Genomic DNA, 56920 nt, shown 5'->3' on the forward strand with positions numbered 1-56920 from the left:
TGCTGGTGGCGAATTCTGCCGCACAGGTATCCACGCGCTTGTACGCGGGGAATACACCCATTTTATGGCGGAATTCACGCACGGTTTTCTGGCTCACGCCCAACAGATCGGCGAGACGCTTGTCGGAGAAACCCTTGCGCTTCAGGAAGCGCATGGTCTCGGCGTTCAGGGCCGAGGTGGGCATAGACTTCAGCGGCTCTTCGATATCCATCAGGTCCTTGATCTGTACCAGGAACCAGGGGTCGATACCGGACAGCTCGTAGACTTCGTCGATGCTCATGCCCATACGGAAGGCGTCGCCCACATACCAGATGCGCTCGGCACCGGGCACGGACAGTTCGCGGCGCAGGTGCTCCATGGAGCCCACTTCCGCCGGGTCCAGTTTCGGCTCGAAACCGAAAGAGCCCACTTCCAGGCCGCGCAGAGCTTTCTGCAGGGACTCTTGGAAATTCCGGCCAATGGCCATGACTTCACCCACAGATTTCATCTGGGTGGTCAGGCGCGCATCCGCTTCGCCAAACTTCTCGAAGGTGAAGCGAGGAATCTTGGTTACGACATAGTCGATAGACGGCTCGAAGGACGCCGGGGTAGCACCGCCGGTAATATCGTTCTGCAGCTCGTCGAGGGTATAGCCCACCGCCAGCTTGGCGGCGACCTTGGCAATCGGGAAGCCGGTGGCCTTGGAGGCCAGGGCGGAAGAGCGGGATACCCGCGGGTTCATCTCGATGATCACCATTCGGCCGGTTTTCGGGTCCATACCGAACTGCACGTTGGAACCGCCGGTTTCCACACCGATCTCACGCAATACCGCGATGGACGCGTTGCGCATCAGCTGGTATTCCTTGTCGGTGAGGGTCTGTGCCGGAGCCACGGTGATGGAGTCACCGGTGTGCACGCCCATTGGATCGAAGTTTTCAATGGCACACACGATGATGCAGTTGTCGTTTTTGTCACGCACAACTTCCATCTCGTACTCTTTCCAGCCGAGCAGGGATTCGTCGATCAGCAGTTCATTGGTCGGGGACAGGTCGAGACCGCGCTTGCAGATTTCCTCAAACTCCGGCCAGTTGTAAGCCACACCGCCGCCGGAACCGCCCATGGTGAAAGAGGGGCGGATGATGACCGGGAAACCGAACAGTTCCGGTACCTTTTTCGCCTCATCCATAGTGTGAACGATCTTGGCGCGCGGCGTTTCCAGGCCGATGGACTTCATCGCCTTATCGAACAGGTCGCGGTCTTCCGCTTTTTCGATGGCGTTTTTGTCGGCACCGATCAGCTCACAGCCGAACTCTTTCAGGACGCCATGCTTGTCCAGGTCCAGGGCACAGTTGAGCGCGGTCTGGCCGCCCATGGTGGGCAGAATCGCGTCCGGGCGCTCCTTCTCGATGATCTTGGCGACCGTCTTCCACTCCACCGGCTCGATGTAGGTGGCGTCCGCCATGGACGGGTCCGTCATGATGGTGGCCGGATTGGAGTTTACCAGGATCACCCGGAAACCCTCTTCGCGCAGCGCCTTGCAGGCCTGTGCGCCGGAGTAGTCAAATTCACAGGCCTGACCGATGACGATGGGGCCTGCGCCGATGATCAGAATACTTTTAATGTCTGTGCGTTTTGGCATCTTTCTTCCGTATCTAGCCGGCCGTAGCCGGTGGATAAAATTCTGGTCTTCGTTTCCGTGGACCGCCGCTTAGCGGCGCGCGTCCATCATCTCGATAAACTGGTCGAACAGCGGTGCCACATCGTGGGGACCGGGGCTGGCTTCCGGGTGACCCTGGAAGCTGAACGCCGGCTTGTCCTTCAGGCGGATGCCTTGAAGCGTACCGTCGAACAGGGACTTGTGGGTGATTTCCACATTGTCGGGCAGCGTATCTGCGTCCACCGCAAAACCGTGGTTCTGCGCAGTGATCATCACCTTGGTGGAGTTCAGGTCCTGCACCGGATGGTTGCCGCCGTGATGGCCGAACTTCATCTTCGCGGACTTGGCGCCTACCGCCAGGCCCAGCAGCTGGTGACCCAGGCAGATACCGTAGGTGGGCAGACCGGTATCGAGAATTTCCCGGATTGCCTTGATGGCGTAATCGCAGGGCTCTGGGTCGCCGGGGCCGTTGGACAGGAATACGCCGTCCGGATTCATCGCCAGCACTTCAGAAGCCGGCGTCTCTGCCGGTACCACGGTGATGTTGCAACCGCGATCCACCAGCATGCGCAGGATATTGCGCTTCACACCGAAGTCGTAGGCCACAACTTTGTAGGGCTGTGCCGCCGGTGCCGGCTTGTGGCCCTGACCGAGCACCCAGGTACCCTCGTTGAAGTCATACTGCTCTTTGGTAGAAACCACCTTCGCGAGGTCCATGCCTTTGAGGCCGGCAAATTCCTGGGCCTTCTTCAGGGCCTCCGCTTCGGCTGCACTGTCGCCAGCAACACTGTCGCCCGCAAGAATGCACCCACTCTGAGCGCCTTTGTCGCGCAGAATGCGGGTCAGGCGGCGGGTGTCGATATCCGCGATGCCGACAATGTTGCGCGCCTTGAGGTAATCCTCAAGAGACTGCTCACTGCGGAAGCTGGAGGCCATCAGTGGCAGGTCGCGAATCACCAGTCCAGCGGACCAGATCTCGGCGCACTCTTCGTCTTCCGAGTTGGTGCCGGTGTTGCCAATATGCGGGTAAGTCAGGGTAACAATCTGACGGGCGTAAGACGGGTCTGTCAGGATCTCCTGATAACCGGTCATGGAAGTGTTGAAGACTACCTCACCTACGGTTGTGCCTTCGGCGCCAATGGCGCGACCGCGAAAGACACTACCATCGGCGAGCACCAGCAGTGCCGGGGTGGTGCTGGGCATCAGGGATTCCGGCGTGGGAACAGCGTTGTTCAATTCAATCTCCAATCGTCAGAACAGCTTCCGGGCAGGGTGAGAGGGTGCGCTGTTAAGGGGCGCAACCAGTGCAGTTTCAGGTGCAACGTTTTACCGGAGGCCTTTTATAAAAAAGCGAGATGAAACTTCTGCTTCATCTCGCCTTTTTATTAGGTTATTCACGGTCGGCTCACTGAGGCTTTCACCTGGGCTCTCACTGTGTGGCCGGCAGCCGATTAAGGGGGCTGAGTGGCGGGATATCCGCCTTTTCCGGCACTTTTTCATGACTTGGAAGCCACGGGCCCTGCGATCTTTTCTGGAGAAAATGTCATCTCCAGCAGCGCGGGCGTCTATGGTGGGACCTTTCCAAGCCGGGCGCAGATTCTACGGGAAAGCGCCGCCGATCGCCAGTACAAATTTGCGCCATCTGCGGAAGATGGCGCCCGGGGATTCGGGGGAGAGAGGTAGAGGAAAGACCGCCAACGGGGGAGACCGGCGAAAGAAGCGAGGGCCCGGGAAAACACAGGAGGGATGACACAGAAACGAACGGCGTCCCCTGCCCAGCTGCTGACTCGCTAGTTCACCTGGCGGCTCAGCCGGAACAGGCTGTTGCCCATTTTCAGCTCAGCCCTGTCCAGGCGGGTTTTATTCAACTGCAACGCCATACTGGCGCCACTGACGGCAAACTCAACCATTCCGCCGAGAACCGCAAACCGGTGCACATCGCTGACCGTCAGTACCGGAAAGAACTCCAGCGCGCCAACGGCTTCGGCCATACGCTCGGCCTCCATATCCCCCATCACCACTATCTGGCAGCTGCGTGCGCGCAACATTTCACCGTCATTGACCCGCTCCAGCTCGACCATACGCCCCTGAACACGGTGCCGGTGCAACCGGGCAGTCAGCGGCGCCACCAGCTCATCCCCACCCATCACACAAATCCGGAAGGGCGCGCCGGTACCGCTGAACACTTCGATGGGCCACTGCAGGTGGTGCGCGAAGTGCACGATATAGTCCACCATCACCTTGCGCCCCAAGTCGGTATCCGACAGGTGCTCGCTGGCCTCCGCGCGCGCGGAGGCGCCCATCAGTAACAAGCAAGGCAGCAACAGGAAAGGTAACGAAAGGCTGAAAAAAAAGCGCTTTGGACGGTGCGCGGCGCGGCTTACACCCGCAGGGCGGTAAGCGGCAGAACAAGAGGAAACTGACTTCGACATCTTCAAGGGTCACCGGCGCGCTGGGGAAACCGCCCGCGGCGCAGAAACACCTCGAATAATACGATGTTCGGCAAAGATGCCGCGGGGCTACCACAAGGTTAGTACCGGGCCCCTGCCGCCACCAATGGTGAGCGGCAGGGGCGCGCCAGAATATGCCGCGAGCCCGGCGGCTCACTCCGCGGCGAAACTCACTCGGCGGTTTCGACCTCCTCCCCGCCAATGGCCGGGCGCCACTTCAGCGCCTTTTCGATCGCCATGATCATGGAGCCCGCCACATCCTTGCGGGTGGCGCTCTCGATACCCTCGAGCCCCGGAGAAGAATTCACTTCCAGCAGCAGGGGCCCCTTCTTCGAGCGGATAATGTCCACGCCCGCCACTTTCAGACCCAGCACCTTGGCCGCCTTGATCGCCAGCTTGCGCTCTTCCGGCAGGATTTTCACCACGGATGCCGTGCCGCCCTGGTGGATGTTGGCGCGAAATTCGCCCGGCGCAGCTTCCCGCTGGATCGCCGCGAACACCTTGCCGTCCACCACAAACAGGCGCAAATCCTTACCCTGGGCCTCGCGGATAAACTCCTGCACCAGCAGGTTCACTTTCAGTGACTTGAACGCATTGATCACCGACTCCGCCGCCTTGCGGGTTTCTGCCAGCACCACGCCGCGCCCCTGCGTCCCCTCGAGCAGCTTCACAATCAGCGGGGCACCGCCCACCATCTCGATCAACTCGTTGGTATCCATGGGCGAGTTGGCAAACCCGGAGATGGGAATATTCAACCCGCCCTCCTGCAGCAACTGCAGGGAGTAAAGTTTGTCGCGAGACTGGCTGATGGCGGCAGCCCCGTTTAGTGCATACACCCCCATGCTTTCAAAGTGGCGAGTCAGGGCGCAGCCGTAAAACGTCATACTCGGGCGGATACGCGGAATAATGGCATCCAGGTTGTTGAGCACACGCCCATCCCGGTAGTGGACTTCCGGGTCTGCGGAATCCAGCTTCATATAGCACTGGCGAATATTCAGGAAGGTCATACGGTGACCGCGCTCGGCACCGGCTTCCATAATCCGCTGATTGCTGTACAGGTCCGGATTGGACGCCAGCACACCAATGCGCAGTCCCGTGCCCGCCATATGGTGCTCGTCGTGGTAGAGCTCCTCCAGCTGACTGGGCGGCATTTCGCCGAGGCAGAAACTCTCAGAGGGGTCCACCAGCATACGGCCCATCATCGCCTCGCGACCCAGCAGCATACGGTAGCCCATGGAGTCGCGGTTGGTCAGGGTGAGTTCGATGTCCCACACGCTGCCGCCGATGCTGATCGCGGTTTTGATCACCAACCGCTTTTCCGCGTCGCCTGAGGAGCTGCGGATGGTTCGTCGATCCAGCACCCGAGCCTCACAGCGCACCCGCGGACGACGCAGGTTCTGTAGCGGGTGCGCCTCAAAGCTCACCCAGGGCTCGCCACCGCGGTTGAATTGCTGGATGTTATACGCATGCAGACAAGAGGTTTTAGCTCCGGAGTCCACCCGCGCCTTGATCGCCGGAATACCCAATCCGGGAAAGGCACACCACTCTTCGCTGCCGACGATGATTTTCTTATCCAAGCAAATAGCTCCTTAAAAAAGATGGCCCGATTTATTTCAGTGCCAGTACGTCGCGCATATCGTATTGTCCCGCTGCGCGATCAGTTAACCAGGTTGCCGCGCGCACCGCGCCACGGGCAAATGCCAGCCGGCTGCTGGCCTTGTGGGTGATTTCAATCCGCTCGCCATCGGCGAGGAAAGACACCGTGTGCTCTCCCACCACATCACCGCCGCGCACAGTGGCAAACCCGATGGTTTCCCGCTCCCGCGCGCCGGTCTGCCCCTCGCGGCCATACACCGCCACTTTGGACAGGTCCCGCCCGAGGGTATCAGCGATAACCTCGCCCATGCTGAGCGCGGTCCCGGAAGGCGCGTCGACTTTGTGGCGGTGGTGGGCCTCGACGATCTCGATATCCACGTCGTCCCCCAGCACCCGGGCCGCGGTTTCCAGTAAGTTAAAGCACAGGTTTACGCCAGTGGAAAAATTGGTCGCAAAACACAACGGTGTCTTGTCACCAGCGCTCAGCATCTGCGCCTTCTGATCCGCGGTGAAGCCGGTGGTTCCAATCACAATGGCCTTGCCGTGCTCGGCACAGTAGGCGGCGTTCTCCAGGGTAGCCAGAGGGGCGGTAAAATCGATCAGCACGTCGAATTCGGCCTGTTCCAGGCTGTCGACAACGGGCAGGCCATTGCGGCCAAGGCCCGCCACCTCTCCCGCGTCCGCGCCAACAAGACTCGACCCGGGACGCACAATGGCGCCGCTGAGGTGGGCCTTCCCATCCTGCTCGGCGTAGGCCACGGCTTCTGCCAGCACCCGGCCCATACGACCGCTAAAACCTGTGATTGCAATATTTACTGCCATGACCCCTGACTCTCCTGTTCTGCGACCGGGCCGATGCCCGAACTGACGAAAGCCGCGGATTCTACCCCGGTTTGCACCGGCGGCAATACCATTGCGACCCCGCGGTCCGCGCCCCTCCAACATAACAGACCACTGACTGCCGAGTATGCCTTGCGACGCCGAATTCCTTGACTAGGCTTTTAATAGCCTGTTGTTTGGAGCGCCAATGATGTCTTTCGAAAGCCGCAATCCGTTCTGGTCTTCTTTCTCCGCCGCCCTTCTGGCAATTCTGCTTTCATCACTACTGTCGTTTCCCAGCCATGCATCGGACAGCAAACTCGGAACCATGGACGACTTCTGGGAGAAATACGACGATATTGCGGACTGGGTGACCCTGCGCCTGAAACTGTCACCGGAGCAGGAAGACGAGGCCCTGCCGCTGATGGAAACGAACTTTGAACTGCAGATGGCGATCATGAAGGAGTACGGAATTGAGCCGGGAAAAAAGGTGCCCAAATTGACGAAGGCGCAAAAAGAAGAGATCGATGCAAAAATAATTGCGGTCCGTGCCGCTACGCGAACGGAAATGGTTAAAGTTCTCAATGATAAGCAGCTGGAAGAGCTGAAGAAGATCCAGCGGGAGTATCATCAGGAACTCCGGGAAGCGCTGGCTAGAAACTAAACTCGAGAAAGACAAAACAGGGGCACGGCTGCGCCCCCGCAAACGAAAAATCAACCGCTGATCAGGCCGAGTAATTCTTCGGTCTTGGCCTTCATAAGGGCTTCATCCCCGCGGGATTCCACATTCAGGCGCACCACCGGCTCAGTATTGGACATACGCAGGTTGAAACGCCAATCGTCAAACGCAACACTGAGGCCGTCCACATGCTCGACGCTGTTGGCATCCGCCGCATATTTTGCTTCCGCCGCCTGCAGTAACGCCTTCGGATCTTCCACTTTGGAATTAATCTCACCGCTGCACGGGAAAGCGGCCATGCGTTCGCCCACCAGTTTCGACAGCGGCTTGCCGCTGCGGCTCACCAGCTCTGCCACCAGCAACCAGGGAATCATGCCGCTGTCACAGTAGGCAAAGTCGCGGAAATAATGGTGCGCACTCATCTCGCCACCATAAATCGCGTCTTCTTTGCGCATGCGCTCTTTGATGAACGCGTGGCCGGTTTTACTCTGTACCGGCTCACCGCCCGCCGCTTTTACGATATCTTCGGTATTCCAGGTCAGGCGCGGGTCGTGGACCACATTGGCACCCGGGTGCTTGACCAGAAAGGCCTCGGCCAGCAGACCCACCACGTAATACCCCTCGATAAACTCTCCGTTTTCGTCGAAGAAGAAGCAGCGGTCAAAGTCACCATCCCAGGCGATACCGAAATCGGCACCACTTTCTCGCACGGCTGCCGAAGTAGACTCGCGGTTTTCCGTCAGAATCGGATTGGGGATACCGTTGGGGAAATTACCGTCGGGCTCGTGGTGTACCCGCACAAATTCAAACGGCAAGCTCGGTGCCAGTGCGTCCACAACGGAGCCCGCACCGCCATTGCCGGCATTGACTACCAGCTTCAGTGGCTTCAGCTCGGAAACATCCACATAGCCCAGCAGGTGTTTTACAAAGTCTTCGCGGTGGGCAAAGGTACTCAGGTCACCGCGTTTTTCCACCGCGGCAAAATTGTTGTCTTCCGCCAGTTTTTTGATGTCCAGCAAGCCGGTATCGCCACTAATCGGACGGCTGCCGGCGCGCACGAATTTCATGCCGTTGTAGTCCATCGGATTGTGGCTGGCGGTGACACAGATACCGCCATCAAAATCGCCGTGGAAAGTGGAGAAATAAATCTCTTCAGTTCCACATTCGCCAATATGAAACACATCCGCACCGGCATCGCGCAGGCCGTTGGCCAGAGCATCCGTGAGCTCGGCACTGGTGAGGCGAATATCGTGCCCGACCACCACGCGGCGCGCGTCCAGAAACTGGGCAAAGGCGCGGCCCACACGGTAGGCCACATCGGTATTCAATTCATCGGGCACACGGCCGCGCAAATCATAGGCTTTAAAACAGGTTAATTCAGACATCTCAGCCCTTCTCCCCGGGTAAATAAATATTCTTGTAAACGTGATTGGTGGCTTCGATAAAGCCGTCGACGGAACCGCAATCGAAACGGCGCCCCTTGAATCGATAGGCCAGAACGCAGCCGCGCTTGGCCTGGGTAAGCAGCGCATCGGTAATCTGCACCTCACCGTTCTTGCCTGGCGGGGTTTCGCGGATCAGATCGAAAATATCCGGGGTCAGAATATAGCGACCAATGATCGCCATATTGCTCGGCGCATCTTCGGCACTGGGCTTTTCCACCATATCCGTGACCTGGAACAGGTCCGGCTTGATTTCATTGCCGGCGATCACGCCGAACTTGTGGATCTGCTCTTTCGGCACTTCTTCAACCGCGACAATACTGCAGCGGAACTGTTTATACAGCTGCACCATCTGGCCCAGAACACCGACCTCTTCGTTCAGACAGAGGTCGTCCGCCAGTACTACGGCAAAAGCTTCATCGCCGATGAGACGCTGCCCCTGGAGGATGGCATCCCCCAGCCCGCGCATCTCGCCCTGACGGGTATAGGAGAAGCTGGCGCTGTCGATAACCTGGCGCACACAGTCCAGGTAGCGCTCTTTGCCGGTACCTGCAATCTGCTGCTCCAGCTCGAAGTTGGTATCGAAGTGGTCTTCAATGGCACGCTTGCCACGCCCCGTCACAAACCCAATCTCGGTGAGGCCCGCCTCGATGGCTTCCTCCACCCCATATTGCACCAGTGGTTTGTTGACCAGCGGCAACATTTCCTTGGGCATCGCCTTGGTTGCCGGCAGGAAGCGGGTTCCATAGCCCGCCACCGGGAAAAGACATTTTTTGAGCATTGCTCCCCCTCATTAGAATACGGCTCCGGCGCGGCCCTGCGCCGAATTTCGGCAAGTTATCACAAAAGTATGGCAAGAATCAGTCCAGCTTTGCTGCGACAACCCGAGCGCCCCGGGGCCACTGGCTTCGGGGGCCGCACCGAGGTCAAGGGCAAATTAGGACAGCTCCAGTCACAAAAAGGGTTATGACCGACTGGACAAGCTATGCTTAGCCCTTAGAATGCCGGCTCGTGTAAAGAATGCCCAGAATCGGGGACCCAATGAGTAATTTCGTTCAAAAAAGCAGCTACACCCGTGAAGAACTCCTGGAATGCGGCCAGGGCAAGATGTTCGGACCGGGCAATGCGCAGCTGCCCGCTCCCAACATGCTGATGCTGGATCGCATCACCCATATTGCCAAAGAAGGCGGGGAATTCGGCAAAGGGGAGCTGATTGCCGAACTGGATATCACGCCAGACCTGTGGTTTTTTGACTGCCACTTCCCCGGCGACCCGGTCATGCCAGGCTGCCTTGGCCTCGACGCCATGTGGCAGCTGCTGGGCTACTTCCTGGCCTGGAAAGGGAACCCCGGCCGCGGCCGCGCCCTGGGCTGTGGTGAAGTGAAATTCACCGGCCAGATCCTGCCCACCAACAAAAAAGTCACTTACCATATCCAGATGAGCCGCCTGGTTGAGCGCAAACTGGTGATGGGTATTGGCAATGGCTCCGTGTCTGTAGACGGCCGCGAGATCTACACCGCCAAAGACCTGCGCGTGGGCCTGTTTACCCGCACTGACAACTTTTGATCGGTCTGCGTGTCGGAAAGGGGCTGATACGGTGAAACCCCGTATTCAAACCGCCTGACACGCAAACACCGACGCACAATCACTGTCACATAAAAGAATAACAATTCACTCTACAAGTTTTACTGGAGATCACTATGCGCCGTGTAGCCATTACCGGAATGGGCATTACTTCCTGCATCGGCAATAACACCCAGGAAGTGCTCGCCTCCCTGAAAGAAGGCCGCAGCGGCATTCGCTACATGGACGAATACGCCGAGCTGGGTCTGCGCAGCCAGATCGCCGGTGTAGTCGATATCGACATCAAGGAACATATCGACCGCAAGCATCTGCGTTTTATGGGCGACTCCGCGGCCTACGCGTACATTTCCATGGCCGAAGCCATCGCGATGTCCGGCCTGGAAGAATCGGATGTATCCAACCCCCGCACCGGCCTGGTGATGGGTTCCGGTGGCACCTCCACCGCGGCCATCATCGAGTCTGCGAACATCCTGAAAACCAAAGGCGTGCGCCGTGTAGGTGCCTTCCGGGTACCACAGGTCATGGGCAGCACCGTGTCCGCGTGCCTGGCCACCCCATTCAAGATCAAGGGTGTGAACTACTCCATCTCTTCCGCCTGCGCCACTTCCGCACACTGCATCGGCAACGGTGCGGAACTGATCCAGATGGGCAAGCAGGATGTGGTATTCGCCGGTGGCGGTGAAGAGCTGGCGTGGAGCCTGACCCACCTGTTTGACGCCATGGGCGCGCTGTCCTCCAAGTACAATGACACGCCCACAAGCGCATCCCGCCCTTACGACGCCAGCCGCGACGGCTTCGTGATCGCCGGTGGCGGCGGCTGTGTGGTGCTGGAAGAAATGGAGCACGCCAAAGCCCGCGGCGCCAACATTCTCGCGGAGCTGGTGGGCTACGGCGCAACCTCGGACGGTTACGATATGGTCGCCCCCAGCGGTGAAGGCGCTGCGCGCTGCATGCAGCAGGCATTGGCGGGTATGGACGGCAATGGTCTTGAGGGTGGTGTCGACTACATCAACACCCACGGCACCTCCACCCCGGTAGGCGACGTTGCCGAACTGCGCGCCATGAAAGAAGTGTTCGGAGACAAGGTACCGGCATTCGCCTCCACCAAGTCCCTCACCGGCCACTCCCTCGGCGCTGCTGGTGTACAGGAAGCCATCTACACCCTGCTGATGATGCAGAATGACTTTATCGCTGCCTCCGCCAATGTGGAGACTGTGGATGAAGCGGCAGAAGGTCTGGACCTGGTGACCGAGTTGCGCAAAACCGAAGTACGCCGCGCGCTCTCCAACAGTTTCGGCTTTGGCGGCACCAACGCCAGCCTGATTTTCGACAAGGTCTGACGGGTTACATCCGGCTGAATACCGGACACAAAAAAGGGCGAACCGCTATGCGGCTCGCCCTTTTTTATTTGCATTCAAAACTGGCCCGTCAAGCCTCCGGCTTCTGCAGCCGCTCTAACCACAACTCCACCTGCCGGGTAAGCCCCTGCCGCCAGCTGCGCTGCTGAATGCCAAACACATCCCGCAACCTTTCACCGCTCAGCACAAATGAACGATCTTCCGGTTCCGCATCCGGCGCCACCAGGTCAGCGGCAAAATCCTCGCCGTACAACGAGCGCACCCGGTCGACGACCTCGCGCCCGAAGTCCATCGCGGTACAGGTGTCCGCAGAGCCGTAGTGGTAGAGCCCGGATTTTGGGCCGCCACTGGCCAGCTGCTGGGCAACCGCCACCGTGACCCGCACCAGATCCGCCACCGTAACCGGGTTGCCTTTGCTGGTATCGTCAAGCACCACAGGCTTGCCATCCAGCAGGCTGCGTAGAATACGTCCAAGCAGTGCATCTTCGCTGCGATCAACCTGCCAGCCCAGACGCAGAATACTGGCATTCTCGGCAGTGGAGAGCATCTCTTCACAGGCAAGCCAGTCCCGACCTCTTTCCGAGGTGGGGGAAGGCTCTTCGTCTTCGTCGATTTTCTTGCGCCGGGCGCGGCCGAATACGCCGTAGGAGGAGAGGTGCAGCAACGCGGTATAGGGGAGCCCCTGTAGCGCTTCACACACTGCCCGGGCCTCGCTCATGCGCGCCCCGCCGCCACAGCTGGCGGCGTTGATCACAATGGTTCCAGAGCGCGCGGAAAACTGCTCTGCCGTGAGCTGCTCACGGCCAAGCAACTGCACCCGAAACCCCACCTTCTGCAGCCCCTTTTGCAGGGCGCTGTCGATGGCATTGCCGGCGCCGATCAAGGCGACGGTATCGGGCTGATACCCCGTGTGATGCATGGCGCGTGCGCTCCCGGGTCAGGTCCTCAGAAGGGGATGTCGTCGTCAAAGCTGTTGTCAAAACCACCGGCCGGCGGCTGGTTGCCGGCGGGCTTGTTCTGGGGCTGACCACCAGGCTGGTTGGCCGGTGCCATGGGAGACGGCGCGGAGCGGCCCTGGGCGTACTCGTCCTGGTATCCGCCCTGATCCTGCTGCTGAAAACCACCGCCCTGATTCTGCTGCTGGAAGCCGCCGCCCTGGTTTTGCTGGTAGCCGCCACCTTCACCGCCACGACTGTCGAGCATCTGCATTTCAGCAGCGACAATCTCGGTGGTGTAGCGGTCCTGCCCGGTGTTCTTGTCCTGCCACTTGCGGGTACGCAGGGCGCCTTCCAGGTAGACTTTACTGCCCTTGCGCAGGTACTCACCGGCAATCTCTGCCAGGCGGTTGAAGAACACCACGCGGTGCCACTCGGTGCGCTCCTGCTGCTGGCCGGTGTTCTTGTCTTTCCAGGTTTCGGAAGTGGCCACGGTGATATTGGTTACAGCACCGCCGCTGGGCATGTAGCGGGTCTCCGGGTCACCACCCAGGTTGCCCACAATAATTACTTTGTTCACGCCTCTGGAAGCCATGTGCCTCTCCTCTCTATCGGCCCCACCGGGTTCACACGGAAGGGCGCTCTATGTTCAAAAATAAGATGAAAAATGCTGACGGGATACGACCCGGGCTCAGAGCCCTGACGCGACCAACAGTGTATTTATATCCAGCAGCATACAACACTCGCCCGGGGGGCGTCACCGCTGGCGTATCGCCCCAATGGCGACCGGGGTTTTAGCCGCTGGCAAGTGGTACCTGGGTACCGCGCATCTGCCACCAGGCCAGAGACCAGAGCACCAGCACCCCCAGTGCCAGCGTGGCCACTGCACTGGCGCCGCCCTGCCCGTACACCACACCACCCAGGCTACCGCCGACAAAAGCACCGAGAAACTGCAGGGTCGCGTACAGGCCGGTTGCAGCACCGCGGCTTTCAGCGGGCGCCACCCGCGTCAGCTGAGAGGGTAACAATGCCTCCAGCAGGTTGAAGGCCAGAAAGAACAGCCCGAGACAGGCAACAATCCAGCCACCCTGTACCTGTGGCATCAGCGCCACGCCGCCAAAAACCAGCCCCAGCAACGCCAATCGCATGGCCGCGGACACCTTGTTACGCTTCTCCGCCACCCGCATCAGCGGCAACATCACAATGAAAGCGCCGAGCATCAACGGACCGTAAAGCTTCCAGTGCTGGTCGCTGGCGAGGTGTAGCTTGTCCACCAGCAGCAAGGGCAGCGGTACAAATAACATGGTCAGCAACAGGTGCAGGAAAAACACACCGCACACCAGTCGCCACACATCGCCCTGCGCCAGCAGTCGGGAGAAATCTCCCTTGCGCGGAGCGCGACGCGCGGACACTTGCGGATTCGGCACCAGCCGCCACACCAGCAGCATGCCCAGCAGTGCCAGCAGCGCGGTCAGCCAGAAAATCGCCGACAGACCACCAAACCCGGCTACCAGCGGGCCGAGTACCACCGCCAGCACAAAGGCTACTCCGATAGACGCGCCGATCACCGCCATCGCCTTACCGCGGTTTTCATCGCGGGTAAGATCCGCCGCCAGCGCCATAGTGGCCGCGGCGATTGCCCCGGCCCCTTGCAGCACACGCCCGCCAATCAGCCCGTAAACCGAATCGGTCAACGCCGCCACCACCGAGCCCGCGGCAAATACCGCAAGGCCGAGAAAGATTACCGGCTTCCGCCCCCAGCGATCACTGAGCACCCCCATGGGAATCTGCAGAATGGCCTGGCTCAGGCCATAGGCGCCCAGTGCCAATCCCAGCAGTGCCGGCGTGCTGCCGCTGTAATCGGTGCCGTACAGGGACAGCACCGGCAGCACCATAAACAGGCCCAGCATGCGAAAAACATAGAGGGAGGCGAGGCCGGCGAGCGCGCGGCGTTCAGTGAGGTTCATTCAATATTCCGGACACAGCGAAAAAACGGCCGCATTGTAACAGCGCAGGCAACGGAGGTTGATCCCCCGTCACCTAACAGCAAGATAGTGCAATTCTATCGAAACCAGGGTTTCAATTGCGGCCGTACTGATCCTCGATACGCACGATGTCGTCTTCGCCCAGGTAACTGCCAGACTGCACCTCGATCAATTCGAGCGGGATGGTGCCGGGGTTTTCCAGGCGGTGGACAACCCCCAGTGGGATGAAGGTGGATTCATTTTCCGTGAGCAGGATCTGATCGTCACCGCGGGTCACTTTGGCGGTACCGCGTACCACAATCCAGTGCTCGGCGCGGTGGTGGTGCATCTGTAGGGAAAGCTGACAGCCAGGTTTGACCACGATGCGCTTGACCTGAAAGCGGGGCCCCGCGTCGATGGAGTCGTAGTAACCCCAGGGGCGAAACACCTTGCGGTGATTTTCCGCTTCGCTGCGATCGCTCTGCTTGAGGCGCTGTACCAGGGTTTTCACCTCCTGCACCCGGCTCTTGTCGGCCACCATCAATGCATCGTCGGTATCCACCACCACCAGATCCTGCACACCGAGAATACCTACAAGGCGGTCGCCGCCGTGTACCAGGCAGCCCGAGGAGCCTTCGGCCATGACGTCACCGCGCAGCAGGTTGTCGTTCTCGTCGCGCTCGGCCAGCTCCCACAGTGCGGACCAGGAGCCCACATCGCTCCAGCCAGCCTGCATGGGCACCACGGCTGCGGATTCCGTCTTTTCCATCACCGCGTAATCCACGGAATCCGACGGGCAGCGGCTGAAGGCTTCGGCATCGATACGGGTAAAGTCGAGATCCCGCGCGGCGCCGGCAAAGGCCGTGCGGCAGGCTTCCAGCATATCCGGGGAGTGCTGCGCCAGCTCTTCCAGGTAGCGCGATGCGCGGAACAGGAACATGCCGCTGTTCCAGTTGTACTCGCCACTGGCCAAATAGGCTTCTGCAGTCACCAGATCCGGCTTTTCCACAAACTCGGCCACTTTCCAGCCTTCGGCCACGGCGTCACCGCTGCGGATATAGCCGTAACCGGTCTCCGGACTGGTGGGCACGATACCGAAGGTCACCAGATGACCGCTCTCCGCCAGCGCAGTCGCGGCCGTCACCGCCTTGCGGAAGCCCTCGGCGTCGGCGACCACATGGTCTGCCGGTAGCACCAGCAACAGCGGATCACCGCCCTGCTCAACAGCCGCCAGAGCCGCGAGGGCGATGGCCGGGGCGGTATTGCGCGCGCAGGGCTCCAGCAGGATGGCCTGGGCCGCGCGTTCCACCTCCTGCAGCTGCTCTGCTGCAGCAAAGCGGTGGTTCTCGTTACACACAAGTATCGGTGCCTGTACGCCCGCCAAGCCGTCGAGCCGCAGGGCGGTGGCCTGCAGCATGGTCTGGTTGCCAGCAAGGGGCAGAAACTGCTTGGGGTATGCTTCGCGGGACAGCGGCCACAGGCGCGAGCCGGTGCCACCGCAGAGAATGACAGGGATCATGATTTCCGTATCCACACTAGGTTATTCATTCAGGGGTATTCATTCGAGATTATTCCCTGTAAAAGGGCGCCCAGCATTTTCGCACACTGGCGCGCCAGATTATACTTGACTGTTTTCCCCCGCCCGGTCCAGTTCAGGGCCAGGCCAGCAACACAACAGGACGCCCAGTGGACACGATTTACGTCAGAGGTGCGCGCACCCACAACCTCAAGAATATCGATCTGGATATTCCCCGCGACAAGCTGATCGTGATTACCGGCCTGTCGGGCTCTGGTAAGTCCTCACTCGCGTTCGACACCCTCTACGCCGAGGGGCAGCGCCGCTATGTGGAATCGCTGTCCACCTACGCACGGCAGTTCCTGTCGATGATGGAGAAACCGGACGTCGACACCGTGGAGGGCCTGTCACCGGCCATCTCCATCGAGCAGAAGTCCACCTCCCACAACCCCCGCTCCACTGTGGGCACCATCACCGAGATCTACGACTACCTGCGGCTGCTGTTTGCCCGCGTGGGCGAGCCCCGTTGTCCGGACCACCACGAGCCACTGCAGGCCCAGACCGTAAGCCAGATGGTGGACCAGGTGCTGGCACTGCCGGAGGGCAGCAAGATCATGCTGCTGGCGCCGGTGATCCGTGACCGCAAAGGCGAGCATGTACATGTATTCGAACAGTTGCGCCGCGACGGCTTCGTCCGCGCGCGCATCGACGGCACCGTGTGCGACCTGGACGACACTCCCAAACTGGATAAACGCAAGAAGCATACCGTCGAGGTGGTGGTGGACCGCTTCAAGGTCCGCGACGACCTGCAGCTGCGCCTCGCAGAATCCTTCGAGACCGCACTGAACCTCACCGACGGCATCGCCGCCATCAGCTATATGGACGGCAAAAAGGAGGATCACCTGTTCTCCGCCCGCCACGCCTGCCCGGTATGTGATTACTCACTGGACGAGCTGGAACCGCGGCTGTTCTCATTCAACAACCCCGCCGGTGCCTGCCCCGCCTGTGATGGCCTGGGCGTGAAGCAGTTCTTCGATGAGGACAAGGTGATTCTGGATGCCGAGAGCAGCATCTCCGAGGGCGCCATCCGCGGCTGGGACCGCCGCAACATCTACTACTACCACATGCTGGACTCGCTGGCGGAGCACTACGACTTTGACCTGGACAAGCCGTGGAAGAAGCTGCGCAAGCGCGACCGGGAAGTAATCCTGCACGGCAGTGGCGACACCTCCATCGACTTCAGCTATGTGAACGACCGCGGCGATGTCACCATCCGCCGCCATACCTTCGAGGGCATCATCCCCAATTTCCAGCGCCGCTACCGGGACACCGAGTCCCAGTCCGTACGCGAAGAGCTGGCAAAATACCTGAGCACCCAGAAATGTCCGGACTGCAGTGGTACCCGTCTGCGCCGGGAAGCGCGCAACGTGTTTGTGGACAACCAGACACTCTCCCAGATCACCGAACTGCCGGTAGGCGATGCGTTTGAATACTTCGCCCACCAGCTGAAATTCAAGGGCGCACAGAAAGAGATCGCGGACAAAATCCTGAAGGAGCTGCGCGATCGCTTCCGCTTCCTGGTGGACGTGGGCCTGAACTACCTGACCCTGAACCGCAGCGCCGAGACCCTGTCCGGCGGTGAGGCCCAGCGCATCCGTCTCGCCAGCCAGATTGGCGCCGGACTTGTGGGGGTTATGTACATTCTCGACGAACCCTCTATCGGTCTGCACCAGCGGGATAACGAGCGCCTGCTGAATACCCTCACCCACCTGCGGGATATCGGCAACACGGTGATCGTGGTGGAACACGACGAGGACGCAATCCGCGCGGCAGACTTTATTGTGGATATCGGCCCCGGTGCTGGCGTGCACGGTGGCGAGGTGGTGGTGGCCGGCACCCATGAAGAAATCGCCGCTTGCGACCGCTCACTCACCGGCCAGTACCTGTCCGGCGTCAAGGAGATCAAGATTCCGGATCAGCGGATTCCCGCCCCCGGAGAAGTACTTCGGATCGAGGGTGCCACCGGTAATAACCTGAAAGGTGTCGACCTGGAAATTCCGGTAGGACTGTTTACCTGTGTCACGGGTGTTTCCGGCTCCGGCAAGTCCACCCTGATCAACGCCACCCTGCATCCGCTGGCGGCCACCGCACTGAACAAAGCCACCACACTGAAAGCAGCACCGCACAAGGCCATTGAGGGGCTGGATTATTTCGACAAGTGCGTGGACATCGACCAGAGCCCCATCGGCCGCACCCCGCGCTCCAACCCCGCCACCTACACCGGCATCTTTACCCCGATTCGCGAACTCTTCTCCGGTACCCAGGAAGCGCGCTCCCGGGGCTACAAGCCCGGGCGTTTCAGCTTCAACGTAAAAGGCGGCCGCTGCGAGGCCTGCCAGGGGGATGGGGTGATCAAGGTGGAGATGCACTTCCTGCCGGACGTGTACGTGCCCTGTGACACCTGCAAGGGCAAACGCTACAACCGCGAAACCCTCGAGGTGCACTACAAGGGCAAAAATATTCACGAGGTGCTGGAAATGACCGTGGAAGACGCGCGGGAGTTTTTCGACCCGGTGCCCTCCATCGCCAAGAAACTGCAGACGCTGATGGATGTGGGGCTGTCGTATATCAAACTCGGTCAGGCGGCCACCACTCTGTCCGGTGGTGAGGCGCAGCGGGTAAAGCTTTCCCGCGAGCTGTCCAAGCGCGATACCGGCCAGACCCTGTATATTCTCGATGAGCCCACCACTGGCCTGCACTTCGCCGATATCCAGTTGTTGCTGGATGTACTGCACCGCCTGCGCGACCACGGGAATACCATTGTGGTAATCGAGCACAACCTGGACGTGATCAAAACCGCGGACTGGATTGTAGATCTCGGCCCGGAGGGCGGCTCCGGCGGCGGCGAGATTATTGCCACAGGCACACCGGAACAGGTGGCGAAGGTAAAAGGTTCGCACACCGGGCGATTCCTCAAGCCCATGCTCAAGCGCTGATTTTTCAACAGTCCTGTAGAGCGCAAAAAACCCAGGGAACCCAATGAAAAAAATAATGCCTTCCCTCAGTATCGGCCCGGCGACGATGGTCGCCGCGGCATTCATCGGTCCGGGTACAGTCATCACCGCCAGTCTGGCCGGTGCCCAATACGGCTACGCGCTGTTGTGGGCACTGCTGTTTGCGATTCTTGCGAGCATCATCCTGCAGGAAATGGCCGCGCGACTCGGCGTGGTGAGCGGGCAGGGACTGGGGGAGAATATTCGCCAGTCGCTCAGCCACCCCCTGCTGCGCTGGCCGGCCCTGGCACTGGTGATTGGTGCCATTGTTGTCGGCAACGCGGCCTACGAGGGGGGCAACCTGGCAGGCGCCAGCCTCGGCCTCAAACTGCTGACCAACACCGAACTCGCCACCGGGAAAGGATCACTCTGGCCCATGGTCGTCGCTGCCATCGCAGCAGCGCTGCTATGGAGCGGAAATTATCGCTTGATCGAGCGCACGCTTATTGTGCTGGTCGCACTGATGAGCGTTGCATTTCTACTGACCTTCGCCCTCACCCGCCCGGATTTATCCGCGCTCGTCAGCGGACTATTCACGCCCACACTACCGACCGGTGCGGCGCTCACGGTAATCGCATTGATAGGCACGACCGTAGTGCCCTACAACCTGTTCTTACACAGTTCCAGCGCGAGCAAGAAATGGCACTCACCGGACGATTTGCCGGCGGCGCGGCGGGATATTTTTATTTCCATCCCGGTGGGCGGGCTGATCTCCATCGCCATTGTTTCCACCAGTGCCGCCGCGTTTTTCAGCCACCAATTAAGTATCGGCAGCGCCGGAGACATGGCTCAGGCACTGCAACCCCTGTTTGGCAAAGCCGCGGTTTACTGCATGGGTGTGGGCCTGTTTGCTGCCGGCATCTCGTCCTCCCTGACGGCACCATTGGCATCGGCCTATGCATTGAGCGGCGTACTGGGCAAGCCCGCGGACTTGGGTACATTGCAGTTTCGCACCATCTGGCTCAGCATTATTGTTATCGGCGCCCTGCTCGCCACTCAGGATATTCGCCCGATCCGCCTGATCTGGTTTGCGCAGATTGCCAATGGTCTGCTGCTCCCCATTATTACCATGTTCCTGCTGTGGGCGATGAACAGCCACAAGCTGGGGCGCTATCGCAACAACGGGTGGCAAAACCTGCTGGGATTGCTGGTGCTCGCCACGGCCATCGCGCTGGGCGGACGCAGCCTGGCCGCCGCCTTTGACTGGCTGTGAATCGCGGATTTAACGAACAAGGACATGACGTCTATCGTGACTTCGATTGATATAAATTGTGACCTGGGTGAAGGCAGTGACGACGCCGATTGCGCCCGCGATGCGCGCCTGATGCAATTTATTTCACGCTGCAATATTGCCTGTGGCGGCCACGCGGGCAACGCGCGCACCATGGCCCTGTCGCTGCAGAATGCACGCAAAAACGGCATCGCCGCCGGCGCCCACCCGGGTTACCCGGACCCAGAAAATTTCGGCCGCACTTCGCTGGCAATGTCGCGGCAGGATCTGCTTGCCTCCCTGCGTGATCAGATACACGCACTGCAAAAACTGGCCGCCGAGGAACAGGTCGCCCTCTCCCATATCAAACTGCACGGTGCACTCTACAATGATGCCGAATCAGACGAGGGTCTCGCCGAAGCCCTTGTGCAAATGATCGCGCGGGAATTTCCCGAGCTGGAAATTCTTGCGCTGGCCAATGCGGCGCTGGAGCGTGCCGCCTTCAAATACCGGCACCCGGTTTTGCGGGAGGGCTTTATGGACCGCCGCTACCTCAACGATCACCAGCTCTCACCGCGCAACTTGCCCGGTGCGGTGATCCACGACTTCGAGCAGTGCCGCAAACAGGTTCTCGCACTCGCCAGGGGTGAGCCATTTCTATCCATTAATGGCGAGCCGCTGCAGTTTTCCGTCGACACCCTCTGCCTGCACGGTGACAACCCGCACGCTGAAAGTATTGCGCAGCAGTTACAACAGGCATTGCTGCGGGCGGGAATTCGCACATGCTGAGAGAAAGGCGTTTTGAACTCTCGCCGAATGGTGACGCCGCACTGGATATCCGCTTCTCCGCGGCGCCGGGTGAGCAGCTGAGCGAAGCCATCATCGCCCTCTCCGAGGCTATTGAAGCCGAGTCCTTCCCGGCCGTCACCGAGCTGGTGCCCGCTTACCAGTGCCTGACTGTGTGCTTCGATCCCCTACAGCTTTCGCACTCCGGGTCCGGGAGCGCAGATTTGCCCAAGCTGGAGAGCAGCCTGGCAACACTCACGCAAAAAATACTGGCACAGACTTTACGCACAAATAAAAAGAACACAGATGAAGAGAACACTGATAACGAGCCCCCCGAATACAAACGCACCTTGATCCGAATTCCTGTGTGCTATGACGAACAGTTCGCACCGGATATACAAACGCTGTGCAGCCACACCGGGCTCACCGCTGCAGAGATTATTGCCCGTCATACCGCGCCCCGGTACCTGGTGCATATGCTCGGTTTTACCCCGGGCTTTCTCTATCTGGGCGGCCTCGATGAGCAATTGCACTGCCCACGGAAAGCCCGCCCAGAGCTCAAAATAGCGGCCGGCTCTGTGGGTATCGGCGGCGGCCAGACTGGAATTTACCCCCAGGCCACACCCGGCGGCTGGCAGATTATCGGCCGCACCCCGCTGGCTTTATTTCGTCCGGACCAGGACCCTCCATTTATCGCCCACCCCCTGGACCGGATTCAGTTTGTCGCCATCAGCCCGGAGCAGTTTACGCAAACGGATCCATTTTCTGCGCCGGATACCATACCCCTTACGGAGTTTGCGGCGCCGGAGGTCCGGCGGTGACCCTGCACATCATCAAACCGGGCCTACAGACTACAATCCAGGATGGCGGACGGCCGGGCAACCTGCGCTGGGGACTATCCCGCGGGGGGGCTGCAGATACGCTCGCCATGGCACTGGGCAACCTGCTTCTCGGCAACCCACCGGCGCACCCCTGTATTGAAGTCGCCCTGACCGGCCCGGAAATCGCGTTTACCGAAAGCCTTTCACTCGCCGTCACCGGTGCACATTTTGACCTGACACTTAACGGCAAGTCCGTTGCGAATGATGAAGTGCTGCAGATACGCGGCGGAGATCAGCTCCATTTCGGCGCGCTTCGGTCTGGTGCCCGCGCCTATATTGCGCTCGCTGGAAAAATGGCTCTGCCAGCAAGCCTCGGCAGCCTGTCCACTCATGTTGTCGCCGGCTTTGGCGGGTTACACGGGCGGGCGCTTCAGGCGGGAGATAGCATTCATCTGGATCATTGCCGCCTGGAAGCCAATCGCACACTGCCATCGCAGTACCGCCTGGATTATCGTGGGCGGCCGCTTCTGCGGGTGATTCCCGGGCTGGAGGAACAATATTTTTCCTCCGGTGCACGGGCGCAGTTTTACCGGGGCGGCTTCACGATTTCCCCCCAGAGCAACCGCATGGGTATTCGCCTGGTGGGGGAGCCACTGCCCGTTGAAAACATTCCCCAACAGATATCCTCTGCGCTGTGCCCGGGCACGATACAGGTCCCCCCCAACGGCCAGCCTGTTATCAGTTTCGTGGAGGGGCAGACCATTGGCGGCTATCCGCGCATCGCCCATGTGATCAGTGCGGACCTGCACCGCCTGGGGCAGTTGAACGCCGGGGCCAGGCTCGACTTTGAGACGGTCGACCGGGACACCGCACATCGGATCCTGCACGACAAGTCTCTGCTGCTCGAGAGACTCCCCCACAAGCTGTGAAACCCTGCGCACCATCACAGTAGCTCCGCTGCCTATTCGTCATCCCGCAGCTTCCCCGCGCCAATTGGCGCCGCCTCCCCTTCCAGCTCCCGGGCACTTCGGCTAACTTCTGCAACGCCAATGACAACGCTGTCACCAGTTGTTGGTATCGGCACACCTATAAAAATAACGTCAGGAGAAGACATGCCTATCATCACCCGGCCAGATACGGCCAGAACAACGACCGGCTCATCCGTATTACCCCACAGAAGGGTCCGGTACGGCTTCTTACCGGCCCTCGCCCTGCTCGCCATGCCAGCACATGCGGCCATGCCCGCAGACGCCTACGAGGCCGGACAGAGCTACGCGGGCGGCAGTCGGGTCTGCTACCAGCAGGACCTGTTCAGAGCCCAGTGGTGGGCTGGCCCGAATGACTCACCCGCATCCGCGTATACGGCGGCCAATAGCTGGGACAACCCCTGGGTTCTGGAAAGCCCCGACGCCTGCACCTCCGGCACAGGCAATACCGCCCCGGTCGCCGACGCCACTGCCAACCCACCGGAAATTTTCGGTGCTGGCAGTATCGCGCTGGATGGCAGCCTGTCCACAGATCCGGACGGTGACCCGATGCAATTTGCCTGGGCACAAGTTGCTCCGGTAACCCCCACTGCATCAATTCACACGGCGGACGCCAGCAGCACCCAGGTGGACCTTCCCGCAGTGACCACAGACACCCTTTACGAATTTCGCCTGAGCGTATCCGACGGGGAGCATACCGATTACACCACCGTTCAAATACTGCAGCGGGCAGGTCAGGTCTCTCCACCAGAGCCCACCGCAGTAATCAGCGCCCCCGGCACCGCAGCCTGCCCTGGCAGTATCACATTGAGTGCAGAAAGCTCCACCATCCCGGAAGAAACGGGCTACGTGCTTACCTGGCGACAGCGCAACGGGCCGGCTGCGGTACTTCTCTCCCCCAACAGCACTACCACCCAGGTAGACTTTCCGGATACCGGAGTGAATGCGTCCTACACCTTTGAACTGGAAATCAGCAACGGCGAACAATCCTCCACCGCGACAGTAACCATCGCACAGCAATGCGATCAAAGCGGCTACCCGATTGCCCGAAGCACACTGGAAGCACGGGAAACCGAGCTCACCTCCAGCCCACTGTTTTCTCAGGTGAAAGCATCCATCGTCACCCTGGAAAATTCTCAGGTGGAAGCGGTAGCGCCCGGCCGAATTGCAAATCCGCCCAACGTACAGCGGGTTGAATTCATCGTAGCCAGCGCAGACTGGGACTTCCTGTTTCCCGTGCGCGCTGCAGAGTATTCCTATACAAATTTTCTGCGCGCGGTGGCGAAGTTCCCCGCGTTTTGTGGAGACTACAGCGACGGCCGCAATGCAGAAGATATTTGCAGAAAATCTCTGGCCACTATGTTTGCCCACTTCACCCAGGAAACCGGTGGTCATACATCCCACTGGGCCGAACCCGAGTGGCGGCAGGGGCTTTACTTTATCCGCGAACAGGGATGGAACGAGAACACACCCAATGGCTACGGCATTTGCGCCCCGTCTACGTGGCAGGCGCAGCAATGGCCCTGTGCCACCTTTGCCGATGGCAGCTACAAAAGTTATTTCGGTCGTGGCGCCAAGCAGCTCAGTTACAACTACAACTACGGCCCTTTCTCTGCGGCCATGTTCGGTGATGTAAATGTCCTGCTGGAACAGCCCAATCTTGTTGCCGATACCTGGCTCAATCTCGCCAGCGCCGTGTTCTTCTTCGTCTACCCGCAGCCGCCAAAACCCAGCATGCTGCATGTGATCGACGGCACATGGCAGCCCAATAGTCACGACCTGAGTAGTGGGCTGGTACCTGGGTTCGGCGTCACCACCATGGTTATAAACGGCGGAATCGAATGCGGTGGCAGCAACGAGCACGCGCAGTCACAAAACCGGATCGACTACTACCGCCACTTTGCCAACCACCTGTCGGTTGAAATTCCGGCGAGTGAAGTGCTCGGGTGTGCAAGCATGGATCGATTCGCAGTCGGTGGTGCCGGCGCCATGGAGATTTACTGGGAGCAGGACTGGAGTTGGGATCCCCAGTACCCGAATGGCGAAAGCTACGCGTGTAAGCTGGTGGGCTACCAGACCCGCTTCTCGGCATTTATCGGCGGAGATTATGTGCACTGCGTGGAGCACTTCTTCGACGTACATGTAGACCACACACAATAATTTCGCCAAACCATTACCCACAAAAAAGGCCGGGATCTTCCGGCCTTTTTTATTTCGGGCGTCGGATTTCCGAGATTGCCCTCGACCTCAGTAAACATTTCGGACGGAGAAAGCGCAAGAGTAGTGAAACAACACGCCAGCACCCGAGAAAAACTACGCCATAAAAAATAAATTTCCGCCTGACTGGTACGCCACGGTTGACCAGCGGGTTTTCCCACCAAAATTCGTAGACCGGCACTACCGTAACAATTACCCTTTTTCGTGCATTTGTAAGAACGACGGGCGCGCGCCCGCAGTTTTTTTGCCGGTTTGGACTGCAGCGCAGTTTCTTCCATCCCTGTTGTACGGCAATGGCGCCGCCCTGCTTTTTCCAACTCTGGATACAGGGAAATCACCAATGATAAGAAGTGTCCATTTTTATTTTCTAGCGATGATTCTCACTGCCGCAGGCAGCGCACACGCCGAGCCGGGCGATCACGGCTTCTGGACCACACTCGGCAATCTCATTTCACCCCCTTCCGCAAACAGTCCGGTAACTGCCGCACAGACTCAAGGCATGTACCCGCTGAACCAAAAGGACCCCACCTTTGATGACGGGTTTGACCCCGGCGACTACGACAACTGGCAAAAAATCGACGTGCCAATCAGTAGTGGCGCTATCTGCGGCAATGGCTCGCCGTATAAATTTTTTGTCTATCGAGTGCCTGACACCAAAAACACACTGTTTTATTTTGAAGGTGGCGGCGCCTGCTGGGACTACCAAAGCTGCTCCGGACAAGCCGGCATACGCGGCGCGCGGAATCCTGACGGGATCCCGGACAACTACGTTCAGAACATCAATCTGCTGGACTTCAGCAATTCCGCCAACCTCGCCACTGCCGCAGTATCACCCCTGATCTACACCCACCACCCGTACAACCAGTTTAAAACCGGGGAGTGGAACCTGGTGTACGTACCCTACTGTACCGGCGATATCTACATCGGGGATAAAACAGAAATTTATCAGGACCCCGCCGGGGAAAACCCGGATCTGGTCTTTCACCACAACGGACTTCGCAATGTTCAGGCTGTGGTTTCCTGGGTTAAAAACAACCTTCAAAAGCCCCGCCAGATGGTGGCCGCGGGCTGCAGCGCCGGCAGTATTGGTGCGCTGTTAAACTACTCAAAACTGCGCCAGGATATGGCGGTGGATTACGGCTACCTCATTGACGATTCCGGGCCCCTTTACAAGGCCCCCCTGGATAGCAATGACGCCGACGCTTACCCTTCAACACCGTTGCACAACGAAGTGTTGAACTCATGGACCAACTTTGACCCTGGCGATACTGGATCCACCAACCCGATCAATATGCTCGCCAACATCACACCGGGTTTTGACCGCAACGAACTGGCCAGCCTTTACGGAGGCCTTTCGGCGAAGTTTCCCGGCGACCGGTTGGGAATTACCCATTTTCTCGCTGACGGCAATTTCTCTTCCTATTCATACGAGCGATTTCACCCGGACATTTACAATGATCCGGACGCAGAATCGCGCCTGGCGAAGCTGCGTGAGAAATGGCAGTACGATACCCACAGTAACCTGATCCCACTGCTGGAGCAGACCCACAACTGGAGTTATTACTTTCCGATGTTCCGGGATTTCAATGAGAGCCACTGCACCACGGTTCTCGACCTGGAATATGGCGAGATTGCCGAACACGGACTGGTATTGGAAGACTTCCTGAAAAACGTCGTGAACTATCGCGGCGGGCCGCCGCTGCGAGCCTACGAGTCTGATCAGGTTTCTGATTTCGAGAACAACCAGAATTGGTTCTACGATTTGATTGGTGGGCTTTTATAGTTCATGCCTGACGATGGTTACCCTCGCGCGCGAGGGTAACCGCTACCGACGGTAAGCCACTTCCCTGGCTTGCTGTAGGCGTCTTCGAAGATACTCCTGCCGACTCATACCATCCGGGAAGCTGTCCATCTCCTGCACTTCGAGAACTATACGTTTCTCCATATCTTTGTATTGCGCAAACCCCGGAACATCGCGATGGGGATCATAGGCGTCGCTGGCCTGCTGAGCGCGCTCCCGGTAACGTTCCAGCAATTCTGCTGACGCGTTATCGAAGTCCGCCCTATCGCTGCTATTCTTCTCGAGCCAGGCGAGCTTCAACGCAAGTGCCTCATAGGCCATCATGCCGCCATCACGCTCGATCTCATCAATCAGTTGCCAGGCCTCACCCGAGCTATCGCCAGTCAGGTTGGAAAAATAATCCTGGAGCCTTTCCTTGCGTGCTTCCCGCTCAAGATAGCGGATCACATTCGGATGCGATAAAAGTTCATCAAGAGCGCCAGCCGGCTCCACTTTGGTTTGAGCGCTAACCACCGGCCCTGAGGCCAGAGCCGAGACCTCGGCTGGCGATTCCAACGCCTCAGGTGTGCCCCCCAGACCGGCGAGCTGCACCACTGCAGTCAGCGCCACCACTAGAAAAGCCAGGGAAACCAATAGAGATTTGTATCCCATAACGTCTCTCAAATTATTATTCGAGAGAGCAGTGTATCGATACGGGCGGTAAAGCCGAGGGTAAGCAGGGAAGGAAAAATGCAGCAGCCGCCAGAATTTGCGGCTGGAGAGTCAGTGGAGTAAATACGACAAACTGTCAGCTCAGCTTTCGACCCAGGTCAGCGCCTGGTCTTCGTGTTCGTGCTTTTCACCGCAAGGGGTTGCTTTGGGTGGCACATAGCCCGCGCGAGACTCGGGCGCGGCATGACGCTGCTCCCAGTGCGCGATGGCTTCGCCGCACAAAGATTTTTGCTGTTCAGTGAGCGTGACCCCGTTAGGCCACTTGCCCAGCTCGATGGCACGCTTGAGACTACCAACAATTTGGGGATTCAGGATCTTGAGCAAATCGTCCAGGGATTGAAACATCACCAGTTCCTTCAATTCGCGGAGACTGAAACAAGAAAAGCCGGTCAATGACCGGCTTTCCATTGCCCGAAGCCTCAATCAGAGGCTCCGAAAACATGAAGCGAATTGCTTCAGGCTTCTGCTGCTTCTGCAGACTCGTCCGCAACCGGACGATCCACCAGCTCAACGTAGGCCATAGGAGCCTTGTCGCCTGCACGGAAACCGCATTTCAGAATGCGGATGTATCCGCCCGGACGGGCTTCATAACGGGGACCCAGTTCGTCGAACAACTTGCGCACAGCATCCTTGTCACGGATACGGGCGAAAGCCAGACGGCGGTTGGCAACACTGTCTTTCTTGGCCAGGGTGATCAGCGGCTCGGCAACGCGACGCAGCTCCTTGGCTTTCGGCAGTGTGGTTTTGATCAGTTCGTGCTCTACCAGAGAGGCAGTCATGTTTTTGAACATGGCCTTGCGGTGAGAGCTGGTACGACTGAATTTACGGCCACTATAACGATGACGCATAACTCAATTCCTCACGACTTCGATTGCTTTCTCAGCAAGTCGTCTGGGAGCGGTGCTTGCGGATGGCGCACACCACTCGGTTTTCTTCACGCGGGCGGGCAAAACGCGCCCGCGCCACAAACGCTTTACAGGGAGCTCAGCTTGCTGTCGCCCTTGAGGCTGGCCGGCGGCCAGTTCTCGAGACGCATGCCCAGGGACAGACCACGGGAAGCCAGAACGTCCTTGATTTCGGTCAGGGACTTCTTACCCAGGTTCGGGGTCTTCAGCAGCTCTACTTCGGTTCGCTGAATCAGGTCGCCGATGTAGTAGATGTTTTCCGCTTTCAGACAGTTGGCCGAACGCACGGTCAGTTCCAGGTCGTCTACCGGACGCAGCAGCACCGGATCGACTTCCTCTTCCTTGGCTTCCGGCTGGGCATCCTTCTCGCCTTCAAGGTCCACAAATACTGCGAGCTGTTGCTGCAGGATAGTGGCGGCGCGACGGATTGCTTCTTCCGGGTCCAGAGTACCGTTGGTCTCCAGGTCCAGAACCAGCTTGTCCAGGTCGGTGCGCTGTTCTACACGCGCGGATTCCACGCTGTAGGACACACGGCGAACCGGGCCGAAAGAGGCGTCCAGTTGCAGGCGGCCAATGGCGCGGGTCTCTTCTTCGTCTTCACGACGGGCGTCGGCGGGCTGGTAGCCACGGCCACGCGCAACGGTCAGACGCAGATTGAGCTCCACATCGCCAGTGATGTTGGCGATCACGTGCTCAGGGTTCACGATCTCGATATCGTGATCCACCTGAATGTCGCCAGCGGTCACCGCACCCGGGCCTTTCTTGCTCAGGCTCAGCACTGCCTGGTCCTTGCCGTGCATCACCACCGCAATTTCCTTCAGGTTGAGCAGGATTTCGATTACGTCTTCCTGCACACCCTCAATTGCGCTGTACTCGTGCTCAACACCGTCGATCTCAACTTCAGTGACGGCGCAGCCTGGCATGGAGGACAGCAGGATGCGGCGCAGTGCGTTGCCGAGAGTGTGGCCAAAGCCACGCTCCAGCGGTTCCAGAACCACTTTCGCGTGGTTCTGGTTGTACTCGGTGACGTCAATACGACGAGGTGTCAAAAACTCGTTGACAGCAGTCTGCATAGCCATACCTGTATTACAGTTTTATTCCTTAAATGGAACAGAGCCTTACTTGGAGTAGAGTTCCACGATAAGGTTTTCATTGATCTCTGCCGGCAGATCCACACGATCCGGAACACGCTTGAAGGTACCTTCGAGCTTGGTCGCGTTCACGTCTACCCACTCAACGTCACCGCGCTGTGCAGCGAGGGAAACGGAGTTCTGGATACGCATCTGCTTTTTAGATTTCTCGCGGATAGCGATGATGTCGCCTTCCTTAACCTGGTAGGAAGGGATATTCACGGTGCTTCCGTTTACCAGAATCGCTTTGTGCGCCACCAACTGGCGTGCTTCAGAGCGCGTAGAGCCGAAGCCCATGCGGTAAACCACGTTGTCGAGGCGTTTTTCCAGCAGTTTCAGCAGGTTTTCACCTGTAGCACCTTTCAGGCGCGCCGCTTCCTTATAGTAGTTGCGGAACTGCTTTTCCAGCACACCGTAGATACGGCGTACTTTTTGTTTCTCACGCAGCTGAACACCGTAGTCGGACAGGCGACCACGACCGGCGCCATGAACGCCAGGCTTGGTTTCCGCGCGGCACTTTGATTCGTGCGGGCGAACGCCACTTTTCAGCTGAAGATCGGTACCTTCCCGACGGGAAAGCTTACATTTTGGTCCAATATAACGTGCCATTTCGTCAACCCCCTCTTACACGCGACGCTTTTTAGGCGGACGACAACCGTTATGCGGGATCGGCGTCACGTCGGTGATGTTGGTGATCTTGTAGCCGCAGTTATTCAGTGCGCGAACGGCAGATTCGCGACCGGGGCCGGGGCCCTTTACTTCGACATCAAGGTTTTTCAGGCCGTAATCCTGCGCGGCAGTACCTGCGCGTTCAGCGGCAACCTGGGCTGCGAAAGGCGTACTCTTACGAGAGCCGCGGAAACCGGAGCCACCTGCGGTAGCCCAGCTCAGAGTGTTGCCCTGACGGTCAGTGATCGTCACGATCGTGTTGTTGAACGATGCGTGGATGTGGGCAACACCGTCGACAACGGTCTTTTTGACCTTTTTGCGAACAGTAGTTTTTGGCTTAGCCATACCTGTATCCTAAATCCTGTACTTGTGAAGACTTGCGCGACGTAAGTAATTACTTACGGATCGGCTTACGCGGACCCTTACGGGTACGGGCGTTAGTCTTGGTGCGCTGACCGCGAAGCGGCAGGCTGCGACGGTGACGCAGACCGCGGAAGCAACCCAGGTCCATCAAACGCTTGATGTTCATGGAAACTTCACGACGCAGATCACCTTCAACGGTCAGTTTTGCAACTTCACCGCGGATGGTTTCGATCTGGTCTTCGGACAGATCACGAAGTTTGGTGGATTCAGCGATACCTACCGCTGCCAGAATAGACTTGGCCGTAGTGCGTCCGACACCAAAAATATGGGTCAGGGAGATCACGGCGTGCTTGTGGTCTGGTACGTTTACACCAGCAATACGTGCCATAGAGGCATACTCCACGTATTGTGAACCGGCGCTACTTGGTAATTGCGCGGCTCAATTCTCAATTCGGCGCTGACAGCGAATAAAAAGCCACCAACACCACCAAAAAGGCGCGCAAGAATAGCTTTTCATACACCAAATTGCAATAGCCCGCCGCCCTGAGCCAAAACCCAGGGTAAAGCGGACGACAGTCAACGCCCCCATTTGAAACTTTCTGCCAGCCCCAAGGGGTGACTTACCGGTTTCGCCGCAAGCCGAATAGCTTTGCGGAGCGCCTTTTTACACGGGGCCGTGCAAAGAGGCAAATCTTTTTACGATCAATTGGTGTCGGATACCGACTTCCTTCGGATGGACACCGCGCCCGCCTTCCCTGGCGAGCACTCTAACCAACGCTATCGCGTCGATTAGCCCTGCCGCTGCTTGTGACGCGGCTCGGCGCTGCAGATTACCCGCAGAACGCCTTTGCGACGTACGATTTTGCAGTTACGGCAGATCTTTTTAACAGAAGCGCGTACTTTCATGACCTTACCTCAATTCAATCCTGCTGCTGTGGATACCGATCAACGGCGGCCGTAGCCTTGCAGATTCGACTTTTTCATCAACCCTTCGTACTGGTGGGATAGCAGGTGCGACTGCACTTGCGCCATGAAGTCCATCACTACGACCACAACGATCAGCAGCGAAGTACCTCCCAGGTAGAAAGGAATGTTCAGCCCAACTACCAGGAACTGCGGCAGCAGGGATACCAATGCGATGTAACAGGCACCCACCAGAGTCAGTCGAGTCAGTACGCTGTCGATATAACGCGCAGTCTGCTCACCGGGGCGGATCCCGGGCACATAGGCACCGGATTTTTTCAGGTTATCTGCCACTTCATTCGGGTTGAACATCAACGCCGTGTAGAAGAAACAGAAGAAGCCAATCAACAGTGCGAACAAAATAATGTTCAGCGGCTGACCAGGACCCAGTTGGAGCGCCATCCACTGAAGGATCTGCGCACCGATACCTTCACCACCCTGACCGAACCACTGCGCAAGAGTCGCAGGGAACAGCAGGATACTGCTGGCAAAGATCACCGGGATAACACCGGCCATGTTGACCTTGAGTGGCAGATGACTGGACTGTGCAGCCGGCGCTTGCGAGTAACGACCCGCCTGACGCCGTGCGTGGTTGATGGTAATACGGCGTTGGCCGCGCTCCATCACCACAACAAAGTACACAACAGCAATCGCCACAAAACCGATCGCCAGCAGCATCAGGATATGCAGTTCACCCTGACGCGCCTGCTCAAAGGCTTGGCCAATAGCACTTGGCAGCCCGGCGACGATACCCGCGAAGATCAGCATGGAAATACCATTGCCGACACCTCGCTCGGTAATCTGCTCACCAAGCCACATCATGAATACCGCACCGGTCACCAGTGACACTACTGCCACAAAGTAGAAACCGAACGCCGGCTCAGCGGAGTAAGCCAGATTCTGACCGGCAAGACCGAAGGTCATACCGATACCTTGGACCAATGCGAGTAACACCGTCAGATAACGGGTGTACTGATTGATCTTACGGCGCCCTGCATCACCTTCTTTCTTCAACGCCTCCAGCGAAGGCGTCACCGCGGTCATCAACTGCATGATGATGGACGCGGAGATGTACGGCATGATACCGAGGGCCAGAATACTCATCCGCTCCAGTGCACCACCGGAGAACATGTTAAACAGGCCAAGGATGGTTCCCTGGTTCTGATTGAACAGGTTCGCCAGCTTTTCCGGATCAATACCGGGCACCGGAATATGAGTCCCTATGCGATATACAAGAATCGCGAGAAACAGAAAACGAAGGCGAGCCCAAAGCTCGCCTAATCCCTTGCCGTTACCCAGGGAGTTAACACCAGATCCTGGTCGTGCCATTGGGGCCTCGATTTAGTCTTCTACTTTTCCGCCAGCAGCTTCAATGGCCGCTTTAGCACCTTTGGTGACACCCAGACCTTTCACGGTTACCGCTTTGGTCAGTTCACCAGACAGGAACACTTTGGCGCGCTTAATGTGGCCGCCGATGATATCGGCATTCTTCAGCGCTGCCAAATCAATCGTGTCACCTTCTACCTTCGCCAGTTCCGCCAGACGCACTTCCGCAACAAAGCGGCCAACGCGAGAGGTGAAACCGTACTTCGGCAGGCGCTTCTGCAAAGGCATCTGACCGCCTTCGAAGCCTGGACGAACACTGCCACCGGAACGGGACTTCTGCCCCTTGTGACCACGGCCGCCGGTTTTACCCAGACCGCTACCGATGCCGCGACCAACGCGCTTGGCGCTGTGCTTGTGACCCTCAGCGGGAGACAACTCGTTCAAACGCATGTTACGCCTCCTCTACTTTAATGAGGTAGTTCACCTTGTTGATCATACCGCGCACAGAAGGAGTGTCTTCCACTTCTACTGTGTGACCTATGCGGCGCAGACCCAGACCAGCAACACACGCCTGATGATTTTTCAGACGACCGTTGATGCTTTTAACCTGGGTTACTTTGATGGTCTTTTTAGCCATGACTCATTCACTCAAAGCAAGTTCAGAGTGGGCCGCAGCAATAACGCTACTGAGGCCCAAACCGAATCAGTTCAGGATTTCTTCCACAGACTTGCCACGCTTGGCGGCAACGTCTTCCGGGCTGCTCATCTTGTCCAGTGCACTGAAAGTAGCGCGCACGACGTTTACCGGATTGGTAGAGCCGTAGCACTTGGCCAGTACGTTGTGTACACCAGCCATTTCAAGCACGGAGCGCATGGCACCGCCGGCAATAACGCCGGTACCCTGGGAAGCGGGCTGCATGTATACCTTGGAACCGCCGTGGCGACCGTTGGTAGCGTACTGAATGGTGTCACCGTTCAGATCTACCTGGATCATGTTGCGACGCGCAGCTTCCATTGCCTTCTGGATAGCAACAGGTACTTCGCGCGCCTTGCCACGACCAAAGCCAACACGGCCGTTACCGTCGCCAACTACAGTCAGTGCGGTGAACGCGAAGATACGACCACCCTTTACAGTTTTGGCAACACGGTTGACCTGAACCAGTTTTTCCTGGAGGCCTTCGTCATTGCCTTTTTCGACTTTATCTCTAGCCATAACTCAACCCTTAGAATTTCAGACCGGCTTCACGGGCAGCGTCTGCCAGGGCCTTGACTCGGCCGTGGTATTTGAAACCGCTACGATCGAAGGCTACCGCTTCAACACCGGCGGCTTTCGCGCGCTCAGCGATCAGGGTGCCAACGGCTGTTGCAGCGTCGACGTTACCGGTTTTGCTTTCACGCAGGTCCTTATCCAGAGTAGAGGCAGAAGCCAATACCTTGTCGCCATCGGCGGTCAGGATCTGTGCGTAAATGTGGCGCGGAGTGCGGTTCACTGTCAGGCGAACGGCGCCCAGCTCACGAAACTTGGCGCGGGCACGACGTGCACGACGCAAGCGAGATTGCTTTTTAACGTTCATATCTATGCCTTACTTCTTCTTGGCCTCTTTGCGATACACACGCTCGTCGGCGTAGCGGACACCCTTACCTTTGTAGGGCTCCGGCGGACGGAATGCGCGGATCTCAGCGGCCACTTGACCTAACAGCTGCTTGTCGCTGCTTTTCAGTACGATTTCAGTCTGGCTCGGGGTCTCTGCGGTTACGCCTTCGGGAAGTGCGTAATCGATTGGGTGAGAGAAACCGAGAGTCAGGTTCACGGTCTTACCAGATGCTTTCGCACGGTAACCTACACCGTTCAGCTGCAGTTTCTTTTCGAAACCCTGACTGACGCCGACCACCATATTGTTAACCAGTGCACGGGTAGTACCCGCGAGTGCACGCGCCTGCTTGGAGCCATTGCGCGCGGCGAACTTCAGCTGGTTTTCTTCCTGCTTAACTTCCACATCAGAGTGGACGTTGAAGTTCAGATTGCCGTTACCACCTTTAACAGCGATATCCTGACCTTTGAGGTCAATGGAAACGCCAGCGGGGACCTGAACTGGATCATTTGCTACTCGAGACATTTCAACCCCCGCTTAGAATACGGTGCAGAGCACTTCGCCGCCGACACCAGCCTGACGGGCCGCACGATCAGTCATCACACCTTGAGAGGTGGAGACGATGGCGATACCCAGGCCGCCGCGGACAGAAGGCAACGCTTTTTTACCTGCGTAATTACGCAGTCCTGGACGGGAAACCCGGTCCAGCTCAGCGATAACCGGCTTGCCCTGGAAGTATTTCAATTCAATGGTCAGCTCAGGCTTGGCGCCCTCGCTCACTGCTACGCCAGTAACGTAACCTTCGTCTTTCAGAACGTGGGCTACAGCTACTTTCAGTTTTGAAGAAGGCATGGAAACACTGCCCTTGCCGCGGCCCAAGGCGTTGCGGACTCGGGTCAGCATATCTGCCAACGGATCTTGCATACTCATTACTTAAGACTCCTCAAGTCTGCCGTATTACCAGCTGGACTTAACCAGGCCGGGGACATCACCACGCATGGCTGCTTCACGCAGTTTGTTACGGCACAGGCCGAATTTGCGGTAGACAGCGTGGGGGCGACCAGTGATACGACAGCGACGTTGCTGACGTACCGGGCTTGCATCGCGCGGCAGTTGTTGCAGCTTGAGTTGAGCCTCCCAACGTTCCTCTTCGGAAGCGTTGGCACTGGCGATGATCGCCTTCAGCTCTTGACGCTTTTCGGCGTACTTAGCTGCGGTTCGAGCGCGCTTGTTCTCACGCGCAATCATGGATTTCTTCGCCATGGAATCCTCTTAACCCTTGAAAGGGAAGTTGAATGCTTTCAGCAGTGCACGACCTTGGTCGTCGTTAGCCGCTGTGGTAGTGATACAAATATCCAGACCACGGATTTTGTCTACTTTGTCGTAGTCAATTTCCGGGAAGATAATTTGTTCTGTTACACCCATTGAGAAGTTACCACGACCGTCGAACTGCTTCGGGCTAATGCCACGGAAGTCGCGGATACGTGGAATCGCGATGCCTACCAGACGCTCCAGGAACTCATACATGCGCTCACCGCGCAGAGTTACCTTGCAGCCGATCGGCCATTCTTCACGGATTTTGAAACCCGCGATAGATTTACGCGCTTTGGTCACAATGGGTTTTTGACCAGTAATCGCAGTCATGTCACTGACTGCGTGTTCCAGTACCTTCTTATCACCAATAGCTTCACCAACACCCATATTGATGGTGATTTTGGAGATACGCGGCACGGACATTACGTTCTCAAGTCCCAGCTCTTCTTTCAGCTTGGACGCGAGTTCTTTGGTGTAGAGCTCTTTAAGCCTTGCCATTTTTTCCACCTGACTTATGCGTCAACGGCTTCGCCGCTGGATTTGAAGACGCGAATCTTAGTGCCGTCTTCCAGTACTTTAAAGCCTACCCGGTCAGCTTTCTGGGTATTCGAGTTGAAGATGGCTACGTTGGAAGACTGGATTGCAGCCTCTTTCTCAACAATGCCACCAGCAACACCCATCTGCGGGTTTGGCTTCTGGTGCTTTTTGATCATCTGTACACCGGATACGATCAGGCGACCGTCGTTAAGCACCTTACGGACGGTGCCACGCTTGCCTTTGTCGCGACCGGCGATAACGATCACTTCGTCGTCACGCTTGATCTTGCGCATTACTATTCTCCGCTCGTGGCTTAGATTACTTCGGGAGCTAGGGAGATGATCTTCATGAACTTCTCACCGCGCAGCTCGCGAGTTACCGGGCCAAAAATACGGGTGCCGACCGGCGCATTTTGCTGGTTCAGCAGTACCGCTGCGTTATCGTCAAATTTGATCAGTGAACCGTCCGGGCGACGCACACCTTTTTTGGTGCGAACCACAACCGCGTTCATCACCTGACCCTTTTTGACTTTGCCGCGAGGAATTGCTTCCTTCACGGTTACTTTGATGATGTCGCCAACGCCAGCGTAGCGACGGTGGGAGCCGCCCAGCACCTTGATGCACATGACACGGCGAGCCCCACTGTTATCGGCTACTTCTAAGTAGGATTCTGTTTGAATCATCGTTCCTCTCCGAAAACCTGTTCAGGTCTTCACAGTCAATGGGCCAGGTTTAAACCTTCGCCGCACGCTCTACAATTTTCTGCAAGGACCAGGCCTTGCTCTTGGACAGCGGACGAGCTTCTTCAATGGTCACAACATCACCGATGCCGCAGTCATTGTTTTCGTCGTGTGCCTTGAGCTTGGTGGACTTGCTCACGATTTTGCCGTAGATCGGGTGCTTAACACGGCGCTCGATCAAAACGGTGATGGTTTTATCCATCTTGTCACTCACAACCTTGCCGGTCAGAGTCCGCTTCAGTTTTGCTTCAGCCATGATTAAATACCTGCCTTCTCGGTCAACACAGTCTTAATGCGAGCAATGTCGCGACGAGTCTGCTTCAGCAGATGAGTCTGATTCAGCTGACCGGTGGACTTCTGCATGCGCAGTTTGAATTGTGCTTCAAGCTGGCTCAGGAGTTCCTGGTTCAGTTCTTCAACAGACTTTGAGCGTAGATCTGCAGTCTTCATTACATCACCGAACGCTTAACGAAAGTTGTCTTTACAGGCAGCTTGGCTGCAGCGAGCTCGAAAGCTTCGCGAGCCAGTTCTTCGGATACGCCTTCCATTTCATAGAGGACTTTACCCGGCTGAATCTGAGCCACCCAGTATTCTACGTTACCCTTACCTTTACCCATACGAACCTCGAGGGGCTTGCTGGAAATGGGCTTGTCCGGAAACACACGAATCCAGATCTTACCGCCACGCTTAACGTGACGGGTCATTGCACGACGAGCTGCTTCGATCTGACGCGCAGTAATGCGCCCACGACCGATGGCCTTAAGGCCGAACTCGCCAAAGCTCACTTTAGAGCCGCGCTCGGCAAGACCGCGATTGCGACCCTTCTGTACCTTGCGGAATTTTGTACGCTTTGGTTGTAGCATCTGCGCACCCCTTATTTAGCAGCTTTTTTGCGAGTCTTCGCTGGCTTTTCTTCGGGGATTTCGTCACCGATGACTTCGCCTTTGAAGATCCAAACTTTCACACCGATGATGCCGTAGGTAGTACTGGCTTCATAAGTGCCGTAGTCGATGTTGGCACGCAGAGTGTGCAGCGGCACACGGCCTTCACGGTACCATTCAGAACGCGCGATCTCAGCACCGCCGAGACGACCGCCTACCTGAATCTTGATACCTTCAGCGCCCTGGCGCATAGCGTTCTGTACGGCGCGCTTCATCGCACGACGGAACATAACGCGACGCTCCAGCTGCTGAGCAACGTTCTGGGCTACCAGAGTGGCATCCAGATCTGGCTTGCGTACTTCTTCAATGTCGATGTGCACAGGCACACCCATCTGAGAAGTCAGCTCGTTGCGCAGACGCTCTACGTCTTCACCTTTTTTACCGATAACGATGCCCGGACGCGCAGTGTGAATAGTCACACGAGCGGTGTTGGCCGGACGTTCGATCTCGATACGGCTCACGGAAGCGTGGGCCAGTTTCTTGCGAATGTATTCGCGAACCTTCAGATCCGTGTACAGCTTGTCTGCGTACTCGTCGCTGCCGGCATACCAAACAGAGGTATGCTTTTTAACGATACCCAGACGAATGCCGGTAGGATGTACTTTTTGTCCCATGGTTTTCTCGCCTGCTCTCTTATTTCTCGGCTACTTTCACAGTAATGTGACAAGTACGCTTAAGAATACGATCAGCACGACCTTTGGCACGCGGTTTAATGCGCTTCATGGTCATACCCTCATCCACGAAGATGGTGGAAACCTTCAGTTCGTCAACGTCAGCACCGTCATTGTGCTCGGCGTTGGCGATGGCAGATTCCAGAACCTTCTTAACGATCGCAGCACCCTTCTTGTGGCTGAAAGCCAGGATATCCAGGGCTTCCTCGACACCTTTGCCGCGAATCTGATCAGCTACCAGACGCGCTTTCTGTGCCGAAAGACGAGCACCGCGTAGTTTTGCTTGCACTTCCATCTCTATAACCTCGGCTTAGCGCTTCTTCGCTTTCTTATCCGCAGCGTGGCCACGGTAAGTGCGGGTAGCCGCGAATTCGCCCAGCTTGTGACCAACCATTTCTTCGTTGACCAATACGGGCACGTGTTGACGACCGTTGTGAACGGCAATCGTCAGGCCCACCATTTCCGGCATAACCATGGAACGGCGGGACCAGGTTTTAATCGGTCGACGATCATTTTTCTCAATCGCCGCCTCCACCTTCTTGATCAAATGCAGATCAATAAAGGGACCTTTCTTTAATGAGCGTGGCACTGTCGATTCCTCTCTAGCAGCTCAGACGACGCGCAGCTTATTTGCCGCGACGACGTACAATCATTTTGTCGGTGCGCTTGTTCTTACGCGTTTTCTTACCCTTGGTCGGAACGCCCCACGGTGTCACAGGGTGACGACCACCAGAGGTACGACCTTCACCACCACCGTGCGGGTGATCTACCGGGTTCATCGCCACACCGCGAACGGTAGGACGAACACCGCGCCAACGTTTGGCACCTGCTTTACCCAGCTTGCGCAGGCTGTGCTCGGAGTTGCTCACTTCACCCAGGGTGGCGCGACACTCAGACAGAACCTTACGCATTTCGCCAGAACGCAGACGGATAGTCGCGTACTGACCTTCACGGGCAACCAGCTGTACAGAGGCACCGGCAGAGCGGGCCAACTGAGCACCTTTACCAGGCTTGAGCTCGATGGCGTGAATCACGGAACCAACCGGGATGTTGCGCAGCGGCAAAGTGTTACCCACTTTGATCGGAGCGGCATCGCCAGATTGAATTTTGTCACCAGCTTTCAGGTGCTTCGGCGCAATAATGTAACGACGCTCACCATCGGCATAACAAACCAGAGCGATGTGCGCGCTGCGGTTTGGATCGTATTCCAGACGCTCAACGGTGGCCGGAATGCCATCCTTGTTGCGCTTGAAATCGACCATACGGTAGTGATGCTTGTGACCACCACCAATGTGACGAGTGGTAATGCGACCGTTGTTGTTACGACCACCGGACTTGGACTTCTTCTCCAGCAGCGGCGCGTAAGGTGCACCCTTGTGCAGGTCGGTATTAACAACCTTTACGAGGTGACGACGGCCGGCAGAGGTCGGTTTTGTCTTTACAAGAGCCATTGTAACTTTCCCCTTTACTCAGCAGCTTCAAAGTTGATGTCGCTGCCTTCGGCCAGACGAACGTAGGCTTTTTTCCAATCGTTGCGCACGCCCATGCCGTAGCGGGTGCGCTTGGTTTTGCCTTTAACGTTCACGGTGCGGACCTGCTCAACAGACACGTTGAACAGCTTCTCTACCGCAGCCTTGATCTCGGCTTTGGAAGCATCGGTGGTCACTTTGAACACTACCTGATTGGCGACATCCGCCAGTACAGCAGCCTTCTCGGAAATTACCGGGCCCAGCAGGACTTTGTAAATTCGCTCTTGGTTCATCCCAGCACCTCATCAATTTTCTTCAGTGCAGAAACGGTAACCACGACCTTGTCAAAGCGAATCAGGCTTACCGGATCGATAGCCTGGACATCGCGAACATCGATCTTGTGCAGATTGCGCGCCGCCAGGTAAAGATTTTCATTTACCTCTTCGGTCACGATCAACGCTTCAGACAGATCGAACTGTGCCAGCTTGGTTACCAGCTGCTTGGTCTTCGGCGCTTCCACGTCGAAGGACTCAACTACAACCAGACGCTCCTGACGAGCCAGCTCGGAGAGAATGCAGCGCAGTGCAGCGCGGTACATTTTCTTGTTCAGCTTGACGCTGTGATCACGCGGCTCAGCGGCGAAGGTTACGCCACCGGAGCGCCACAGCGGGCTGCGAATAGTACCGGCACGCGCACGGCCAGTACCTTTTTGGCGCCACGGCTTTTTGCCGCCGCCGGAAACCGCAGCGCGGTTTTTCTGAGCCTTGGTACCCTGACGAGCGCCAGCCATATAGGCGACGACTGCCTGGTGCACCAGGTCCTGGTTGAACTCACGACCGAAAGCCACTTCAGAGACTGCAACAGTGCCTTTAGCGCCTTCGGGAGTTGCGATATTCAGTTCCATATCTATTTCCCCTCAGACTTAGGCTTTAACGGCCGGACGAACGATTACGTTGCCACCGGGCGCGCCAGGAACGGCACCTTTAACCAGCAGCAGATTACGTTCGGCGTCCACACGAACCACTTCCAGATTTTGCGTGGTAACACGCTCGGCACCCATGTGACCGGCCATCTTCTTGCCTTTCCACACACGACCAGGAGTCTGGCACTGACCGATAGAACCGGGCGCGCGGTGAGACAGGGAGTTACCGTGGGTAGCATCTTGCATGCTGAAGTTCCAGCGCTTGATACCGCCCTGGAAACCTTTACCTTTGGAAGTGCCGGTTACATCAATCTTCTGGCCAGCTTCAAAGCCTGCAACAGTGATTTCAGAACCGATTTCGAAGGACTCTTCAGAACCGTCAGTACGCAGTTCAAAAAGAGCAGAGCCAGCCTCAGTGTTGGCTTTGGCGAAGTGGCCCGCTTGGGGCTTGGAGACACGGGAAGCCTTACGAGCACCCACAGTAACCTGTACCGCGGAGTAACCGTCAGTTTCCTGAGTTTTCACCTGAGTGACGCGATTCGGAGCTACCTCGATAACAGTTACCGGGATAGAAGCGCCATCTTCGGTGAAGATGCGAGTCATGCCGCTTTTGCGGCCGACAATACCTATAGTCATCTTTTCAACCTCTCAGTGCACGGGGCTTTAACCCACTGCGGCCGCCCAATTTCAGAGCGTTACACTACCCAGACCTTTTTCGCCTGGGATTCGGTAGTTAATTGAAGTGTTAGCCGAGACTAATCTGAACCTCAACACCGGCTGCCAGATCGAGCTTCATCAGCGCGTCGACAGTTTTCTCGGTAGGCTCAACAATGTCCAGCAAACGCTTGTGAGTACGGATCTCGTACTGGTCGCGCGCGTCTTTATTAACGTGCGGAGAAATCAGTACGGTGTACTTCTCTTTACGAGTCGGCAGCGGAATCGGACCGCGTACTTGAGCGCCGGTGCGCTTGGCCGTCTCTACAATCTCCTGGGTAGACGTGTCGATCAGCTTGTGATCGAACGCCTTCAGGCGAATTCGAATGCGTTGACCCTGCATGGAATCAAACTCCAGTAAACAAATCTAAAGAACGTCCTCTTACGCAGCCCCGAGGGCGGGCGAAAAGGAGCGCGAAGTCTACGGGCAGACCGAAACACTGTCAAGGCAGACTGGTAATTATTTAACCAATGCGCGCTGACAGGCGACCCACGCGGGCACCACCGGCATCCTGACCCACCATCCAGCCCGACAAACAGACCAGACATGACGCCTCAGTCAGCCAGAGCGCCAGCCCAAAAACAAAAAGAGCCGCGACAGTGACTGCCGCGGCTCCTCAGTATCAGGCAGAAACCCGATAGGTAATCAGCGAGTAGCGATTACTCGATGATTTTGGCTACAACGCCAGCACCAACGGTACGGCCACCTTCGCGAATCGCGAAGCGCAGGCCTTCTTCCATGGCGATCGGGCAGATCAGAGTCACAGACATCTGAATGTTGTCACCCGGCATTACCATTTCAGTGCCTTCCGGCAGCTCAACCGCACCAGTTACGTCGGTAGTACGGAAGTAGAACTGAGGACGGTAGCCTTTGAAGAACGGGGTGTGACGACCACCTTCGTCCTTGGACAGGATGTAAACCTCACCTTCGAACTTGGTGTGCGGGGTGATGGAACCTGGCTTCGCCAGAACCTGACCACGCTCAACTTCGTCACGCTTGGTGCCACGCAGCAGGGCGCCAATGTTCTCACCAGCACGACCTTCGTCGAGCAGCTTGCGGAACATTTCAACACCAGTACAGGTGGTAGAAGTGGTTTCTTTGATACCAACGATCTGGATTTCGTCACCAGTGTTGATGATGCCACGCTCTACACGACCGGTTACTACGGTACCGCGACCAGAGATGGAGAATACGTCTTCGATCGGCATCAGGAACGGCTGATCTACAGCGCGCTCTGGCTCCGGGATGTACTCGTCCAGGGTCTCTACCAGCTTCTTAACAGCACTGGTGCCCAGCTCGTTGTCGTCTTCGCCGTTCAGGGCCATCAAGGCAGAACCAGCGATGATCGGCGTGTCGTCACCCGGGAATTCGTATTGATCCAGCAGCTCGCGCAGCTCCATCTCTACCAGTTCCAGCATCTCGGAGTATTCTTCAGAGCCTACGCCGCCGCAGTCTTCTGCCAGCAGGTCCGCTTTGTTCAGGAATACAACGATGAACGGTACACCTACCTGACGGGACAGCAGGATGTGCTCGCGGGTCTGCGGCATAGGGCCGTCAGTCGCGCCACATACCAGGATTGCGCCGTCCATCTGAGCAGCACCGGTGATCATGTTTTTAACGTAGTCGGCGTGGCCCGGGCAGTCTACGTGCGCGTAGTGGCGGGTCGGGGACTCGTATTCAACGTGAGAGGTGGCGATGGTGATACCGCGCTCACGCTCTTCCGGTGCGTTATCGATACCGTCGAAGGCAACGGCTGCGCCGCCCCATACTTCGGCACATACGCGGGTCAGCGCTGCGGTCAGGGTGGTTTTACCGTGGTCAACGTGACCGATGGTGCCCACGTTTACGTGGGGCTTGGAACGTTCAAACTTTTCTTTTCCCATTTTCAGGATCCTCTAACTAAATAGTTGTAAAGGGACTAAAGCTTAAGCTTTGTTCTTGGCGATAATTTCGTCAGCGACGTTTTTCGGCGCTTCGGAGTACTTCAGGAACTCCATGGTGTAGGTCGCACGGCCCTGGGTAGCAGAGCGCAGGTCAGTGGCGTAACCGAACATTTCGGCCAGCGGCACTTCCGCATTCACAACCTTGCCAGAAGAGCTGTCTTCCATGCCCTGGATCAGGCCGCGACGACGGTTGAGGTCGCCCACAACGTCACCCATGTTCTCTTCGGGAGTAACTACTTCCACTTTCATCATTGGCTCGAGCAGTACCGCACCACCGACCTGAGCCAGCTTTTTGGTTGCCATGGAACCAGCGATCTTGAACGCCATTTCGTTGGAGTCCACATCGTGGAAGGAACCGTCGTACAGGGTAGCTTTCAGGCCCAGCAGCGGGTAGCCAGCCAGAACACCGTTCTGCATCTGCTCTTCGATACCCTTCTGTACCGCCGGGATGTATTCCTTCGGTACTACACCACCAACGATGGCGTTTTCCCACTCGAGACCTTCCTGCGACTCATCTTCCGCCGGCTCGAACTTGATCCACACGTGACCGTACTGACCGCGACCACCGGACTGACGAACGAACTTGCCTTCGATCTCAGAGGTGTTACGGATGGTTTCACGGTAGGCAACCTGCGGCTTACCAATGTTCGCCTCTACATTGAACTCGCGACGCATACGGTCAACGATGATGTCCAGGTGCAGCTCGCCCATACCAGAAATGATCGTCTGGCCAGTCTCTTCGTCGGTTTTCACACGGAAAGACGGGTCTTCCTGGGCCAGCTTGCCCAGTGCGATGCCCATTTTTTCCTGGTCCGGCTTGGACTTCGGCTCTACCGCCACAGAAATTACCGGCTCCGGGAATTCCATACGCTCGAGAACGATTTTGGCATCTTCAGCACACAGGGTGTCACCAGTGGTCACATCCTTCAGGCCGATGGCAGCGGCGATATCGCCCGCCAGCACTTCTTTGATCTCTTTACGCTCGTTAGAGTGCATCTGCACCATACGGCCGACACGCTCTTTCTTCTCTTTCACAGAGTTGAATACCGCGGTGCCGCTTTCCAGCTTACCGGAGTACACACGGAAGAAGGTCAGAGTACCAACGAAGGGGTCGGTCGCGATCTTGAACGCCAGCGCAGAGAAAGGTGCGTTGTCGTCGGCTTCACGAGTTTCAACAGTTTCTGCTTTATCCAGCAGAGTACCTTCGATGGCCTTAACTTCGGTCGGTGCCGGCAGGTATTCAATAACCGCGTCCAGCATGGCCTGAACACCCTTGTTCTTGAACGCAGAGCCGCCCAGAACAGGAACGATTTCGTTCGCCAGGGTTAATTGACGGATAGCGGCCTTGATTTCTTCCTCAGACAGCTCACCTTCTTCAAGGTATTTTTCCATCAGCTCTTCGCTGGCTTCCGCTGCTGCTTCCACCAGGAACTCGCGCATTTCGTCGCACTCGTCCTGCATGTCAGCCGGGATATCCCCGTAGTCGAAAGTCATACCCATGTCGTCTTCGTTCCACAGGATGGCCTTCATCTTGACCAGGTCGACAACACCTTTGAACTCGTCTTCGGAGCCAATGGTCATCTGCAGTGGAACGGCATTCGCGTTCAGACGGGTTTTCAGCTGGCCCACAACCTTGCGGAAGTCAGCGCCGGCACGGTCCATCTTGTTGACGAAGACCATACGCGGGACTTCGTACTTGTTGGCTTGACGCCACACGGTCTCGGTCTGCGGCTGAACGCCGGAGGAGCCGCACAGTACAACAACCGCGCCATCGAGAACACGCAGGGAACGCTCTACTTCAATGGTGAAGTCAACGTGCCCAGGGGTGTCGATGATGTTTACACGGTGCTGCGGGAACTGCTGCTGCATGCCAGCCCAGAAACAGGTGGTTGCTGCAGAAGTAATGGTGATACCACGCTCCTGCTCCTGCTCCATCCAGTCCATGGTGGCTGCGCCTTCGTGCACTTCACCAATTTTGTGGGACAGACCGGTGTAGAACAGTACACGTTCGGTGGTAGTGGTTTTACCGGCGTCTACGTGGGCGCAGATGCCGATATTGCGATAGCGTTCGATAGGCGTTTTACGTGCCACAGTTGTATCCTCGATATACGGCAAAAGGCAGCGCGGCTCTGTGTGGAAAACAGGTCCTTGCTGCCTTTCGATTTTAATTTCCGATGTGGGTATTCATCAGAGTCAGAAGCTTCACTATCTTAGAAACGATAGTGAGAGAACGCCTTGTTGGCTTCCGCCATACGGTGCACGTCTTCACGCTTCTTGACCGCGCCGCCCTTGTTCTGGGAAGCATCGATCATTTCGTTGGCCAGGCGCTGGGCCATAGATTTCTCGCCGCGCTTACGGGAGAAATCTACCAGCCAGCGCATTGCCAGCGCGGTGCGACGCGAAGGACGCACTTCTACCGGTACCTGGTAAGTAGCACCACCAACACGGCGGGATTTTACTTCCACCATCGGAGCGATGTTTTCCAGGGACTCTTCGAAAATCTCAATCGGATCTTTGTTCAGCTTTTCTGAAACCAGATCCAGTGCACCGTAAACGATGCTCTCTGCCACGGACTTCTTACCAGAGATCATGACATGGTTCATGAACTTGGCCAGAGTCACGTTCCCGAACTTGGGATCGGGCAGCACTTCGCGCTTGGCGACTACACGTCTTCTTGGCATGGGATTGCCTCTCTTCAGGGTTACTCTGAGATGCCGCCGTACTAACTAAAAATAGTAACTACAAATCGGCGAGCTCAGCCTTACTCCGGTTATTCGTTAAACCGAAACGCAATGTTGTCTTGGGGCAATTAAGCCTTAGGACGCTTGGCACCGTACTTGGAACGGCCCTGCTTGCGATCGTTTACGCCGGCACAGTCAAGTGCACCGCGTACAGTGTGATAGCGCACACCCGGCAGGTCTTTTACACGACCGCCGCGAATCAGCACCACACTGTGCTCCTGCAGGTTGTGACCTTCACCACCGATGTACGAAGTCACTTCGTAACCGTTGGTCAGGCGCACACGGCAAACTTTACGCAGTGCGGAGTTCGGCTTCTTCGGTGTAGTGGTATACACACGAGTACAAACTCCACGGCGCTGCGGGCTGGCTTGCAGTGCAGGAACGTCGCTTTTTTCGACTTTGCGTTTTCTCGGCTTACGAACCAACTGGTTGATCGTTGCCATTAAAAATCACTCCAAAAATAAAACGCCCCCACCTTTACAGCAGCGGGGGCCTATCGTCAGTGCGCGATATACACGGTTCGCCCTGAGACCAACCGGCAATCACACCCCATTAGCGGGGGCCGCATTCTATAAGCGCGGCCACCGCGAGTCAATCGCCAGGCGAAGTAATCACTCACAACGCCCGACAACCGCAATCCGGAACTGACCGGCAAACCCATCGCATGATGAACTTGCCAGTCAGACTACTCCGTTCTGTGGACCTCAATCCCCGGAAGATTTCAGGGCTTCGGTCAGTGCAGCTTCCACCTCTTCTGCGGAAGGACCTTCGGCATAACCCTGGGTCAGCGGCAGGCTGCGTTTGCGCTTGCGCTCGGCGTGGTAGGCAAGGCCGGTACCGGCCGGGATCAGACGACCCACCACCACGTTTTCCTTCAGGCCGCGCAGGTTGTCGCCTTTGCCAGTGACAGCCGCTTCGGTCAGTACGCGGGTGGTCTCCTGGAAGGAGGCCGCGGACAGGAAGGACTCGGTCGCCAGAGAGGCTTTGGTGATACCCAACAGCAGGCGCTCGAACTGGGCCGGCTGCTTGCCTTCGGCACGCAGTCGCTCGTTCTCTTCCACCACGCGCTGGTATTCCACCTGGTCGCCCTTGATGAACTCGGAGTCGCCCATCTCGAGGATTTCAACTTTACGCAGCATCTGACGCACGATGGTCTCGATGTGCTTATCGTTGATGCCTACACCCTGGAGGCGGTAAACCTCCTGGATCTCGTTGGTGATGTAGCGCGCCAGTTCTTCCACGCCTTTCAGGCGCAGAATGTCGTGCGGGTTGGACGGGCCGTCAGAAATAACCTCGCCCTTCTCTACGGTCTCACCCTCGAACACGGTCAGCTGGCGGTGCTTCGGAATCAGTACTTCGTAGTGATCCTTGCCATTGGCCAACGGCTTGCCGTCTTTCGGGGTGATCTGCAGGCGCACCTTGCCCTTGGTTTCCTTACCGAAGGAAACGGTACCGGAGATTTCCGCCAGAATGGACGGCTCTTTCGGTTTACGCGCTTCAAACAGGTCGGCAACCCGCGGCAGACCACCGGTGATGTCCTTGGTACCGCCGGACTCTTGCGGGATACGTGCAACGATGTCGCCCACGTTTACCTTGTCGCTGTCCTTCAGGCTCAGGATCGCGCGTGGCGGCAGTGCGTAGTGCGCCGGAGCGTTGGAGTTCGCTAGGGTCAGCTCTTCACCATTTTCGTCAACCAGGGTCACCGCCGGGCGCAGATCTTTACCTGCCGCCGGACGCTCTGCCGGGTCGATCACCTCAAGTGAGGACAGGCCGGTGATTTCATCGGTCTGCTTGCGGATAGACAGGCCATCCTCCATACCGGACAGTTTTACCCAACCGGCAACCTCGGTGATGATCGGGTGGGTGTGCGGATCCCACTTGGCTACGATCTGACCGCCGTCGATGGTCGAACCTTCGTCCACGCTGATCACGGCGCCGTAAGGCAGCTTGTAGCGCTCGCGCTCGCGACCGGCCGGGTCGGCTACGGCCAGCTCACCGGAACGGGACACCGCTACCAGCTTGCCGCCTTCGGTTCTTACTGTTTTCAGGTTGTGCAGACGTACGGTACCTGGCTGCTTGACCTGAATGCTGTCTGCAGCAGAAGCACGGCTTGCCGCACCACCGATGTGGAAGGTACGCATGGTCAGCTGGGTACCCGGCTCACCAATGGACTGGGCCGCCACAACACCCACGGACTCACCCGGGTTGGCGCGGTGGCCACGGGCCAGGTCACGACCGTAACACTGGGCACAGATGCCGTGGGCAGTCTCACAGGAGATCGCGGAACGCACCATCACCTCATCGATACCCATACCTTCGATACGCTCAACCCAGGCTTCGTCGATCATGGTACCGGCAGGTACTGCAATCTCATCACTGCCCGGCTTGATCACGTCCCGCGCCACTACGCGACCGAGAATACGGTCACCCAGGGACTCGATCACGTCACCGCCTTCAATCACCGGCGCCATCGTCAGGCCGTCGTCGGTGCCACAGTCGATCTCGGTGATCACCACGTCCTGAGCCACGTCTACCAGACGGCGAGTCAGGTAACCGGAGTTCGCGGTTTTCAGTGCGGTATCCGCCAGACCCTTACGAGCACCGTGGGTCGAGATGAAGTACTGCAGTACGCTCAGACCTTCACGGAAGTTCGCAGTAATGGCGTTCTCGATAATGGAGCCGTCCGGACGCGCCATCAGACCACGCATACCGGCCAGCTGACGAATCTGCGCTTCAGAACCACGAGCGCCGGAGTCGGCGTACATGTAAACCGAGTTGAAGGAGTCCTGCTTGGTCTCCTTGCCTTCGCGATCAATCACCGGCTCTTTTTTGATACCGGCCATCATCGCCTGGGTCACCTTGTCGTTGGTACGAGACCAGACGTCGATGACCTTGTTGTATTTCTCACCCGCGGTAACCAGACCAGAAGCGAACTGGGTTTCGATCTCTTTCACTTCCTCTTCCGCGGAAGCAATCAGCTCGGCCTTGGCCGCCGGGATCTCGAAATCGTTCACACCAATGGAAGAGCCAGATTTGGTGGAGAAGTCGAAACCGGTGTACATCAGCTGGTCAGCAAAGATGACGGTGGCCTTCAGGCCCACCTTGCGGTAACACTCGTTCAGAACGCGGGAAATCGCCTTCTTCTTCATCGGCTGGTCGACGTACTCGAAGGGCAGGCCATCGGGCACGATGTTCCACAGCAGCGCACGGCCGACCGTGGTGTCGTAGATGGTCCGGGTAACCTGCTTCTCGCCGTCTTCACCAATGGAGACTTCGTCGATACGCACCTTGATCTTCGCCTGCAGACCAACCTGCTTGGCGTAGAAGGCACGACTCACTTCCTTGATATCGGAGAAGAACATGCCTTCGCCTTTATCGTTGACGCGTTCACGGGTCATCCAGTACAGACCCAGTACCACGTCCTGGGACGGTACGATGATCGGCTCACCATTGGCCGGCGACAGGATGTTGTTGGTAGACATCATCAGCGCGCGGGATTCCATCTGCGCCTCGATGGTCAGCGGTACGTGTACCGCCATCTGGTCACCGTCGAAGTCGGCGTTGTACGCCGCACACACCAGCGGGTGGAGCTGGATCGCTTTACCTTCAATCAGTACCGGTTCGAACGCCTGGATACCCAGACGGTGAAGAGTCGGTGCACGGTTCAGCAGTACCGGGTGCTCGCGGATCACTTCGTCGAGAATGTCCCATACCACCGCCTCTTCACGCTCAACCATTTTCTTGGCGGCTTTGATAGTGGTGGCCAGGCCGCGCGCTTCCAGCTTGCCGAAAATGAACGGCTTGAACAGCTCGAGGGCCATTTTCTTGGGCAGACCGCACTGGTGCAGACGCAGGGTCGGACCAACCACGATCACGGAACGTCCAGAATAGTCGACACGCTTACCCAGCAGGTTCTGACGGAAACGACCCTGCTTACCCTTGATCATGTCAGCCAGGGATTTCAGCGGGCGCTTGTTGGAACCGGTGATGGCACGGCCGCGACGGCCGTTGTCCAGCAGTGCGTCCACAGACTCCTGCAGCATGCGCTTTTCGTTGCGCACAATGATGTCCGGCGCGTTCAGCTCAAGCAGGCGCTTCAGACGGTTGTTACGGTTGATCACCCGGCGGTACAGGTCGTTCAGGTCCGAGGTCGCGAAGCGGCCACCGTCCAGGGGTACCAGCGGACGCAGATCCGGCGGCAGTACAGGCAGAGCCTGCATGATCATCCACTCCGGCTTGTTACCGGATTTGTAGAAAGCTTCCAGCAGTTTGAGACGCTTGGACAGCTTCTTGATCTTGGTCTCGGAATTGGTCGCCGGGATCTCTTCGCGCAGGCGCTGGATCTCGGAGGGCAGCTCGATGTCGTTCATCAGCTCCTGAATGGCTTCCGCACCCATCTTGGCTTCGAACTCGTCGGCGAACTCTTCCATCGCTTCAAAGTACTGCTCGTCATTCAGCAGCTGGCCGCGCTCCAGGGTGGTCATACCCGGATCGGTTACCACGTAAGATTCGAAGTACAGCACGCGCTCGATATCACGCAGGGTCATATCCAGCAGCAGACCGATGCGGGACGGCAGGGATTTCAGGAACCAGATATGCGCGACCGGGCTGGCCAGCTCGATGTGGCCCATGCGCTCACGACGCACCTTGGCTTTGGTTACTTCTACACCGCACTTCTCACAGATGATGCCGCGGTGCTTCATGCGCTTGTACTTGCCGCACAGGCACTCGTAGTCTTTTACCGGGCCAAAAATCTTGGCACAGAACAGACCTTCACGCTCCGGCTTGAAGGTACGGTAGTTGATGGTCTCGGGCTTTTTCACTTCGCCGTAAGACCAGGAACGGATCATCTCTGGCGACGCCAGACCGATACGAATCGCGTCAAATTCTTCAAGCTGATCCTGGGCTTTCACCAGGTTTAACAAATCTTTCAAGGCCTTTCCTCCACTAGGGGGTAGTCAACCCGGCCAACTGCTTCTGGGGCCGGGAGTGCCGGTGGTCTCTTGCTGACCACCGGCCTCTGTCTACTAAATCCGATTGATACCAGTCTTATTCGTTTTCCAGCTCGAAGTTCATACCCAGCGAGCGGATTTCCTTGACCAGTACGTTGAAGGATTCGGGCATGCCCGGCTCCATGCGGTGGTCGCCATCCACGATGTTTTTATACATCTTGGTACGACCTTCAACGTCATCGGATTTGACCGTGAGCATTTCCTGCAGGGTGTAAGCGGCACCGTATGCTTCCAGTGCCCACACCTCCATCTCACCGAAGCGCTGGCCACCGAACTGCGCCTTACCACCCAGCGGCTGCTGGGTAACCAGGCTGTAGGAACCGGTAGAACGCGCGTGCATTTTGTCGTCTACCAAGTGGTTCAGTTTCAGCATGTACATGTAGCCCACGGTTACCGGGCGCTCGAAAGAGTCACCGGTGCGACCGTCGTACAGAGTGATCTGACCGGAGTCCGGGATGTCCGCAAGGCGCAGCAGCGTCTTGATTTCAGGCTCCGCAGCACCGTCGAATACGGGCGTTGCCATGGGCACACCGCGGCGCAGGTTTTCGGACATTGCGAGCACTTCCTGGTCGGAGAGCTCATTCAAATCTTCAAAGCGACCACCGGTGGAGTTATAGACCTCTTCCAGGAACCCGCGGATTTTCGCCGCTTCCTGTTTCTCCTTGACCATGCGATCAATCTTCACGCCCAAGCCTTTGGCCGCCATACCCAGGTGCATTTCCAGAACCTGACCGACGTTCATCCGCGACGGTACACCCAGTGGGTTCAGAACCACATCAACTGGATCGCCGTTTTCATCGTACGGCATATCTTCCACAGGCTTGATCACGGAGATCACACCTTTGTTACCGTGACGACCGGCCATCTTGTCACCGGGCTGGATGCGACGCTTGATCGCCAGGTAAACCTTGACGATTTTCAGCACGCCCGGCGCCAGGTCGTCGCCAGACTCCAGTTTCTTCTTCTTGTCTTCAAACTGCTCGTCGAGCAGATTGCGGCGCTCTTTCAGCTGGGCTTCGGCTTTTTCCAACTGCTCATTCAGGCTCTCTTCCGCCATGCGCAGTTTGAACCAGTCTTCGCGAGGCAGGCTGGCGAGGACTTCGGCATTCAGCACATCGCCTTTCTTGACGCCTTTACCACCGGCGACCTTCTGGCCATCCAGTGCAGCCGCCAGACGCTCAAAGGTGGCGCCTTCAACGATGCGGTACTCTTCGTTCAGGTCCTTGCGCACCTCGTCCAGCTGCGACTTCTCGATCGCCAGGGAGCGCTGGTCTTTCTGCAGACCGTCGCGAGTGAACACCTGCACGTCGATCACGGTGCCGCGAGTGCCGGACGGCGCACGCAGGGAAGTGTCCTTAACGTCGGACGCCTTCTCACCGAAGATCGCACGCAGCAGTTTTTCTTCCGGTGTCAGCTGGGCTTCGCCTTTCGGAGTTACCTTACCGACCAGAATGTCGCCTGCACCCACTTCTGCACCGATATACACGATGCCGGACTCGTCCAGCTTGTTCAGCGCAGACTCGCCAACGTTGGGGATATCCGCGGTGATTTCCTCACTGCCCAGCTTGGTATCACGGGCAATACAGGTCAGCTCCTGAATGTGGATGGTGGTGAAGCGATCTTCCTGTACCACGCGCTCGGATACGAGGATGGAGTCCTCGAAGTTGTAACCATTCCAGGGCATGAACGCGATGCGCATGTTCTGGCCCAGGGCCAGCTCACCCAGGTCGACGGACGGGCCGTCAGCGAGGATGTCACCGCGGGCAACGACGTCGCCGGTCTTCACGATCGGGCGCTGGTTTATACAGGTGTTCTGGTTGGAGCGGGTGTATTTGGTGAGACCGTACAGATCCACACCAGCATCGCCGGCTTCCACTTCTTCGTCGCGAACACGCACAACCACACGGCTCGCGTCGACACGCTCGATCACACCGCCGCGCTTGGCCACGATACATACACCGGAGTCGCGTGCTACGGTGCGCTCCATGCCGGTACCGACCAGCGGCTTCTCAGCACGCAGAGTCGGGACCGCCTGACGCTGCATGTTCGATCCCATCAATGCGCGGTTGGCGTCATCGTGTTCCAGGAACGGAATCATTGCCGCAGCAACGGACACTACCTGACGGGCGGACACGTCCATGTACTGGATTTCGTCCGGGGTCTTCAGGGTGAATTCGTACTGGTAACGCACGCTCACCAGATCATCGGTAAAGCGGCCATTCTCATCCACTGCAGCGGACGCCTGTGCGACGACAAAGTTGGCTTCGTTGATCGCGGACAGGTATTCGATTTCGTCGGTCAGCTGACCATCCACTACCTTGCGGTACGGGCTTTCGAGGAAACCGTAGTGGTTGGCACGGGCATAGGTGGCCAGGGAGTTGATCAGACCGATGTTCGGGCCTTCCGGCGTTTCAATCGGACATACGCGGCCGTAGTGGGTCGGATGCACATCTCGCACCTCAAAGCCCGCACGCTCACGGGTCAGACCGCCCGGGCCAAGTGCCGATACACGACGCTTGTGGGTTACTTCCGACAGCGGGTTGTTCTGGTCCATGAACTGGGACAGCTGAGAAGAGCCAAAGAACTCTTTCACCGCCGCCGCAACCGGCTTGGCATTGATCAGATCCTGCGGCATCAGGCCTTCAGACTCCGCCATGGACAGACGCTCTTTCACCGCGCGCTCTACGCGCACCAGACCGACACGGAACTGGTTTTCAGCCATCTCGCCCACGGAGCGCACACGACGGTTACCCAGGTGATCGATATCATCGACCATGCCGCGACCGTTGCGAATCTCGATCAGGGTTTTCAGAACATCGACGATGTCGTCTTTGCTCAGGGTGCCCTGACCGGTTTCATCTTCGCGGCTCAGGCGACGGTTGAACTTCATACGACCAACCGCGGACAGGTCGTAGCGCTCGTCGGAGAAGAACAGGTTTTCGAACAGAGATTCCGCAGACTCTTTGGTGGGCGGCTCCCCCGGACGCATCATGCGGTAGATCTCGACCAGCGCTTCCAGCTGGGTGCGGGAAGGGTCTGCACGCAGGGTATCGGAGATGAACGGACCGCAGTCCAGGTCATTGGTATAAAGGGTCTCAACGGTTTTAACGTTCAGCAGGCGCAGCTTGGCAACCACCTCATCGGTGATTTCGGTATTACACTCAACCGCCACTTCACCGGTGGAATCGTCGATGATGTCGTGTGCCAGGACGCGGCCGTTAAGGTAAGTCAGCGGCGCTTCCAGGTTTTCCACGCCGGCTTTTTCCAGCTGGCGGATGTGGCGCGGAGTAATACGACGACCTTCTTCGACAATGACTTTACCCTTGCCGTCCTTGATGTCGAACGAAGCAACATCACCACGCAGGCGCGACGGGATCAGTTCAAGACTGACGGTGTCGTCTTCCAGGGTGAACTTGCTGGTTTCAAAAAACATTTCCAGCATTTCCTGGGAGGCATAACCCAGGGCGCGCAGCAGAATAGTCGCCGGCAGTTTACGGCGACGGTCGATACGTACGTATACGAGGTCTTTCGGGTCGAACTCGAAGTCGAGCCAGGAGCCACGGTAAGGAATCACCCGCGCGGCGTACAACAGCTTACCGGAGGAGTGAGTCTTGCCTTTATCGTGATCGAAGAATACACCCGGGGAGCGGTGCAACTGGGAAACGATCACGCGCTCGGTACCGTTGATTACAAAGGTACCGTTTTCAGTCATGAGCGGAATTTCGCCCATGTACACTTCCTGCTCCTTGATGTCCTTGATGGACTTATTCGCAGATTCTTTATCGTAAATAATCAGGCGGACACGCACTCGCAGCGGGCAGGCGTAGGTGACGCCGCGCAGGGTACATTCCTTGACATCGAAGGCAGGTTTGCCGAGGGTGTAGCTCACGTACTCCAGAGCAGCGTTGCCAGAATAACTGACAATCGGAAATACAGACTTGAACGCCGCCTGCAGGCCGATATCCAGGCGCTCATCCGGGCGCGTGTCGGCCTGAGTAAATTTGCGATACGAGTCCAGCTGTATCGCAAGCAGGAAAGGCACGTCCATGACCTTAGGCAGTTTGCCAAAATCCTTGCGGATACGTTTTTTCTCAGTGTATGAGTAAGCCATTCATATTCCCCAGCTTGATCGGTGACAAGACTTCATCGGTACTGCGGTCAGATTTCTGACGATACGCAGCCCATCCGGGCGAGAAGTCTCTGCACATTGCGCTACGCTTAAAACAGGTGGTTAAAAACTGCACCGCCCTGTGCGCAAACCTCTCGACTTTTTTTGCCGCTTAGCGGCTTCAGGACACTTCCCGTGGCGGGAAAAGCCCTATGCCGCAAACGGCAAAAAGGCCGGCGGACACATGTCCACCAGCCTTTCCGCCAACCCCCGGAACATCAGTGGTTGGCGGTTATAGGTAAAACCGAATTACTTCAGTTCTACGGTAGCGCCAGCTTCTTCCAGAAGCTTCTTCGCTTCTTCGGCTTCGTCCTTGCTCACGCCTTCTTTCAGCGGGCTCGGAGCGCCGTCTACCAGACCTTTGGCTTCTTTCAGGCCAAGACCGGTGATGCCGCGAACAGCTTTGATCACGTTTACTTTCTTGTCGCCAGCAGAAGCCAGAATTACGTCGAATTCGTCTTTCTCTTCTGCAGCAGCTTCGCCACCAGCCGGGCCAGCAACAACAGCAGCAGCTGCGGTTACGCCGAACTTCTCTTCCATAGCTTCGATCAGCTCAACAACGTCCTTAACAGACATTTCGGCGATCGCATTGATGATATCTTCTTTAGTCAGAGACATGAGTTAGTACCTGATTTCTCGTGAGCAGCAATCTGCTCGTAAATTCATTAAAAAAAGAGTTATTTGAAAACTGCCATTCCCCATGGGGAATGCGTTACGCAGCTTCCTGCTCTTTTTGGTCGCGAACGGCCGCAATAGTGCGAACCAGTTTGCCAGCAGAGGCTTCTTTCATGCAGCTCATCAGCTTCGCGATTGCTTCATCGTAAGTCGGCAGGCTTGCCAACAGAGCGATGTCAGTCGCTACGCCTTCAAAGGCGGCACCTTTCAGTTCCAGCTTGTCATTGCCCTTGGCGAACTCTTTCAGGATGCGCGCGCCGGCACCCGGGTGTTCGTTGGAAAAAGCAATGATGCTGGGACCGACGAAGTTCTCAATGAGACATTCGAATTCGGTACCGGCCAGAGCGCGACGCGCCAGAGTATTGCGGACGACTTTCAACCAAACGCCGTTCTCGCGAGCCTCTTTGCGCAAGGCAGTCATGTCATTTACGGTTACGCCACGGGAATCCGCAACAACCGCAGACAGAGCACCTTCAGCAGCCTGCTGGACATCCGCGACAATCGCTTTCTTGTCTACGAGTCCAATAGCCATAGTGTCACTCCTGGATTTGAAAAAAGGTC

At 57.4% G+C, this 56920-nt stretch carries 59 protein-coding genes and 1 pseudogene (1 of these 60 running past the window's edge); 10 read left to right on the forward strand and 50 right to left on the reverse strand.

Annotated features, from left to right (window positions below):
* The 6 genes and pseudogenes from carB to dapB form a co-directional block, all read right to left on the reverse strand.
* A protein-coding gene (gene carB, locus Q1A74_RS12135) for a carbamoyl-phosphate synthase large subunit (RefSeq protein ID WP_299596202.1) crosses the window boundary here: on the reverse strand, positions 1–1618 show its 5' portion. It extends 1613 nt beyond the left edge of the window; the window shows 1618 of its 3231 coding nt (coding positions 1–1618); it begins with the start codon at positions 1616–1618; its stop codon lies off the left edge, out of view.
* 69 nt (positions 1619–1687) lie between these two features.
* Positions 1688–2839: a glutamine-hydrolyzing carbamoyl-phosphate synthase small subunit gene (gene carA / locus Q1A74_RS12140; protein ID WP_299596989.1), complete on the reverse strand. Its 1152-nt coding sequence runs from the start codon at positions 2837–2839 to the stop codon at positions 1688–1690.
* Positions 2840–3426: 587 nt separating this feature from the next.
* The gene (locus Q1A74_RS12145) at positions 3427–4068 is read right to left on the reverse strand and encodes a YfiR family protein (RefSeq protein WP_299596205.1); all 642 of its coding nucleotides are present in this window, start codon (positions 4066–4068) and stop codon (positions 3427–3429) included.
* A gap of 188 nt (positions 4069–4256) precedes the next feature.
* The gene (rimK, locus tag Q1A74_RS12150) at positions 4257–5177 is read right to left on the reverse strand and encodes a 30S ribosomal protein S6--L-glutamate ligase (protein ID WP_299596991.1); all 921 of its coding nucleotides are present in this window, start codon (positions 5175–5177) and stop codon (positions 4257–4259) included.
* A gap of 84 nt (positions 5178–5261) precedes the next feature.
* Positions 5262–5663 (reverse strand): annotated as a pseudogene (locus Q1A74_RS12155) (ATP-dependent zinc protease); the annotation flags it as partial.
* A 31-nt stretch (positions 5664–5694) separates the two neighbouring features.
* Positions 5695–6504, reverse strand: coding sequence for a 4-hydroxy-tetrahydrodipicolinate reductase (dapB, locus tag Q1A74_RS12160; RefSeq protein ID WP_299596208.1), 810 nt, complete (start codon positions 6502–6504; stop codon positions 5695–5697).
* Between the two features lie 205 nt (positions 6505–6709).
* On the opposite strand from dapB, the gene Q1A74_RS12165 reads away from it, so the two are divergent.
* Entirely contained in the window at positions 6710–7165 is a 456-nt protein-coding gene (locus Q1A74_RS12165) for a hypothetical protein (RefSeq protein WP_299596211.1), read from the forward strand.
* Between the two features lie 50 nt (positions 7166–7215).
* On the opposite strand, the gene Q1A74_RS12170 is transcribed toward Q1A74_RS12165, so the two are convergent.
* Both Q1A74_RS12170 and galU read right to left on the reverse strand, forming a co-directional pair.
* A complete protein-coding gene (locus tag Q1A74_RS12170; RefSeq protein WP_299596214.1) occupies positions 7216–8565 on the reverse strand; it encodes a phosphomannomutase in 1350 nt (449 codons plus the stop codon).
* A 1-nt stretch (position 8566) separates the two neighbouring features.
* Positions 8567–9403, reverse strand: coding sequence for a UTP--glucose-1-phosphate uridylyltransferase GalU (gene galU, locus Q1A74_RS12175; protein WP_299596217.1), 837 nt, complete (start codon positions 9401–9403; stop codon positions 8567–8569).
* 260 nt (positions 9404–9663) lie between these two features.
* Here galU and fabA point away from each other — a divergent pair, with 260 nt between their 5' ends.
* Positions 9664–10188 carry a 3-hydroxyacyl-[acyl-carrier-protein] dehydratase FabA gene (gene fabA, locus Q1A74_RS12180; RefSeq protein WP_299596220.1) on the forward strand — a complete coding sequence of 175 codons (525 nt, stop codon included), beginning with the start codon at positions 9664–9666 and terminating at the stop codon, positions 10186–10188.
* Between the two features lie 134 nt (positions 10189–10322).
* Positions 10323–11546: a beta-ketoacyl-ACP synthase I gene (fabB, locus tag Q1A74_RS12185; RefSeq protein ID WP_299596222.1), complete on the forward strand. Its 1224-nt coding sequence runs from the start codon at positions 10323–10325 to the stop codon at positions 11544–11546.
* An 88-nt stretch (positions 11547–11634) separates the two neighbouring features.
* Here fabB and Q1A74_RS12190 read toward each other — a convergent pair whose 3' ends face one another.
* The 4 genes from Q1A74_RS12190 to Q1A74_RS12205 form a co-directional block, all read right to left on the reverse strand.
* Positions 11635–12483: a sugar nucleotide-binding protein gene (locus Q1A74_RS12190; protein WP_299596225.1), complete on the reverse strand. Its 849-nt coding sequence runs from the start codon at positions 12481–12483 to the stop codon at positions 11635–11637.
* Between the two features lie 26 nt (positions 12484–12509).
* A complete protein-coding gene (gene ssb, locus Q1A74_RS12195) occupies positions 12510–13094 on the reverse strand; it encodes a single-stranded DNA-binding protein (RefSeq protein WP_299596228.1) in 585 nt (194 codons plus the stop codon).
* Between the two features lie 199 nt (positions 13095–13293).
* Entirely contained in the window at positions 13294–14466 is a 1173-nt protein-coding gene (locus Q1A74_RS12200; RefSeq protein ID WP_299596230.1) for an MFS transporter, read from the reverse strand.
* Positions 14467–14578: 112 nt separating this feature from the next.
* Positions 14579–15982, reverse strand: a complete 1404-nt coding sequence (locus Q1A74_RS12205; protein WP_367275392.1) for a mannose-1-phosphate guanylyltransferase/mannose-6-phosphate isomerase — start codon at positions 15980–15982, stop codon at positions 14579–14581.
* A gap of 167 nt (positions 15983–16149) precedes the next feature.
* On the opposite strand from Q1A74_RS12205, the gene uvrA reads away from it, so the two are divergent.
* From uvrA to Q1A74_RS12240, 7 genes are all read left to right on the forward strand, one after another.
* Positions 16150–18975 (forward strand): excinuclease ABC subunit UvrA, encoded by a 2826-nt coding sequence (gene uvrA, locus Q1A74_RS12210; protein WP_299596233.1) that lies wholly within the window; start codon positions 16150–16152, stop codon positions 18973–18975.
* A 43-nt stretch (positions 18976–19018) separates the two neighbouring features.
* Complete coding sequence (locus Q1A74_RS12215; protein WP_299596236.1) at positions 19019–20245, forward strand: Nramp family divalent metal transporter; 1227 nt, start codon at positions 19019–19021, stop codon at positions 20243–20245.
* Positions 20246–20269: 24 nt separating this feature from the next.
* On the forward strand, positions 20270–21031 hold the full coding sequence (gene pxpA, locus Q1A74_RS12220) for a 5-oxoprolinase subunit PxpA (RefSeq protein ID WP_299596239.1): 762 nt from the start codon (positions 20270–20272) through the stop codon (positions 21029–21031).
* A complete protein-coding gene (gene pxpB / locus Q1A74_RS12225; RefSeq protein WP_299596242.1) occupies positions 21025–21849 on the forward strand; it encodes a 5-oxoprolinase subunit PxpB in 825 nt (274 codons plus the stop codon). Before pxpA ends, pxpB begins: the two co-directional genes overlap by 7 nt.
* Complete coding sequence (locus Q1A74_RS12230) at positions 21846–22778, forward strand: biotin-dependent carboxyltransferase family protein (RefSeq protein WP_299596245.1); 933 nt, start codon at positions 21846–21848, stop codon at positions 22776–22778. The genes pxpB and Q1A74_RS12230 overlap by 4 nt, the downstream gene beginning before the upstream one ends.
* A 183-nt stretch (positions 22779–22961) precedes the next feature.
* Positions 22962–24995 carry a glycoside hydrolase family 19 protein gene (locus tag Q1A74_RS12235; RefSeq protein ID WP_299596248.1) on the forward strand — a complete coding sequence of 678 codons (2034 nt, stop codon included), beginning with the start codon at positions 22962–22964 and terminating at the stop codon, positions 24993–24995.
* A 397-nt stretch (positions 24996–25392) separates the two neighbouring features.
* Positions 25393–26835, forward strand: a complete 1443-nt coding sequence (locus Q1A74_RS12240; RefSeq protein WP_299596251.1) for a pectin acetylesterase-family hydrolase — start codon at positions 25393–25395, stop codon at positions 26833–26835.
* Between the two features lie 42 nt (positions 26836–26877).
* Here Q1A74_RS12240 and Q1A74_RS12245 read toward each other — a convergent pair whose 3' ends face one another.
* From Q1A74_RS12245 to rplJ, 38 genes are all read right to left on the reverse strand, one after another.
* Positions 26878–27504 carry a hypothetical protein gene (locus tag Q1A74_RS12245; RefSeq protein ID WP_299596253.1) on the reverse strand — a complete coding sequence of 209 codons (627 nt, stop codon included), beginning with the start codon at positions 27502–27504 and terminating at the stop codon, positions 26878–26880.
* Between the two features lie 141 nt (positions 27505–27645).
* On the reverse strand, positions 27646–27909 hold the full coding sequence (locus Q1A74_RS12250) for a DUF1315 family protein (RefSeq protein WP_299596256.1): 264 nt from the start codon (positions 27907–27909) through the stop codon (positions 27646–27648).
* Between the two features lie 110 nt (positions 27910–28019).
* The gene (gene rplQ / locus Q1A74_RS12255) at positions 28020–28412 is read right to left on the reverse strand and encodes a 50S ribosomal protein L17 (protein ID WP_299596259.1); all 393 of its coding nucleotides are present in this window, start codon (positions 28410–28412) and stop codon (positions 28020–28022) included.
* Positions 28413–28537: 125 nt separating this feature from the next.
* Entirely contained in the window at positions 28538–29542 is a 1005-nt protein-coding gene (gene rpoA, locus Q1A74_RS12260) for a DNA-directed RNA polymerase subunit alpha (protein WP_226701962.1), read from the reverse strand.
* 45 nt (positions 29543–29587) lie between these two features.
* Positions 29588–30208, reverse strand: a complete 621-nt coding sequence (gene rpsD / locus Q1A74_RS12265; RefSeq protein WP_299596263.1) for a 30S ribosomal protein S4 — start codon at positions 30206–30208, stop codon at positions 29588–29590.
* A 15-nt stretch (positions 30209–30223) separates the two neighbouring features.
* Complete coding sequence (gene rpsK / locus Q1A74_RS12270) at positions 30224–30613, reverse strand: 30S ribosomal protein S11 (protein WP_299596266.1); 390 nt, start codon at positions 30611–30613, stop codon at positions 30224–30226.
* Positions 30614–30662: 49 nt separating this feature from the next.
* Positions 30663–31019 (reverse strand): 30S ribosomal protein S13, encoded by a 357-nt coding sequence (rpsM, locus tag Q1A74_RS12275; RefSeq protein WP_299596269.1) that lies wholly within the window; start codon positions 31017–31019, stop codon positions 30663–30665.
* Between the two features lie 401 nt (positions 31020–31420).
* Positions 31421–31537, reverse strand: coding sequence for a 50S ribosomal protein L36 (gene rpmJ, locus Q1A74_RS12280; protein WP_010133825.1), 117 nt, complete (start codon positions 31535–31537; stop codon positions 31421–31423).
* Positions 31538–31576: 39 nt separating this feature from the next.
* On the reverse strand, positions 31577–32923 hold the full coding sequence (gene secY / locus Q1A74_RS12285) for a preprotein translocase subunit SecY (RefSeq protein ID WP_299596272.1): 1347 nt from the start codon (positions 32921–32923) through the stop codon (positions 31577–31579).
* 12 nt (positions 32924–32935) lie between these two features.
* Positions 32936–33370, reverse strand: coding sequence for a 50S ribosomal protein L15 (gene rplO / locus Q1A74_RS12290; RefSeq protein ID WP_226701959.1), 435 nt, complete (start codon positions 33368–33370; stop codon positions 32936–32938).
* 1 nt (position 33371) lies between these two features.
* Entirely contained in the window at positions 33372–33557 is a 186-nt protein-coding gene (rpmD, locus tag Q1A74_RS12295; protein WP_077406649.1) for a 50S ribosomal protein L30, read from the reverse strand.
* Between the two features lie 66 nt (positions 33558–33623).
* Positions 33624–34133 (reverse strand): 30S ribosomal protein S5, encoded by a 510-nt coding sequence (rpsE, locus tag Q1A74_RS12300; protein WP_299596283.1) that lies wholly within the window; start codon positions 34131–34133, stop codon positions 33624–33626.
* Positions 34134–34143: 10 nt separating this feature from the next.
* Positions 34144–34494 carry a 50S ribosomal protein L18 gene (gene rplR, locus Q1A74_RS12305; protein ID WP_299596286.1) on the reverse strand — a complete coding sequence of 117 codons (351 nt, stop codon included), beginning with the start codon at positions 34492–34494 and terminating at the stop codon, positions 34144–34146.
* Between the two features lie 9 nt (positions 34495–34503).
* The gene (gene rplF / locus Q1A74_RS12310; protein WP_299596289.1) at positions 34504–35037 is read right to left on the reverse strand and encodes a 50S ribosomal protein L6; all 534 of its coding nucleotides are present in this window, start codon (positions 35035–35037) and stop codon (positions 34504–34506) included.
* A gap of 12 nt (positions 35038–35049) precedes the next feature.
* Positions 35050–35442, reverse strand: coding sequence for a 30S ribosomal protein S8 (gene rpsH, locus Q1A74_RS12315; RefSeq protein ID WP_299596292.1), 393 nt, complete (start codon positions 35440–35442; stop codon positions 35050–35052).
* Between the two features lie 27 nt (positions 35443–35469).
* Positions 35470–35775: a 30S ribosomal protein S14 gene (rpsN, locus tag Q1A74_RS12320; protein ID WP_207000505.1), complete on the reverse strand. Its 306-nt coding sequence runs from the start codon at positions 35773–35775 to the stop codon at positions 35470–35472.
* A gap of 9 nt (positions 35776–35784) precedes the next feature.
* Entirely contained in the window at positions 35785–36324 is a 540-nt protein-coding gene (gene rplE / locus Q1A74_RS12325; protein ID WP_299596303.1) for a 50S ribosomal protein L5, read from the reverse strand.
* A 14-nt stretch (positions 36325–36338) separates the two neighbouring features.
* Positions 36339–36656: a 50S ribosomal protein L24 gene (gene rplX, locus Q1A74_RS12330; protein WP_299596306.1), complete on the reverse strand. Its 318-nt coding sequence runs from the start codon at positions 36654–36656 to the stop codon at positions 36339–36341.
* A gap of 20 nt (positions 36657–36676) precedes the next feature.
* Complete coding sequence (rplN, locus tag Q1A74_RS12335) at positions 36677–37045, reverse strand: 50S ribosomal protein L14 (protein WP_299596310.1); 369 nt, start codon at positions 37043–37045, stop codon at positions 36677–36679.
* Between the two features lie 49 nt (positions 37046–37094).
* Entirely contained in the window at positions 37095–37358 is a 264-nt protein-coding gene (gene rpsQ / locus Q1A74_RS12340; protein WP_299596313.1) for a 30S ribosomal protein S17, read from the reverse strand.
* Positions 37359–37360: 2 nt separating this feature from the next.
* Positions 37361–37552 (reverse strand): 50S ribosomal protein L29, encoded by a 192-nt coding sequence (gene rpmC / locus Q1A74_RS12345; RefSeq protein ID WP_299596316.1) that lies wholly within the window; start codon positions 37550–37552, stop codon positions 37361–37363.
* Complete coding sequence (gene rplP / locus Q1A74_RS12350; protein ID WP_299596320.1) at positions 37552–37965, reverse strand: 50S ribosomal protein L16; 414 nt, start codon at positions 37963–37965, stop codon at positions 37552–37554. Before rplP ends, rpmC begins: the two co-directional genes overlap by 1 nt.
* Positions 37966–37976: 11 nt before the next feature.
* A complete protein-coding gene (rpsC, locus tag Q1A74_RS12355; protein WP_299596324.1) occupies positions 37977–38657 on the reverse strand; it encodes a 30S ribosomal protein S3 in 681 nt (226 codons plus the stop codon).
* A gap of 19 nt (positions 38658–38676) precedes the next feature.
* A complete protein-coding gene (gene rplV / locus Q1A74_RS12360) occupies positions 38677–39009 on the reverse strand; it encodes a 50S ribosomal protein L22 (RefSeq protein WP_078084422.1) in 333 nt (110 codons plus the stop codon).
* A 15-nt stretch (positions 39010–39024) separates the two neighbouring features.
* Positions 39025–39303 carry a 30S ribosomal protein S19 gene (gene rpsS, locus Q1A74_RS12365; protein WP_010133844.1) on the reverse strand — a complete coding sequence of 93 codons (279 nt, stop codon included), beginning with the start codon at positions 39301–39303 and terminating at the stop codon, positions 39025–39027.
* 37 nt (positions 39304–39340) lie between these two features.
* Entirely contained in the window at positions 39341–40165 is an 825-nt protein-coding gene (gene rplB, locus Q1A74_RS12370) for a 50S ribosomal protein L2 (RefSeq protein ID WP_299596335.1), read from the reverse strand.
* Positions 40166–40179: 14 nt separating this feature from the next.
* Positions 40180–40476 (reverse strand): 50S ribosomal protein L23, encoded by a 297-nt coding sequence (gene rplW / locus Q1A74_RS12375; RefSeq protein WP_299596338.1) that lies wholly within the window; start codon positions 40474–40476, stop codon positions 40180–40182.
* The gene (rplD, locus tag Q1A74_RS12380; RefSeq protein WP_299596341.1) at positions 40473–41087 is read right to left on the reverse strand and encodes a 50S ribosomal protein L4; all 615 of its coding nucleotides are present in this window, start codon (positions 41085–41087) and stop codon (positions 40473–40475) included. The genes rplW and rplD overlap by 4 nt, the downstream gene beginning before the upstream one ends.
* An 18-nt stretch (positions 41088–41105) precedes the next feature.
* A complete protein-coding gene (gene rplC, locus Q1A74_RS12385; protein WP_299596344.1) occupies positions 41106–41741 on the reverse strand; it encodes a 50S ribosomal protein L3 in 636 nt (211 codons plus the stop codon).
* A gap of 109 nt (positions 41742–41850) precedes the next feature.
* On the reverse strand, positions 41851–42162 hold the full coding sequence (gene rpsJ / locus Q1A74_RS12390) for a 30S ribosomal protein S10 (protein WP_066967210.1): 312 nt from the start codon (positions 42160–42162) through the stop codon (positions 41851–41853).
* Between the two features lie 317 nt (positions 42163–42479).
* Complete coding sequence (gene tuf, locus Q1A74_RS12395) at positions 42480–43703, reverse strand: elongation factor Tu (RefSeq protein ID WP_299596351.1); 1224 nt, start codon at positions 43701–43703, stop codon at positions 42480–42482.
* A gap of 42 nt (positions 43704–43745) precedes the next feature.
* Positions 43746–45854 carry an elongation factor G gene (gene fusA / locus Q1A74_RS12400; RefSeq protein WP_299596354.1) on the reverse strand — a complete coding sequence of 703 codons (2109 nt, stop codon included), beginning with the start codon at positions 45852–45854 and terminating at the stop codon, positions 43746–43748.
* A 119-nt stretch (positions 45855–45973) separates the two neighbouring features.
* A complete protein-coding gene (rpsG, locus tag Q1A74_RS12405) occupies positions 45974–46444 on the reverse strand; it encodes a 30S ribosomal protein S7 (RefSeq protein WP_161859426.1) in 471 nt (156 codons plus the stop codon).
* A gap of 128 nt (positions 46445–46572) precedes the next feature.
* Positions 46573–46947: a 30S ribosomal protein S12 gene (gene rpsL, locus Q1A74_RS12410; RefSeq protein WP_066967222.1), complete on the reverse strand. Its 375-nt coding sequence runs from the start codon at positions 46945–46947 to the stop codon at positions 46573–46575.
* A 261-nt stretch (positions 46948–47208) separates the two neighbouring features.
* The gene (gene rpoC, locus Q1A74_RS12415) at positions 47209–51438 is read right to left on the reverse strand and encodes a DNA-directed RNA polymerase subunit beta' (protein WP_299596371.1); all 4230 of its coding nucleotides are present in this window, start codon (positions 51436–51438) and stop codon (positions 47209–47211) included.
* 115 nt (positions 51439–51553) lie between these two features.
* A complete protein-coding gene (rpoB, locus tag Q1A74_RS12420; protein ID WP_299596374.1) occupies positions 51554–55627 on the reverse strand; it encodes a DNA-directed RNA polymerase subunit beta in 4074 nt (1357 codons plus the stop codon).
* A 306-nt stretch (positions 55628–55933) separates the two neighbouring features.
* Positions 55934–56302, reverse strand: coding sequence for a 50S ribosomal protein L7/L12 (rplL, locus tag Q1A74_RS12425; protein WP_299596377.1), 369 nt, complete (start codon positions 56300–56302; stop codon positions 55934–55936).
* Between the two features lie 94 nt (positions 56303–56396).
* Positions 56397–56891 carry a 50S ribosomal protein L10 gene (gene rplJ / locus Q1A74_RS12430; protein WP_299596380.1) on the reverse strand — a complete coding sequence of 165 codons (495 nt, stop codon included), beginning with the start codon at positions 56889–56891 and terminating at the stop codon, positions 56397–56399.
* Between the last annotated feature and the right edge of the window lie 29 nt (positions 56892–56920).

This window comes from uncultured Microbulbifer sp. (assembly GCF_947504145.1).
Lineage (GTDB): Bacteria > Pseudomonadota > Gammaproteobacteria > Pseudomonadales > Cellvibrionaceae > Microbulbifer.

Excerpts from the sequence above, each read along its gene's own strand:
- carA (WP_299596989.1), bottom strand. The coding sequence starts at position 2,839 with ATGCCCAGCACCACCCCGGCACTGCTGGTGCTCGCCGATGGTAGTGTC.
- Q1A74_RS12145 (WP_299596205.1), bottom strand. The coding sequence starts at position 4,068 with ATGTCGAAGTCAGTTTCCTCTTGTTCTGCCGCTTACCGCCCTGCGGGT.
- dapB (WP_299596208.1), bottom strand. The coding sequence starts at position 6,504 with ATGGCAGTAAATATTGCAATCACAGGTTTTAGCGGTCGTATGGGCCGG.
- Q1A74_RS12165 (WP_299596211.1), top strand. The coding sequence starts at position 6,710 with ATGATGTCTTTCGAAAGCCGCAATCCGTTCTGGTCTTCTTTCTCCGCC.
- Q1A74_RS12170 (WP_299596214.1), bottom strand. The coding sequence starts at position 8,565 with ATGTCTGAATTAACCTGTTTTAAAGCCTATGATTTGCGCGGCCGTGTG.
- galU (WP_299596217.1), bottom strand. The coding sequence starts at position 9,403 with ATGCTCAAAAAATGTCTTTTCCCGGTGGCGGGCTATGGAACCCGCTTC.
- fabA (WP_299596220.1), top strand. The coding sequence starts at position 9,664 with ATGAGTAATTTCGTTCAAAAAAGCAGCTACACCCGTGAAGAACTCCTG.
- fabB (WP_299596222.1), top strand. The coding sequence starts at position 10,323 with ATGCGCCGTGTAGCCATTACCGGAATGGGCATTACTTCCTGCATCGGC.
- Q1A74_RS12190 (WP_299596225.1), bottom strand. The coding sequence starts at position 12,483 with ATGCATCACACGGGGTATCAGCCCGATACCGTCGCCTTGATCGGCGCC.
- ssb (WP_299596228.1), bottom strand. The coding sequence starts at position 13,094 with ATGGCTTCCAGAGGCGTGAACAAAGTAATTATTGTGGGCAACCTGGGT.
- Q1A74_RS12200 (WP_299596230.1), bottom strand. The coding sequence starts at position 14,466 with ATGAACCTCACTGAACGCCGCGCGCTCGCCGGCCTCGCCTCCCTCTAT.
- Q1A74_RS12205 (WP_367275392.1), bottom strand. The coding sequence starts at position 15,982 with ATGATCCCTGTCATTCTCTGCGGTGGCACCGGCTCGCGCCTGTGGCCG.
- Q1A74_RS12215 (WP_299596236.1), top strand. The coding sequence starts at position 19,019 with ATGAAAAAAATAATGCCTTCCCTCAGTATCGGCCCGGCGACGATGGTC.
- pxpA (WP_299596239.1), top strand. The coding sequence starts at position 20,270 with ATGACGTCTATCGTGACTTCGATTGATATAAATTGTGACCTGGGTGAA.
- pxpB (WP_299596242.1), top strand. The coding sequence starts at position 21,025 with ATGCTGAGAGAAAGGCGTTTTGAACTCTCGCCGAATGGTGACGCCGCA.
- Q1A74_RS12235 (WP_299596248.1), top strand. The coding sequence starts at position 22,962 with ATGCCTATCATCACCCGGCCAGATACGGCCAGAACAACGACCGGCTCA.
- Q1A74_RS12240 (WP_299596251.1), top strand. The coding sequence starts at position 25,393 with ATGATAAGAAGTGTCCATTTTTATTTTCTAGCGATGATTCTCACTGCC.
- Q1A74_RS12245 (WP_299596253.1), bottom strand. The coding sequence starts at position 27,504 with ATGGGATACAAATCTCTATTGGTTTCCCTGGCTTTTCTAGTGGTGGCG.
- Q1A74_RS12250 (WP_299596256.1), bottom strand. The coding sequence starts at position 27,909 with ATGTTTCAATCCCTGGACGATTTGCTCAAGATCCTGAATCCCCAAATT.
- rplQ (WP_299596259.1), bottom strand. The coding sequence starts at position 28,412 with ATGCGTCATCGTTATAGTGGCCGTAAATTCAGTCGTACCAGCTCTCAC.
- rpoA (WP_226701962.1), bottom strand. The coding sequence starts at position 29,542 with ATGCAGACTGCTGTCAACGAGTTTTTGACACCTCGTCGTATTGACGTC.
- rpsD (WP_299596263.1), bottom strand. The coding sequence starts at position 30,208 with ATGGCACGTTATATTGGACCAAAATGTAAGCTTTCCCGTCGGGAAGGT.
- rpsK (WP_299596266.1), bottom strand. The coding sequence starts at position 30,613 with ATGGCTAAGCCAAAAACTACTGTTCGCAAAAAGGTCAAAAAGACCGTT.
- rpsM (WP_299596269.1), bottom strand. The coding sequence starts at position 31,019 with ATGGCACGTATTGCTGGTGTAAACGTACCAGACCACAAGCACGCCGTG.
- rpmJ (WP_010133825.1), bottom strand. The coding sequence starts at position 31,537 with ATGAAAGTACGCGCTTCTGTTAAAAAGATCTGCCGTAACTGCAAAATC.
- secY (WP_299596272.1), bottom strand. The coding sequence starts at position 32,923 with ATGGCACGACCAGGATCTGGTGTTAACTCCCTGGGTAACGGCAAGGGA.
- rplO (WP_226701959.1), bottom strand. The coding sequence starts at position 33,370 with ATGCGTTTGAACGAGTTGTCTCCCGCTGAGGGTCACAAGCACAGCGCC.
- rpmD (WP_077406649.1), bottom strand. The coding sequence starts at position 33,557 with ATGGCTAAAAAGACCATCAAAGTAACCCAGGTTAAAAGCATCAACGGT.
- rpsE (WP_299596283.1), bottom strand. The coding sequence starts at position 34,133 with ATGGCTAGAGATAAAGTCGAAAAAGGCAATGACGAAGGCCTCCAGGAA.
- rplR (WP_299596286.1), bottom strand. The coding sequence starts at position 34,494 with ATGAACGTTAAAAAGCAATCTCGCTTGCGTCGTGCACGTCGTGCCCGC.
- rplF (WP_299596289.1), bottom strand. The coding sequence starts at position 35,037 with ATGTCTCGAGTAGCAAATGATCCAGTTCAGGTCCCCGCTGGCGTTTCC.
- rpsH (WP_299596292.1), bottom strand. The coding sequence starts at position 35,442 with ATGAGTATGCAAGATCCGTTGGCAGATATGCTGACCCGAGTCCGCAAC.
- rpsN (WP_207000505.1), bottom strand. The coding sequence starts at position 35,775 with ATGGCGAAGAAATCCATGATTGCGCGTGAGAACAAGCGCGCTCGAACC.
- rplE (WP_299596303.1), bottom strand. The coding sequence starts at position 36,324 with ATGGCAAGGCTTAAAGAGCTCTACACCAAAGAACTCGCGTCCAAGCTG.
- rplX (WP_299596306.1), bottom strand. The coding sequence starts at position 36,656 with ATGCGCAAGATCAAGCGTGACGACGAAGTGATCGTTATCGCCGGTCGC.
- rplN (WP_299596310.1), bottom strand. The coding sequence starts at position 37,045 with ATGATTCAAACAGAATCCTACTTAGAAGTAGCCGATAACAGTGGGGCT.
- rpsQ (WP_299596313.1), bottom strand. The coding sequence starts at position 37,358 with ATGGCTGAAGCAAAACTGAAGCGGACTCTGACCGGCAAGGTTGTGAGT.
- rpmC (WP_299596316.1), bottom strand. The coding sequence starts at position 37,552 with ATGAAGACTGCAGATCTACGCTCAAAGTCTGTTGAAGAACTGAACCAG.
- rplP (WP_299596320.1), bottom strand. The coding sequence starts at position 37,965 with ATGCTACAACCAAAGCGTACAAAATTCCGCAAGGTACAGAAGGGTCGC.
- rpsC (WP_299596324.1), bottom strand. The coding sequence starts at position 38,657 with ATGGGACAAAAAGTACATCCTACCGGCATTCGTCTGGGTATCGTTAAA.
- rplV (WP_078084422.1), bottom strand. The coding sequence starts at position 39,009 with ATGGAAGTGCAAGCAAAACTACGCGGTGCTCGTCTTTCGGCACAGAAA.
- rplB (WP_299596335.1), bottom strand. The coding sequence starts at position 40,165 with ATGGCTCTTGTAAAGACAAAACCGACCTCTGCCGGCCGTCGTCACCTC.
- rplW (WP_299596338.1), bottom strand. The coding sequence starts at position 40,476 with ATGAACCAAGAGCGAATTTACAAAGTCCTGCTGGGCCCGGTAATTTCC.
- rplD (WP_299596341.1), bottom strand. The coding sequence starts at position 41,087 with ATGGAACTGAATATCGCAACTCCCGAAGGCGCTAAAGGCACTGTTGCA.
- rplC (WP_299596344.1), bottom strand. The coding sequence starts at position 41,741 with ATGACTATAGGTATTGTCGGCCGCAAAAGCGGCATGACTCGCATCTTC.
- rpsJ (WP_066967210.1), bottom strand. The coding sequence starts at position 42,162 with ATGCAGGGTCAACGCATTCGAATTCGCCTGAAGGCGTTCGATCACAAG.
- tuf (WP_299596351.1), bottom strand. The coding sequence starts at position 43,703 with ATGGGAAAAGAAAAGTTTGAACGTTCCAAGCCCCACGTAAACGTGGGC.
- rpsG (WP_161859426.1), bottom strand. The coding sequence starts at position 46,444 with ATGCCAAGAAGACGTGTAGTCGCCAAGCGCGAAGTGCTGCCCGATCCC.
- rpsL (WP_066967222.1), bottom strand. The coding sequence starts at position 46,947 with ATGGCAACGATCAACCAGTTGGTTCGTAAGCCGAGAAAACGCAAAGTC.
- rpoB (WP_299596374.1), bottom strand. The coding sequence starts at position 55,627 with ATGGCTTACTCATACACTGAGAAAAAACGTATCCGCAAGGATTTTGGC.
- rplL (WP_299596377.1), bottom strand. The coding sequence starts at position 56,302 with ATGTCTCTGACTAAAGAAGATATCATCAATGCGATCGCCGAAATGTCT.
- rplJ (WP_299596380.1), bottom strand. The coding sequence starts at position 56,891 with ATGGCTATTGGACTCGTAGACAAGAAAGCGATTGTCGCGGATGTCCAG.